We start from the raw sequence: 57,671 nt of genomic DNA, 5'->3' as shown, positions 1-57,671 counted from the left end.
TGGACAGCTTGTAAATTATTTTGTAAGCTAAGTTCAAGCTTAGCATGTTTTTACTGAGTTAGTAGCTATCAAAATGCTGGCAACAATACAATCAAATTTATTATCGAGAAATGAAGGAAAGTGATTTTTTGACAGAGAATAAACAAGACCTGCGCTTTTATCGCACTAAACGCAATATCTTAAATGGTATGATAGCTTTATTAGAAAGAAAAAGCTTTGAAAAAATAACTGTGAAAGATATTTGTCAGGAAGCCGAAATCAGCCGCAGTGCCTTTTACTTACATTATGTTGATAAATATCAAATGATTGAGGCGTATCAAAAAGAATTGATTTCACAGATTAATCAAGCCACACTTCTTAAAGAAAATCTTAGCGTCAAACAGATAATTACTGAACTATTAACCTTCTTTACCGCTGAAGGCAAATTGCTGGCTTTGCTGATTTCTGATCGGGGTTCAATCGAAATTCAAAATCACATCAAAGAAGCAATTACCGCCAATATGGTAGAAAATTTGCTGCCCCGCATTCAGAATATTCAGCTGCAATCTCCCCTTGAACAAAAATATTTTACTGCCTATCTCAGCAGTGCGCAATTCGGTGTTTTTCAGGCTTGGATTAACGGCGGTCAGCTAGAATCACCTGCTGAAATGGCAGCCATCATCGCACAAATTAATAAATTCGACATTCGCTAAAAAATGTAAAAAAAACTGCTCCAAAAGTTTTAACAGAGAATAACTGAAACCAAAATTAGTTTCCATTACTCAGCTGTTTTTACTATTGGAACAGTTTTTTTACTGGCTATTCTTCTTCAGAAAACTCTTCGTCTTCATCCTCATCATCAAAGTCGTCGTCATCATCATCGTCTACGATGGTTAAGTCTTCTTCAATGCTGCCCGGCAATTCTTCTTCATCATCGCCATTATCGTCAGCGCCGATTTCCTTCAAGTCAGAATTGTATGCTGCGATTTCTTCATCGTCATCATCATCGTCATCATCAAAGTCTTCATCGTCTTCATCAGCTAAATCAGTATCTTCAGGGTCATCGTCGTTGTAATCGATGGCGTCTTCATCATCTGTGATAAAGGCGTTAACCTTTTTGCGTTTTTTACGACGAGGCGTTTCTTCATCTTCATCAATGGCTGGCGAAACTTCTTCATCAATCGAGTCAATCGCATACCATGAACGCAGCGCCCAACGGTTATCCCCTAAAGAGATAAAGCTACCGTCGATGTTTAAATCTGTATAAAATTGAGCTAAGGAGTCGCGAATTTCTAAATCTGATTTACCAAGATAATTTTGAATCTCGTTTACTAAATCAGAAAAATCCATTACGTCAGCATTAGCCTCTAAGATTGCGTGAGCCACTTCAATCATTGACAACTCATTTTTATTTAATCCTTCAAATACACTTAATTCCAAAGGGTACACGTCCTTTCGCAGTCTATCCTTTATCATACAAAATACTGCCTTAAAATGCAATATTTAGTTCGTCAAAAGGCCAATTAATTTTATTTTGAAATTCACTCCATACATCAAGCCGTAAATTTCAAAATAAACTGATACTCACCGATTTGTTCTCCCATTGAAAATAAATCATAATCAACTGAAACTTCACCAGAAACTGGCCGGTCTCTTAAGCTAAAATGCAGATTTTTGGCGTAGGTCGTCAATAAAAACATGCCGTAAATCGTCCGATAGCTAGTTTCTAATTTTTCCTGATAGCCAAAGCGCAGTCGTGTACGAACATCGCCGTTGCGGGATAATTGAACTTTACCGTCGGGATAAACTTTCACGGTCACCGGCACCTCTCGGCCATCCTCCTGTGCTTCTTTATAACGAATATAAAAGGTTGTGCCGATTTGAACGATTTGACCGGGGATTTCAAAGTTGAATTCTTCAACTTGACCTTGTTGTTTAATTTTTGTCTGTACGATAATTGATACAGGAATACTTTGTGTTAAATCCATAATTCTGATGCTCCTTTATTCAACTTACTTATCTAGTCTATTTTCGATAGAAAGTCAGTATTTGTCAATCATTTGCGATTATTTTGCTGGAATCCTCGCCTTTTTATAAAAAAACCGAAACAGAATGTAAAAAATCATGATTTTCAGCGATTCCATTTTGACAATCTGCCCACTTCATGTGAAAATCGAGTTATTAAAAGGAGTCGAATAACCTTTATGAAAAATATGATTGTCTTGGATCAAGCTATTTTAGCGCCGACTGCGGCCTTTGAACCTTTTGCTTTAACGGATACTTTAACGGAATTTGCCGGCGAAAATCAACAAGCATTTTTACATTTTTGGCAACTGCCAAATTGTTTTATTTTAGGCATGAAAGATACCCGAGTGACAGACTTAGCTGCCGGTATCGATGTGATTCAGGCTGCCGATTATCAGCCAATCGTTCGCAATGCTGGGGGCTTAGGTGTGATTGCTGATGCGGGCATTTTAAATGTCTCGCTCATTATACCAAAGGCTGATTTATCGATTGATGGCGGCTATGAATTGATGACCGCCCTTGTTAAAACGGCCTTCCCCACAAAAAAAGAAATTATCGCCAAAGAAATTGCTGATTCATATTGTCCGGGAAAGTTTGATCTCAGCATAGAAGATTTAAAATTTGCCGGCATTGCCCAGCGGCGGATTAAAAATGGCATTGCTGTGATGATGTACCTCAGTGTCACTGGCAATCAACTAGCCCGTGGCGAAATGGTCAAAGAATTTTATCAGGCGAGTCTCAAAGAGCGCTTTGGTCTTGAAGGCTATCCGGCGGTGCGCCCCGCCAGTATGGAAAATTTACCAGTCTTACTCGGGGAAAACTTGACAGTGCTAGCTTGCAAGGAACGCTTTTTAAGTGCTGCTGAAAAAATGTTCTCTACTGAAGTTGCCTTTCAACAAGCGGATAAATTTTTAGCTGAGACCGATAATCTCGAGCGTTTTCAAGAAAAAATTACCAGTATGCAGCAACGAAATTTACTCTTAAAGGAGCTTTAAGATGACCCAATACAAAGATCAGCTGCTGCCGATGGAAAAAGTCTTCCGCGACCCAGTCCATAATTATATTCATGTGCAGCATCAAGTGATTTTAGATTTAATTAATTCAAAGGAATTTCAACGCTTGCGGCGGATTAAGCAATTAGGCACTTCTTCTTTTACTTTTCACGGGGCGGAACACAGCCGCTTTTCCCATTCGCTGGGGGTTTATGAAATTGCTCGGCGCATCTGTGATATTTTTGTGCGGAATTATTCCCAAGAAAAAATTGGACCAGATGGCTGGGATGACAGCGAGCGATTAGTGGTTTTGGCGGCCGCACTGCTCCACGATGTCGGTCACGGTCCTTATTCCCATACCTTTGAACATATTTTCCACACAAATCACGAGGCCATTACAGTAGAAATTATCACCTCACCTGAGACTGAGGTCTATCAAATTTTAAATCGGGTGGGGGCCGGCTTTCCCGAAAAAGTCGCCAGCGTGATTACCAAAAAATATCCTAACCCACAAGTTGTTCAAATGATTTCCAGTCAGATTGACGCTGATCGGATGGATTATTTGCTGCGGGATGCCTATTATACCGGCACTGAATATGGGACCTTTGACTTGACTAGAATTTTGCGGGTAATTCGGCCCTACAGCGGTGGCATTGCTTTTTCAATGAATGGCATGCATGCCGTCGAAGATTATATTGTCAGCCGCTATCAGATGTATGTCCAAGTCTATTTTCATCCGGTTTCTCGGGGAATGGAAGTCATTTTAGAACATTTATTAAACCGAGCAGCCAAGCTGTATCGTAAAGACCCGAATATTTTTAACGGGCACTCGCAATTGCTGCTGCCGTTTTTAAAAGAAGATTTTTCGTTAGCTGATTATTTAAAATTAGACGACGGTGTCTTAGGCACTTCTTTTATTCAATGGCAGGAGGAGAGTGATGCGGTCCTCAGTGATTTAGCCCAACGCTTTTTAAATCGCAAACCTTTAAAATCTGCCACATTTGTTAAAGGCAAAGACAATCAAACTCTGGTAGAATTAGAACAGTTGGTGGAAAAAGTTGGCTATAATCCAAAATATTATACAGCAATTAATTCCAGCTATGACCTGCCCTATGATTTTTATCGGCCAGAGGAAAATCGCCACCGCACCCAGATTGAAATTATCCGCAAAGATGATTCTCTAATCGAATTATCTCAGCTCAGTCCGCTAGTTGCGGCTTTAGCCGGACAGACTCAAGGGGATCAGCGTTTTTATTTTCCAAAAGAAATGCTCGCTCCTCAAGAGGATACCAGCTTGTTCTCAGAAACTTACCAACAGTTTTCCCGCCATATTAAAAATGGCGCAATTGAATAAATTTTTAGAAACGGAGTAAATTATGAGTATTAAATTAGTAGCAATCGACATCGATGGGACTTTGATTAATGATCAGCACACCATCAATCCAGAGGTAAAAACGGCCATCCACGAAGCACGGCAAAAAGGCGTTCACATTGTTTTATGTACCGGCCGCCCACTGCCAGGCGTCACCACGAAGCTAGCAGAATTAGCCATCAATCGTGATAACGAGTATGTGATTACCTACAACGGCTCTTTGATTCAAAATGTTGCTAGCGGTGATATCGTTGCCAGCTATGGCATGAGTTTAGCAGACTACAATATTTTAGAACTGACCGCCCGTAGATTAGGCATCCATTTCCATGCGATTAATCATGAAACGATTTTTACGCCAAATAGAAATATCAGCAAATATACCGTCAACGAGGCTTACTTGGTTGATATGCCTTTGGAATATCGGACACCCGAAGAAATGCATGAGGACCTAAATATTATCAAGATGATGATGATTGATCATCCTCATATTTTAGACGAAGCCATTAAAAAAATGCCACCAGAAATTACGGAAAAATACAATACGGTCAAAAGCTCGCCTTTTTATTATGAATTACTAAATAAAAATGCCAGCAAAGGTAATGCCTTAAAAACTTTAGCTGAATACCTTGGCCTGAAACCAGAAGAAACAATGGCGATTGGCGATAATGAAAATGACAATTCAATGTTGGAATATGCCGGCATCGGCGTTGCCGTAGCCAATGCCGTACCTAGCACCAAAGCAGCCGCTGACGTCCACGTTGCCAGCAACAATGATGGCGGTGTAGCCGAAGCCTTGAACAAATATGTTTTAATTTAAAATATAAAAAATCAGCCTAGCTAAACCCAAACTTAATTGCTTAAATAAAAAAATCCTGCTTATGCATCAGAGCTCCTTGAAAGAGCCCCCGCCAAGCAGGATTTTTATTTTTTTTAATTGGTTTTAAGCCATTGCTCTACAGCCCACTTGTGACTGCCGCGTTTTAATAATTCAATCGCCTTTTCCGGAGCAACCCAAGCAATGACATTGGTTTTTTCAGTCGGTTCACAGACCTGTTGCCAAGCCGTCACTTGATAAAAGTAACCGGGATTATAATAATAAGTATCCCGATGACGGGAAAAGAAAAATTCATCCGCTTGGCCATAATAATTGCCCAAAGTCGCCTCAACCCCCAGCTCTTCAATTAATTCCCGTTGAATCGCCGCCAGTTGATCTTCACCGGCTTCAATCTCGCCGCCGGGTAAAAAATATGCACCATTAGGGGCCTGCACAATTGCCAGCTCATTTTTTTGATTTGGTAAAACAACATAGACGGCATAGCGGCTGATGTACTCAACATTTTCCGTCTTTAACCCGAAGGTCGGAATGCTCATTTACAAACTCCTTTAAACTTCAATATTCTTCATCTAATAATTATTGCCTGGAAATGTTTATCATTTTCATTTCATAATTTCAGTCTTAGTTAACAGTTTACATGAGAAATTTCTCATTAACAAGCCTTTTAAAACAGAAGCTTTAAAAAAATAATAAGAGTATGCTAAGATTGATGAGAAAGAGAGGATGAAGAATATGAAAATGGCTCACACTTGTGTTCGCGTCAAAGATTTAGAGGCATCATTGAAGTTCTATCAAGAGGCTTTTGATTTTGAAGAAAGCCGTCGTCGTGATTTTCCGGAAAATGAATTCACTTTAGTTTATTTGACTTTACCTGGAGATGATTATGAATTGGAATTGACATACAATTACAATCATCCTGGTTATGATTTAGGAAATGGTTATGGCCATATTGCTATTGCTGCAGATGATTTAGAAGCTACTCACGCTAAACATCAAGCAGCTGGTTTTAATGTCACTGACTTAAAAGGCCTCCCAGGAACTGATCCATCTTATTACTTTATTGTAGATCCTGATGGTTATAAAATTGAAGTCATTCGTGGATAATAAAGTTTTGATTTTGATATAAATTGAAACGGAGTTTGAATTTTATCTTGTAGGTAGCAAGTGCTACAAACTATTGATAACTTATCTACATTTCAACCTTGTTGAAAATTGAAACGTAAAATAAAATTACTTCTAAGTAGCAAAAAGAGAGCCTCAGCAATTGAAGCTCTCTTTTTATTATCCTACCATGACACCTTCTTCAGGATATTTGTAATTAGCCTGCTCTCGTTTGCTTTTAGCAATTAAAGAGAAAACAACTGTCAAAATCCCCACTCGACCGATATACATTAAAGCAATAATGACGACTTTGCCGATTTCGGTTAGATCTGGCGTTAAGCCCATCGTGAGGCCGACAGTGCCAAAAGCCGAAAAAGCTTCAAAGGCAATGTACTCAATCCCAAATTCTGGAGGGATGGTTTCTGTAACAGAAAGCAGCATGATTGCCAGCACACAGACTGTCAAGGTGATAAAAAATAAAGTTAAAGCCCGCAGCACCGTTGATTGACGAATCGTGCGGCCGTGGAACTCCGCGCGTGTGCGTCCTTTAAACATTGAGCGCATTTGAATCAGCAACACTCCAAAAGTTGTCGTCTTCAAACCACCTGCTGTTGAACCGGAAGTTCCGCCGATATACATCAGAAACATCGTCAAAATTAAACCAGCGTCGGTCATATGGGCGTAGTTCACAGAATAATAGCCCGCTGTCCGTGGCGTGACACTCATAAAAAAGGTGTTAACTAAGCGCTCGAAAAAATTTCCATCCGGAGCCAAGGCAGCCGCATTATTTTCCGTGAAGAAAAATAGAATTGTCCCACCTAATAATAAAATTCCAGTGATGCTTAAGCCAATGCGGGTATGCAAAGACAAGCGTTTTTTCTCGCGATATTCAATAATATCCCGCCAAACAATAAAGCCTAACCCACCGGCAATAATCAACAGCGCTACCACCAAAATTAAGAACCAGTTTTGCTGGTCTTGAGCTAAGCTATCGCCTAACAAATCAAAGCCGGCATTACAAAAGCTGGAAATCGAATGGAAAATACCAAACCAAACTCCCTTTAGCCAGCCGTATTGCGGAACAAAAACAAAGGATAATAAGACTGCACCGACACCTTGAATAACTGCTGACAATTTCACAATGTACAGCATCAGCTTCATCACGCCTGATAAATCATCTAAATTTAACGCTTCCTGCAGAACAATCCGAGTACTAAAAGCGACCTTCTTTTTCATGGCCGAGAAAAAAAGAATCGGAATCATCATAAAGCCCAAACCGCCAACTTCAATTAAAATCATAAGCAATACTTGGCCGTAAATATTCCAATGCTCAGCGGTATTTAAAGTTGTCAGACCAGTCACACACACTGCGGATGTTGCCGTAAAAATCCCATCGAGCCACGCTGTCGCTTCTCCTGAGCGGCTGAAAAACGGCAGACTCAACAAACTACCGCCACTTAAAATTAGCAATAAAAATCCCAAGGCTAATAATCTGCCTGGCGAAATTCTTTCAAACATCCGTCTCTTTACCTTAAACATCTCTGCACCTTCTACTCATTCTTCCAAAACAATTTATATACAAGTAAAGGTACCACAACTTAACTCGTTGTGGTACCCATATTTTTAATCTTAATCAGACGGGTCACTTCCGCCCGTTCATTTTCCTCTAGCTTCATTTGAATATAGTGGATTGTCTCCTCCAATTGAGGAATCGTCATATATTCTAGCGCATTGACGCGCCGAAGGGTCTTCTCAATTTCTGAGGCCATCAGCTGACAGGTTTTTTCAATTTCCGTCAGCTCTAACAGCTGAGGTAAAAAGTCTGCAAAACGATCAATCGCCGAATCCAACTCAGCATTTGAATTTAAATAGCCGTATTCCAAGGGAGCTACCCCGAGGCGCTCGTCATACTCAAAAGCCATCTGCGGCACCTTGACACTCATAATATTTTTTTCCAGAACATCTAGCTGCACATCTTCAGCTGGAAGAATAAAGAGTTCTTCAATAAACGCCTCGTTGATTGTCGCATCTGCCAAAACAAAATCCGCCATGGCAGTCTGCATCTTTTCTTCAACAATTTTCCGCAGCTGATTATTTTTGCGCACCAGCAAGATAAACTGGCGCATCAGCTCGTCTTGCTTGTCTTTTAAAAGTTTGTGCCCTCTAGTAGCGGTTGTCATTTGCTTTTTCAAGCGCGTCAATTCCATCCGCGTCGGGTTCACATTTAATCGGGCCATTTTATCACTTCTTCCTCTAGTAAAGTAATAAACATTTTAAGGTCTGTCAGGTTGATTGATAGTTTCGTAGACAAGAAATCCTCTATTTAACAAAAATCAGGAAACCAAAAATTGTATTTATCACTGATTTCTACAAAAATTTACCGAACTTCCTTTTACTTGGACTATCAAAAACCTGAGCAGCGAAAAATTAGCTTACTTTTTCGGTAAATATTTATCCAGCATATCGTCTTTAATCCGTTTTAGTTCTGTTCTCGGCAGCATCGCTAATAATTCCCAGCCTAAATCTAAGGTTTCTTCAATGGAACGATTTGTATGGAAGCCTTGATTGACATACTCATTTTCAAAACGGTCCGCAAACTTCGCATAAATTTTATCGACATCTGATAAAGCGGCTTCCCCTAATACGACAGCCAATTCTTTCGCCTGTTTACCTTGAGCGTAGGCTGCAAATAACTGGTTCATTGAAGCTGCATGGTCTTCACGGGTTTTGCCGGGACCTGTTCCTTTATCTTTTAAACGGGATAAAGAAGACAATACATCAATCGGTGGCTGAATGCCTCGTTTATCTAAATCACGGGACAAAATAATTTGTCCTTCGGTAATATAGCCGGTTAAATCGGGAATCGGATGAGTCTTATCATCCTCTGGCATACTGAGAATCGGAATTTGCGTCACCGAACCCTTTAAGCCACGAATCCGCCCTGCTCGTTCATACAAGGTGGCCAAATTTGTGTAGAGATAACCAGGGTAGCCCCGTCGTCCAGGAACCTCCCGACGAGCCGCAGAAATTTCCCGTAGCGCTTCACAATAGTTGGTCATGTCCGTCATAATGACCAAGACGTGCATCCCTTTTTTATAGGCCAAATATTCAGCCGCCGTCAAAGCCATCCGTGGCGTGGCAATCCGCTCAATCGCAGGATCATTAGCTAGGTTCATAAACATTACCGAGCGATCGATAGCGCCGGTTTTACGGAAGTCCTCCATAAAATATTCGGCTTCTTCAAAGGTGATTCCGATTGCGGCAAAAACCACCGCAAAATCTTCATCCGAATTTAAAACGCTAGCTTGACGAGCAATTTGCGCCGCCAATTCTTTATGGGGTAGACCTGAACCTGAAAAGACCGGCAGCTTTTGTCCTCTTACCAAGGTGTTCAAGTGGTCAATCGCTGAAATTCCCGTTTGGATAAATTCATCCGGATAATCTCGGGCCACGGGGTTGATAACTTCTCCGTTAATATCCATTTTCTTTTCCGGTAAAATTTCCGGACCTTGATCTTTAGGCCGGCCAAGACCGTCAAAGACCCGGCCCACCATATCTTCTGATACACCCAATTCTAATGGATGGCCTAAAAAACGTACAGATGAATCCCGGAGATTAATGCCGCTAGTTCCCTCAAAAATTTGAACTAACGCCTTGTCTTCGTGAATTTCCAGCACTTGCCCGCGGCGAATTTCACCGTTTTGCATGCGCACTTCAATCAGCTCTTCGTATTTTACCCCTTGAACCTTATCGACTGCCATCAAAGGGCCGACGACTTCACCGATTGTTTTATATTCTTTAATCATTCGTCATGCCTCCTTGTGCGATAATTTCTTGGATTTCTGATTTGATTTCTTGATGAATCTCATCCAGTTTAGCAAGCTGGTTTTCTGGTAAATATTTACTGCGGGCAATCCGGTCTCGCAGCATAACCGTTCCATCAATAATTTCTGAAAGATAGGAACCCAAGCTTAAAGCCCGCTGACCTTCATGGCCAAAGGTTAAAATATTGTCCAACATTTTGTATTGCTTTCCCCGAGAAGTATAAGTATCGACATCATCAAAGGCATTTTGTTGAAGGTAATCCTCCCGCAAGGACTTCGCAACTTGCAAAGTCAGACGGTCACGGTCAGAAAGGGAATCGATACCGACTAAACGGACGATTTCATTTAATTGTGACTCCTCCTGCAAAATTCGCATGCCTTCTTTGACCATGCCAGACCAATCGCCATTTAGCTGCTGGTCTAAATACTGGCCGACTTCTGCGCTGTATAAGGAATAACTGGACAACCAATTAATCGATGGGAAGTGACGCTGTTGGGCTAATTGTGAATCCAGTCCCCAGAAAACCTTCACTACTCGTAAAGTGTTCTGCGTTACCGGTTCAGAAATATCACTACCAGATGGTGAAACAGCACTGATGGCAGTGATACTACCCTCACGATTATCTTCGCCTAATGCAATCACTCGCCCTGAACGCTCATAATATTCCGCCAAACGGCTACCTAAATAAGCAGGATAGCCTTCATCACCCGGCATTTCTTCTAAACGGCCACTCATCTCCCGCAGTGCTTCTGCCCAGCGAGAAGTTGAATCTGCCATGATTGCCACGTTATAACCCATGTCACGGAAATATTCCGCAATCGTAATTCCGGTATAAATCGAAGCTTCCCGAGCCGCAACGGGCATATTAGAGGTATTGGCAATTAAAACCGTCCGCTCCATCAATGATTCACCGGTATTTGGATCAATTAATTCCGGAAATTCATTCAACACGTCGGTCATCTCATTGCCTCGCTCGCCGCAACCCACATAAACAACTAAATCAACGTCAGCCCATTTAGCAATTTGGTGCTGCACGACTGTTTTACCCGCTCCAAATGGCCCGGGAACAGCGGCCGCTCCTCCTTTGGTGACCGGGAAAAACGTATCAATAACCCGCTGACCAGTAATCATCGGTGCCACAGGATTTAATTTTTCTTTGATTGGACGACCCCGACGCACCGGCCATTTTTGCAACATGGTCAAGGCTTTTTCTTCATTTTCAGTGGCAATTTTATAAATGACTTCATCAATCGTAAACTCACCAGCTGAAATTTCTGTGATGGTGCCTTGAATACCATTTGGCACCATAATTTTATGGTTAATTACATTAGTTTCTTGCACAGTGCCGACGATGTCGCCAGCGCTAACACTATCACCAACTGCTTTAGCTGGTTCAAAGAGCCATTTTTTTTCATGATTTAAGGCCGGCAGCTGCACTCCACGACTCAAGAAATTACTCTCTGTAATCTTTAAAAAAGTGTCCAACGGCCGTTGAATCCCGTCGAACATTTGTGACATGATACCTGGCGCCAGTTCAACTGAGAGAGCTTCACCAGTTGTTCTGACTGGTTCGCCAGGGCCGATGCCGGCAGTTTCCTCGTAGACCTGAATGGAAGCTACGTCTCCCCGCATCTCAATGATTTCTCCGATAACTCCTAAATCGCCCACATAACAGATGTCTTGAATACTGGCATTCGCCATATTGTTCGCCATCACTAGCGGTCCAGAGACTTTGATAACTTTTCCTTCTTGCAAATTATTTCCCTCCGTCTGTTAAACTGCTGCCTACAAAATATTTTGGCCCACGGCTTTTTCTACATTTTTGGCAATTTTATCCTGGCTGATGCCCAGCGTTCCTTCATGATTGGGAATTAAAACAATCGCCGGTGTCATCACCGTCTCATAGCGACTAATCGTCTCAGGAACTAAAGCAGCACAAGCTTCGGTCACATAAATTACTGCATAATCTGCTTGCGCCATCTCTTCAATCGCTTTGCGGGTCACCTTTTCGTCCGTTCCGTACCGCACGTCAAAGCCAAAAATTTTAAAGGGAAGCACGGAACCTTTGTCGCCAACGACGCCAATTTTACTAGTCATAGGTTGCCCGCATCCTTTCTCTAATTACTTCCTTGGCAATACCATTGCGTTTGCCAGTTACAATCAGTTGCAAATTTTTTCGCTCGACTTCTTTAGCATTGAGAAATGCTAGTAGCGGTAGCGGTCCAAAGGCTTGGACTTGGGCCTTTAGATATTTATCTGATAAATAATTGTCTTTAATTTTTTCCAATTCGACAAAATTAATTTCATTGTCGGTGATAGCTGGTGCAATCACTTCACCATACTCAGTTTCCTTGAGAAAAGTAATAAATTCCGTCAGAGAACCTTCGACATACTGCAACAAATCAGTCTTCTCAATACTACCCGAGCTAGAAAGCACCGTGGTCATAAAAGCGACTGTTCGTCTTTGACGCAGACCTCTGCCCAAAGTAATCAAATTAGTTAGATCAATAAAAGCAATAATTTCTTCTAGTAAATCAGGATAGCCTAATTGATCCCCTAGAATTCGCTGTTGTCTTAAAAATTCTCGATCATAGATGACATCGATTCCTTGTAAAATCGTTGCTTCTTCAAAATACTGACGGACTTCCCGAATACTGTCCATGACAGCCGAAGGTAAAACGTCCGATTCACCACTTTGAATAGCGGCTTTCAAATTTTCTAAAGAATAAAAGCCATCCGGCACAAATAAATGATCTAAATTTTTATTAGTGACCTGCGCTTTAGTCAAGACTTTTAAGTTATGGAAAGTAAACCGCATGGTATAAATCCAGACAACTTCTTTTTCTGGAGCTACTTCCACCAGCCAATGAAACAGCGCTGCTTGGTCTTTGGCCAAGCCCTGATCAATTTTATGTTCAAAGCCCTGGTAGACTAATTCACTGTAATGGGTGTTGTGCAAAATCTGACCCATACGTTGCAAGTCTGGCGCATTTAGCAGATTATCAAAATCTGCTTGGGTTAACAGCTCCAATTCCTTTGTTCGAATCAGAGGATTCAGCTCATGATAGCTGTTCACGAAAATCCCTCCTTTGCAGGCAATCTTGCTGATTAATTAAAAAGCTGCTGGGCAATTTCAAAGGAAACCTCGCTTTGCAAATCTTTAATTAAGTTTTCAAAAATAAAATTATACTGAACCCCTTGATCGTCTACGATAAAGCCGGCTTTTTTAGCAAACTTTTCTGGTGCCATCGTTAGCTGATAAGGCAGTGTTTGATTGATTTGCTCCAACCATTCTGTTGAATAATATGGACTTAATTCCCCTGCCATAAAGATTGCGGTATTTTTTAACGGCAATTGTTTTAAGGCTTTTGCCGCAAAGCTTTGCGCTTCATCTGGAGACCATTCCGCCATTTGCTGAGCCGAACGGGTAAACAAAGAAGATAAAAATTCCTGTTTTTCCTGAAGGCTTTGCTGGCGAATCGTAACCTGCTGGCGATTTTTTAGTTGACGATATTTACTGTCAATCGCCGCCAACTGCCGTGTTTTTTGCTTCTCGAAATCCTCTTGCAACTGAGCTAATTCCGTTGCATGCTGTTGATCTATTTTTGCTTTTTCCGCTGTTTCATAAGCGGTATTTTCAGCAGCTGCCTGCTGATTCATCTCTTCAATAATTTTTTCAATCGCATTCATCTGCTGTTCACCCCACTAGGCAATATTAATTAATAGGAATGAAATAACGAAGCCTAAAATTGCGTAAGTTTCCACCATTACGGCATAGACAATCCCTTTAGTCGCATGCTCTGGTTTTTTCGCCAAAATTTGGATGCCGGCTGCTGCCACTTTCCCTTGGGCGATGGCTGAAAATAAACCGGTAAAGGCAATCGGTAAGGAAGCGCCAAACAAGCTCATTCCTTGGATGAAGCTCACATCGCCGCCACTAGCATTTAAATAGATGAAAAAGGCAATTACGAAACCGTATAACCCTTGTGTCCCTGGTAAAAGTTCCAAAATCAAGGCCCGACCGAATTTTTCCGGCTGGCTTGTGGTTAAGGCCGCTGCCGCTTCCCCGGCAATGCCGACACCTTTAGCTGAACCAACACCTGAAAAAATTGTCGCTGTTGCCATCCCTAAAATAGCGAACAAAATCCCGCCGTCGTTAATCAATAAATCTACCATAATTCTTAATCCTCTTTTCGTTTGATATTCAAATATTTTTCAGCAGTTTTGAAGGGACTAAAGCCTCTCCCACCGCCGCTATAAAATTTCCCAAAAAACTCTACGTACTGCAATCTGGCGCCATGAACAAAAGCACTCAGTAAAGAAAGAAAAATATTCAATCCCTGCAGGATGATGATTAAAACAATCCCTGCTGTAAAGCGGGCACCTGTTGGCAGATAGCTGACAATCAAATTGAAAGCCGCTGCGATACTGCCGCCGGAAATTCCTAATGCCATCAAGCGTGTGTAACTCACTAAATCACCAATATAACCGGTGATACCATAAAGAGAATAGGCTCCTTTGGCAAAGCCTTTTAACTTAGAAGTCGACTGGAGAACCGGAATAAATAAAATTCCCAAAACTGAGATAATCGCAATGGCTGCCCCAAGATACGTCAAGGCCGCATTATTTAACAAAACATTGCCGGCCACTGCAATCACAATCCCAATTAAAATCCCTTGCCAGGCAAAGCCGTCACTGATGGCTGATAGATAATCTTTTTGCCGGATATGTTCTTTGGCGGCAATAAAAAGCCCGACTAAGATTTGGATAAACCCAAAAACAACAGATAAAATCATAATTTGAACGACATCATTTTCTGTCGAAAGGATTGGTGTATACGGTAGTGTCAGGCCGAAAAAGGACCCGTAAATTAAGCCCCAGGCCATCGTTGGTAAAGACAAAATCTGGAAAAATTTGGCAAACCTTGCCATCCCTGTCGGCAACACCATTTTTTTCAAAGCAAAGGTTGTCGCAAGTAACATCAATAATCCATAGCCAGCGTCTGCCACCATCATGCCGAAAAAGACAAAATAGAAGGGCATCAGCCACGGGGTTGGATCAATTTCATTGTATTTTGGTAAACTGTACATTTCAGTTAACAGTTCAAAAGGTGCGACAATTGGATGATTTTCCAAGGCAATTGGGACCTCTTCAGCAATTTCAGCCTCCGACGGCGTTTCAAAATCGAGATAAACTTCATCGGCACCTAATCGTTGGGTAATTTCCTCAGCAAGCACCCCTTGATCCTTACTACTAATCCAGCCTTGAATCACAACGAGATAACGACTGTGAATCAGTTGATTTTTAACAAATTCCCGTTGTTGGCGGGCTAGAAAAACTTCTTCAGCCCATTGCAGCTCGGGAATAATTTTAATCAGCTGCCCCACTTGACGGGTCAGCTCCTCCATAGCCTTTTGATTTGTAGTTAACTGTTTTTTTATCTCTGCCAATTCAGCTTTTGGTTCCCGCTGATAGGCATACTCAATTTTGCTGCCGCCACTTGTCTCAAGCAGAGCCGTTGCTGTTGCTTGCGCTTGTTTAGGAAAAACCAGCACCAAATTTACTTCTCGGTCATCGACATAAATTTCTTCAAAATAGAAATTGGCTTCTTCAGCAATACTTTCTTTAAAAGCATCATACCCAGAGGCTGGCAGCCCAACTAAATTTAGCTCAGTATAATCTGGCAACGGTGTATTGGGATTAATATCTAAATACTGCCAATGACTTAGCCATGTTTCAGCTTCGTTGAGACGTTCTTTTTCCGCTGTTAATTTTTGCCACTGTTTTTCTAAAGCTAAAATTTCTGGTAATTGTTTTCGTAATTTTTCTTCGTCAATGCCAGCTTCTAATTCCTGCAAAGAAAGGAAGCTGCGTTTTAAACTAAAATTTTTACTTTTTGCACCATAATGACGAATAAATTGGACGGCTTGTTGAATATCTTTTTGCAGATCCAATAATTCGGCCTCTTGGGTGGTTTCCATCAACGCCGCTTCTTCGGCAAAATATTCTTTGACCCATTGATTGCTAGTATTTTCTTGTTTCAAATCCCGCATTTCAATCCGCTGCAGCCCTTGGATGGTTTGCAGGAGGCTTTCTTGATGGCGTTGATCACAAATGGCGGTTAATTTACTCATTCTAGTCACTGCCATAGTTTTGCTTCACCCTCTCGATAATCGTTTGAATAGCAGCTTGATCGTGTTTTTGATATTGCTCTTGTAAGTCATCACTGACTTTTTTTGCTTCAATTAATAACAGCTCTTTTTCCGCTGCTAATTGCTCTGCTTCAGCGGCTTCTCTTTCTGCCATCAGCTTGGTTAACAGCTGATGATTTTCTGTTTGCAGTTTTTGGAGTTCCTGATTGCGCTCGGTGGCATATTTTTGAATGTTGTCCAACATTGCTTGTTTTTTTATCGCCAGCTGTTCCTCAGCGGCTTTAATTTCATTTAGCGCTTCTAACAAGTTCTTCACTCCCTTCAAGCATGGCTTTTGTAAAACTAAAAAAAGCGTGAAACTTCCTTGCAACTGTAAGAAAGTTTCACGCGATAATTGTTAGTTCACAGGTGCGCTTTTTCTCTCTTATTCTTCTCACCCCTTGAAGAATCCGATCCTTGAAGCTTGCGCCCAACCATTAATTATTTAACTCTAAACAGTATACCAAAAGTTATTTAAAAAGACAAAGTTTTCTAATTTTTTTTAAAAGCCGTTGAGCCAAAGACTTCTGTGAAGCGGAATAATGTTGGTTTTTGGCAAAAAATGCTATGATTACCAAAAAAATGAAGGAGCAATTTTTATGTCATTACCAATTATCGGCATTGCTGGCAATCAGCTGGTTCATGATAGCCAAACATTCAACGGCAATCAAGTTACTTATACACCTCAAGGCTTCGTAGACGCTGTCCAGATAGCTGGTGGCCTGCCACTAGTTTTGCCAATCGGGGAACCAACATTAGCCCAAAGTTACATCAAACAAATTGATAAACTACTTTTAGCAGGCGGTCAAGATATTATGCCTCAGCTATTTGGAGAGGAACCCAGCGAAAAATTAGGAGAAATTAATCCGGCAAGGGATCATTTTGAAATTGCGCTAGTCAAAGAAGCTGTTGCTCAGCGCAAACCAATTTTTGCGGTGTGCCGCGGTGTTCAACTAGTGAATGTGGCCCTCGGTGGCACCTTGTATCAAGACTTATCTTTTTATGAAAAGACGGCCCTAAAACATGAACAAGCTCCCACTGCACCATGGTTTGCCACCCATGAAGTCAAAACTGCGGCAGATAGCTTAGTGAATAATTTATTAGGAGGTAGCCATCTAGTTAATTCCTATCACCATCAAGGGATTAAAAAAATTGCCCCCCAATTAAAAGCCACGGCTTGGGCAAATGATGGGATTGTTGAGGCTCTTGAAAGCACTCAACCAGAGCACAAAATTTTAGGTGTCCAATGGCATCCAGAATTAAACCATCACGTAGATGCCAAAGAGCAAGGCTTGTTTAATTATTTTGTCAATCAGCTTTAAATTGCCAGCTCCTCCTATGCTATACTAAAAAGAAAAGCTGAGGAGTAGACCGATGGAAAATGAATTACTTTTTGAAAATCGTGAGGCGTTTCGCCGCTGGTTACAGGAAAATCAGCACAGTGAAGTCGGAGTTTGGCTGCTTTTTTCTAAAGCAGCCCCGCTGAAAACCTTAAAAGCGACAGAAGCGTTGGAAGAAGCTTTATGTTTTGGTTGGATTGATGGGCAGATGAAAAAAATTGACGAACAGCAATATCGAAAATATTTCGCCCAACGCCGCAAAAATAGCAAATGGTCGGAAAAGAATAAAAAATTAGTTGCTAGTTTGGAAAATAGAGGGCTGATGACTAAAGCCGGTCGCGATAAAATCGCAGAAGCCAAAGCCAATGGCCAATGGGAGCAACCTACCAAGCCAGCCATCACGGAAACGGATATTACCCAAACTGCTCAATTATTGAAGGAAAATCCACAGGCCTACGATAATTTCCTTAAGATGTCGCCTTCTGTACAAAAGACTTATACCCGCGCCTATTTAGATGCGAAAACAGAAGTAGGACGCCAGAAACGTTTGGCCTGGATGTTGGAACGGATTTCGCAAAATCTGAAACCGATGTAAACAATTTTGTTTTAGCAAGATATGACTTGTTTAAAATTTTGAAAATCAAACTATTCAACTAGTTTGTTACAACTAAAAAATACTGTCAAAGGAGCTTGCCCGCTGTATAATGCAGGACGCTTCTTTAACAGTATTTTTTTAATTTTTAAAAATTAAAATTATCGGGATCAGCACCTAAACGCTCGTTAATATTCAGACCGTTGATTTTTTGAATTTCTTCAGCGGATAATTCAAAATCAAAAACGTCAAAATTTTCTTGAATTCGTTGTTCGTGAACGGATTTAGGAATCACAATGATTTTATTTTGCAAATGCCAGCGGATAATAACTTGGGCCGCTGTCTTCTGATGAGCTTTACCGATTTCCATCAAGACAGGATTATTCAAAATGGTTCCTTGACCTAATGGCGACCAAGCTTCAACTGCAACATCAATAGATTTCAAATAATTTCTCAAAGGCTCTTGTGTCAATGTTGGATGAATTTCAATTTGATCTAAGACTGGTTTAACCTTTGCATCAGCTAAAAGATCCTCAAGATGATGCTGATGGAAATTAGAAACGCCAATCGCTTTAGCCTTGCCGCTGGCATAAATTTCTTCCATCGCCCGCCAAGAATCTTTGTATTTCCCAGCTACTGGCCAGTGAATCAAATACAGATCAACATAATCAAGACCTAATTTTTCTAGACTGTCGTTAAAGGCTTGATGAGTAGATTCATAACCTTGGTCGCTATTCCATAATTTTGTCGTCACGAAAATTTCTTCACGGGGAACCCCAGAATTGCGGATGCCTTGACCGACACCATCTTCGTTTTTATAAGCAGCAGCCGTATCAATCAAGCGATAGCCAGCCTTCAATGCCCACTCAACTGCTTTGGCGGCATCGTCATTGGGCGCCCGCCACACACCTAAACCAATTTGCGGAATCTCTAAACCATTGTTTAATGTTTGATAATCCATTTTCTTTCCTCCTAATTCTGTCTTTTACAGCATTTCTTTTATTGTCCAATTAGATGAAGCTTTCGTCAACTAATTGACCTTCAAATAAAAATCCTGATAAGTCAGTGACCTATCAGGAATTATAATATTTTAGCTTTTAACTTTGCGGCGTTCGTTTCGTAAAATTGAAAATGATTGTTTCAAGGCTGCTAATAAGCCGCCTTCGTTATAAACTAAGACATTTGATTTGTATAAATTAGCCGACAAGAGCATCAATGCCACAGTTGTCACAGCTAAAATCGCCACTGAAATCATGGCTTCTGTATTGGTAGCCACATTACTAGCCAAGCGGACAGGCATGATATAAGAAGACAGAAACGGAATATAGGAAGTAACACGGATGACAATATTATTCGGATCTGACATCCCCATGGCAATCCCCAAAATATAACCGCCTAATGACAGATAAGTTACTGGCATAATTGCCTTGGCGGTGTCTTCGGATTTACTGACCAGCGAGCCGCACAGAGCGGAAAGCACAGAGTAAATCAAAATTCCTAGGAAAATATAAATAATTGTGAAGATTAAAAATGGTCCAAAAATTTGTTCGACTGAAATTCCGTCCAGCACCTGCTGGACAATCTCGAGATTTTTGAAATACTGGAAGCCGATACCAAAGGCAAGCGCATAAACGACCATCTGTGTTAAGGCAACTAATAGCACGCCGACAATTTTACCGTAAAAATGACTTTTCGCCGTCGTACTGGAAAGAATAACTTCCATAATCCGAGTGCCTTTTTCTGAGGCAATCTCTTGGGCAACAATTTGAGCATAGGTCATGATAAAGACCATCAGTAAAATTGTTGAAGCAAAACTAATCATCGATTGGATAAAGGTATTATTTTCATCAACAATCATCTGCCCATCATCATCAAAGCTGACTCTTTCAGAGGTGATATTCACCGCTTCATTTAAGCTGGCAACATCAGTAGTTGTTAATCCAAGTCCAGTCGCTCGTAACGTCGACTGAAGTGAAGTTAAGTATTGCTGAATCACCATTTCAGCAGTCGTGCCGAGAGTGGTATCACTGTACAGGGTCGCTTGAATAGTATTGCCATCGAGACTTAATAACAGATACCCATCAATCTTTTCATCCGCCAATTCTTTTTGCGCATCAGCTTCTGAGTCAATCTCTTTAAAATCATAATCCTCATTATTTAGCGCCTCGAAACCTTGTGTCAGGCTGCTGTCGCTTGCCACCACGCCAAAATTACTGGTTTCGCCAATGCCACCGGCGAAACTTCCGGCAATATAAGCAATCCCCATAATAATAAACGGGAACAAAATCATCACGACAAACGCCCCAGATTTGACGTTTTTCTTATAGATATCTAACGCAATGATCCAAAATTTACGCATTATTGTCACCTGCCTTTAATTTAAAAATTTCTTCAAGGGTCGGCGGTTGTTGATTAAACATCGGAATATAGCCCCCCTGAGTTGCCCGCATAAAAATTTCTTCGCCGGCTTGAGCATCACTTAGGGTAATGTTTAAGCTGCCGTCTGAACTTTCAATGACTTCCTTAACACCGGCAAAGCCTTCAACATCGGCTTTACTTAAAGCCGATTCCAAGAACAGCTTGGTACGTCCGAAGGATTCACGAATTTCATGCACTTTACCATCTAAAACTGTTTCGCCATTGCGGAGCATAATTAAGGAATCACAAATTTTTTCAACGTTGTCCATATTATGACTGGAGAAAATAACGGCTGAGCCTTTACTTTTCAATTCAATAATGCCGTCTTTCAGCAATTCAGCGTTGACCGGGTCAAGCCCACTGAAGGGTTCATCCAAAATAACTAATTTGGGTTCGTGAATCAAAGTTGCAATCAACTGAACCTTTTGCTGATTCCCCTTAGATAAAGTTTTCACCTTATCCGTCTTCTTGCCCTTCACCTGAAATTTTTCCATCCATTCATCAATCTTTGGCAAAATTTCTTTTTTCGTTTTGCCCCGCAATTCTGCAAAATAGACCAGCTGATCTTGAATGGTAACTTTCGGGTACAAACCCCTTTCCTCAGGCAGATAGCCGATGATATTGTACTCTTTGCTGCTGATTTCTTTACCATCCCAAAGAACTTCTCCAGAATCAGCGGTTAAAAAATCGAGGATTAGTCGAAACGTTGTCGTCTTACCAGCACCATTTTGACCGATTAATCCCAAAATTTTGCCGTCAGGGATGTCAAATGACAAATTATCAACCGCTGTGTAGTTCCCGAATGTTTTGGTTAAGTTTTTCACTTCTAACATTTGTTTACTCCTTATTTTTTTATTGTTTTATGGAAATTTTCTAGTACCATTTTTTAAGAATAACATAAGTGCCTAAATATGCGAAAATAAATATAAAAATTAGCAAAGTTCCAATGCCCACCAATAGCTCATTGAAAAACGGCCCAACGAGAATCATCAGATAGGCCATTGCTAGCTGAAAAATACAAGCAATTCTTAACGCTTTGGCGGATAATTCCTGATTTCTTTCATCAGAATCCCGGATTCGCATTTTTTTTATGACCTCAGGTTGCTTCATCAAGCGTCGATTTCGCAGAGGTAGCACAAGACCCAACACAATCAAACTACCGGAAGCTCCTGCGTAAAAGCCCTGAAAATAATCTGATAAATGCACCAATCCCTGACGAGTGGCAAAGCTATAGGTCGCTCCTAAAATCCCTCCTAAGACGATAAAACAAGCCGCCAGCGAACTTTTAACTTGTAAATGTTCGATATAATCTTGATCCGTGTGGACATTTTTCATGTTGAACATTTTAAGCTTCATCTGATGTTCTCCTCCTCCAAATTAAATTCAAATACCTCTTCAATCGTTAAATCAAAAAACTGAGCAATTTTGTGGGCCAAAATCAAAGAGGCATTGTAGCGGCCATTTTCTAATGAGATAATCGTCTGGCGAGTGACATCCACCGCCTCCGCCAACTCACTTTGGGTGACTTTATTTTGTTTGCGCAACTCATGAATTTTATTTTCCATTGGAGTTCCTCCATTCATGTATAGTTCGCTTTACAAATAAAGTATAGCTCACTTTACATTTTTTGTAAAGCGAGCTATACATTTTCTCTGATTTTTTTTTTGAAAAATTTTTTAGTCGAAAATTTTTGATTCTTTAATAATTTCAGCTGAGGGTGTTAAGGTCGCTTCTTCAATCGAAGCCCCTGTATTTTTTAAATATTTTTTTACTAGATGATAGCCGACGGTGTAACCGGCATTTCTCAAAAGTCCTACTGGCGCGTAGCCCTGTTCTTTAGCGACAGCATCGCCATACATATAAGCTGCCACCTATTCAAATCCTCGAGCTTGACGGCCAGCCTTCATGACTTCAATTGAATCGGCTAATTCTTTTTTTGAAAAATCCTGTACCCAAGGCCCCCGCTGATCAATTCCGTATAATTTTTCAGCAAAAACCTCGGCTAATCCTTCAATCACCAAATATTCTTCAACGCTGACATCCCCATGATTAAACGGAGCATAGGTAAACCGAACATTGTGACTAAATTCATGGGCTAAAGCCGATTTCAAGCGGCTTTGATTAAACTGATTTGGGACCACCAGCAAAAAAATAAAACCGGGAATGCCGCCAAAGCCGCTGTATCCTTCACTAGCCATCAAAATCGAATTTTCTGAATCTCCTAATAAAATTGTCACCACAAATTCGGACACAGGTATTTGATAACCGATTTCAGCAAAAGCAGTAATTCCCTGTCTCAAAACAGCTGGCGCCTCTGTAAAAATATTCGTTGCCACTAATTTTTCTAGTTTTCCAGCAATTAACTGGCTGCTCTTGCGGGGTGTCCAAATACCCATCATTTCCGAAGCCATCACTACATCATAACCTCCGGGACTTTTTGGTTTCAAAGGGGTATTTAAATATTGCCACATTTTTGCCAGTGGTGCCATCAGCTGATAGCGAAAATCATCTTCTGTCGGCTGCCCTCTCAGTGCCTGTTGATAAAAAACCGTTGAATCTACTAAACGAATTGCGATATTTTCCATTTTCTCGCCTCCTTAAGCCCAGTTTAAGGGCTGACGCAGCGGCAAGGTCAATAAAAATATTTAACAAGAACAAAGCAGCCATTTTTTTTGGCGCCATCGTGTATAATTAATTTGAATCATTACTTTACTAAATGGAGGTTTTCTGATGAAAGATGGTTTATATTGGGTCAATCAATTTAAAACAGGAGCGGTGGCGCCAGCGGAATTTTATCAGCAGGTAGACAAAAAAATCCAAACCTTAAATCCCCAGCTAAACGCTTTAATTTCTTGGGATTTGGCTCAAGCAAAAAAAGATTTCGCCCAAGGAAATTATAATGAGACACAAACATTTTACGGACTGCCGATTCCTTTAAAAATACTAGGGCAAGAAAAAAAAGGTTGGCCGGCAACGCTAGCTTCCCAACTTTTTAAAAATAATCTCGCCCAAAAAACATCTAACTTCACCCAAAAAATAATCGACAGCGGTTTGGTACCCGCCGGACAAAGTAATTCCCCGGAATTCGGTTTCAAAAACATCACCGACCCTGAATTATACGGCGTCACCCGCAATCCGTGGAATTTGGAGCATTCCCCCGGCGGTTCAAGCGGCGGCGCAGCGGCGGCGGTTGCCAGCGGCATTTTTCCGATTGCTGGTGCCAGCGACGGTGGCGGTTCGATTCGAATCCCCGCTTCCTTCAGCGGATTAATTGGCTTAAAACCAACCCGTGGCGCTATGCCCACCGGACCTGGACAATATCGTGGCTGGCAAGGGGCCTCTATTGATTTTGCTTTGACCGTTTCAATGCGGGATACCGAACATTTATTTTTACAATTACGGGGCAATCCCAAAGCCGCACCCTATCATCCGCCAAAAGATGAATGGCAAGATACTAGATTAGACCGTTCATTTAAAATTGCTTTTCTAACGGAATCACCTGTGGGCACACCGGTTTCTGACGAAGCGATTACCGCCACTAAAAAAATGGCGGCTGAATTGCAACAACAAGGCCACAGCGTTACAGAAATCGCTTATCCAGTCGACGGCGTTGCATTAATGGAAAGTTATTATTTGATGAATGGTGCCGAAACAGCCGCCATGTTTAGCGGCATCAGCAAACAATTAGGAAAAGCTCTGACTCAAAAGGATATGGAATTAATTACTTGGGGCTTGTATCAATATGGAACCAATGTCCCGGTTGAAAAATACATTCAGGCCCTGCAACTTTGGGACAGTGCTGCTGAAGCGATGGAAAAATTATTTTCTGACTATGATTTGCTATTAACACCCACCACCGCTTTTCCAGCGCCGAGAATTGATCAAGAGTTGCAAAGCGATTCGATTCGCCAGCAATTAAGTGTTATTGAAGGCCTGTCTGTCGGACAACAGGGGGAATTAATTTATCAGATGTTTGAACCAAGTCTAACGCTATCACCCTTTACACAGTTAGCTAATTTGACCGGGCAACCGGCCATCAGTTTGCCAACCCATGTGACCAAAGACAGCTTGCCTTTAGGAGTGCAATTTATGGCTTCGAAAGGACAGGAGGATTTGTTATTACAAATTGGTTATCAGCTGGAGGCACAAGATTTATTCAAGCTGCCCGCAGCTTATCAGTAAGATTGCAAATTCTGATTGTATTTTTTTTAGCAAGTTGAAAATCTTGCTTGCATTTTAGTTTTAATAAATTCAAAAATCTTAACTAATTTTCCCCTAACGGAGGCGCTATGCTCACCTTTGAAAAAATTGAACAACCAAAACAACAAGCTGCTGCTCTAACCAAGATAAAACAGCTCTATCAAGCTGCCTTTCCCCGACTTGAACGGATGCCTTTTTGGTTTTTACAAAGAAAATTAAAAAATCCGGCTGTTGAATTACTAAGTGTCTGGCAGAAAGATAGTTGGCTCGGCTTTCTATATTCGGTTGTTTTAGAGGACAAAGTCTTTATCTTTTATTTTGCCATTGACCCAAACCTGCAGGGTCAACGTCATGGTAGTAAGGTTTTACAAGAGTTACCAAAGGTCTACAGCGGTAAAAAAATTGGCTTGACGATTGAGGCGTTGGATAGTTCTGCCAAAAACCAACAACAGCGTATTAAGCGAAAAAATTTCTATTTGAAAAATGGCTTTGTTTCTCAAGATCTTTTCCTCAAAGAATTTGGTGTGCTCTATGAATTTTTAGCCTACGGAGGTCGCTTCACTTTTCAAGAAGTTGAAGCGTGTCGCAGGAAACTGTTGGGCCAAAGTTTAGCAACAATCATTCCATCAAAAGAAGTCACTAGGAAATAAACCAAAAAAAACTGCCGAAAAAATTCCGTTTTACTGGAAAATTTTTGGCAGTTTTTTTCTGATAGCTTTTCAATAACTTGATTAAATTTAGTCCTGCTCTTTTTCTGACTCTTCTGTCTTATGCAACTCAGCAAAGACATTTTCAGCAACACCTTTTGGTAAACCAATCGCCTGCAATTCTTCAATGCTGGCGGCGGTAATATTTTTAACGGATTTAAATTCCTTCAGCAAAAGCTTTTTGCGCTTGGGACCTAGGCCGTCAATTTGATCCAGCTTAGAAGAAAAACTATTTTTGCTGCGGAGCTGGCGATGGAAGGTAATCGCAAAACGATGGACCTCATCTTGAATCCGCTGCAATAGGAAAAATTCTTGAGAGTTGCGCTCTAAAGGTACCACCTCTAAATTTGGACCAAAGAGTAATTCACTGGTTTTGTGTTTATCATTTTTTGCTAGACCGGCAATCGGAATATCCAAGCCCAGCTGATTATCCAGCACATCTCGGGCAGCATCGACCTGACCTTTACCTCCATCAATTAAAATCAAATCGGGAAAAGGCAAATCTTCTTTGAGAACCCGCGAGTAACGGCGGTAAATAACTTCCCGCATCGTAGCGTAATCATCCGGTCCTTTGACTGTTTTAATTTTGTATTTGCGGTATTCATTTTTAGCAGGCTTGCCGTCAATAAAGACCACCATCGCCGAAACTGGGTCGGTCCCCATAATATTTGAGTTATCAAAGGCTTCAATTCGGGTTGGACTCGGAATATTCAGTGCGCTTCCCAACCGATCTACGGCGCCTAATGTCCGCTCCTGCTTGCGGACAATCAAATCAAATTTTTCATTCAATGCAACGCCGGCATTTTTAGCCGCCAGCTTGACTAACTTTTTCTTTTCTCCCCGTTGCGGCTGCAAAACTTTAGTCTTGAGCAGCGCTTCAACACTAGGCATATCAATATCATCTGGAATTAGCACTTCCTTTGGAACAAAATGCTGATTCTCTTGATAGAATTGGCCGATGTAAGTCAAAAAATCATCCTCAGCATCATTATAAAAGGGAAAAATCGAAACATCCCGCTCAATTAATTTGCCTTGGCGGACAAAAAAGACTTGGACACACATCCAGCCTTTATCAACCGCATAGCCAAAGACATCCCGATCCATTAAATCGGCATTGGTCATCTTTTGGCGAGTCATAATTGTTTCAATGGCGTTGATTTGATCTCGGTACTCAGCAGCTTTTTCAAATTCCATCTGTTCAGCTGCAGTATCCATCTTAATTTTCAATTGGTCTTGAATTGCTGTATGGCCACCATTCAAAAATTTCTTGATTTCCTTGACCATATCTTTATAGGTTTCTTTGGGGACATTGAAAACACAGGGGGCCAAACATTGGCCCATATGATAATACAGGCAGACTTCTTTAGGCAAAACCTTGCATTTTCGCAAAGGAAACAAGCGATCTAGCAATCTTTTTGTTTCATTGGCGGCGCCAACATCGGGATAAGGACCAAAATATAAAGCCTTGTCCTTTAAGACTTTGCGAGTGATTAAAAGTCGCGGATAATCTTCATTAGTAATTTTGATAAAAGGGTAAGTTTTATCATCCTTCAGCATAATATTATACTTAGGGTCATTTTTCTTAATCAAATTAATTTCTAACAGCAAGGCTTCAATATTCGATTCTGTCACAATATATTCTAAATCATCAATCTCACTTACAAGCCGCTCGGTTTTCGTGTCATGACTGCCAGTAAAATAAGAGCGCACACGATTTTTTAAAATCTTAGCTTTGCCGACATAGATGATAGTACCGTATTTATCTTTATATAAATAACAACCCGGCTGATCCGGTAGCAGGGCCAATTTATTTTTAATTCGTTCATTCATGGAAAATTCATCCTCACTAGTCTTGGGTAATGATAACTAAAGGAACTGATGTTCTCAATTTACTGATTTATTATAACATGCCAAGTCAAGAGAAGTCATTTTAAGCTGACTGGCGTTGGATTGATTTTCTTTTGAAAACAAAAAAAGTCTGCAGCACAAGTTTTCCTTGCACTGCAGACCAATATTTTTTCAGCTTACATATGTTGGCTGATTAATTCTTTTAATTGGTCTTTGCTATGAACACCAATTACTTTATCTACAACTTCGCCATCTTTTTTCAAAAGTAAAGTTGGGATGCTCATGATTCCGAATGATGCTGGCGTTTCTGGATTTTCATCCACATCCATTTTCACCACTCTGAATTCTGATTCGTCATATTCTTCTTCCAATTGATCTAAAATTGGGGCTTGCATGCGACAAGGTCCACACCAAGTAGCCCAAAAGTCAACTAAAACCAAACCTTGTTCTGTGTCAGTATTAAATGTTTTATCAGTTACAACTTGTGCCATTTGACATACCTCCTAGTTTTTCACTGCCATCATTATAGCACCGTCATTTTTCGATGCCTAATAATCTGCTTACTCTTAATAAGTATTCTTACTTAAACTTAACAATTGTAGCACCGTTGCCCCCTTGATTATTCGGTGCAAATTCGAAGCTCGCAACACTGCGATGATTTTTCAAATAATCGGTGATTCCTTGTCGCAAAGCGCCGGTACCTTTTCCGTGAACAATCGTCACCTGCGGATAGCCAGCTAAAATTGCGGCATCTAAATACTGATCGACTTCTGCCAGCGCTTCTTCATAGCGCTTGCCCCGCAAATCCAATTGATTGGCAACATGGCTAGCTTGGCTAGAACGTACTGTATTGACCACCCGTTGCACCGGTTCTTTCGTTGGTGCAACGACAGTCATATCACTTTCTGGCACCGTCATTTTTAAAATGCCGATTTGGACCTGCCAGCTGTCTCCTTCTTTTTTGATTAGTGTACCCCGTTGACCATAAGTATTGACCATAACCTCGTCGCCGGCTTTTAGGCGTTTTTGTTCCTTAGCTTTTTTCAAAACTTTATTCTTTTGAAGGTGGTCTTCCTCTTGCCGCAGACCAGCAAGCTGCGTGCGGGCATCAATTAATTGATGCTCTTTAACGCCACTGTTGCCGCCCGCCAATTGCATTTTACGAATGTCAGAGATGACCTTCTCGGCTTTTTCTTGTGCATCTTCGACAATTTTATTGGCATCTTTACGGGCCTTCGCCAATTCTTTTTCCCGTTCTTCATAGAAAAAGCTGTAAGCTTCTTCTAGTTCTTTATGCAATTTTTCGGCTTCGTCCATATGATAGCGGACTTCTAAATATTCGGTTTCCGCCATTTTCCGACGATTTTCTAAATCGGCAATCATTTCATTTAAATCTTGACTCTCGTCATCCATAATTTGTTTGGCTGAATCAATCACCGTTGGATCAAGGCCTAGCCGTCGAGAAATTTCAAAGGCATTACTGCGCCCAGGTACCCCGATTAATAAGCGATAGGTCGGACTTAAAGTATCGACATCAAATTCCATGCTGGCATTGATTGTGCCGGGGCGATTGTAGCCGTAAATTTTCAACTCAGGATAATGAGTTGTCGCCATCACGTAAGCTGATTTGGCTCCGAGAAAATCGAGGATAGCAATTGCGAGAGCGGCCCCCTCCTGCGGATCGGTTCCCGCACCTAGTTCATCAAAGAGCACCAAACTTTTTTCGTCGACTTTATCTAAAATGCTAACGATATTTGTCATATGAGAAGAAAATGTCGACAAGCTTTGTTCAATCGACTGTTCGTCACCGATGTCGGCATAGACCTCATCAAAAATCCCCATCGTGCTTTCTTCAGCCGCTGGAATAGCTAAGCCGGCTTGCCCCATTAATTGCAACAGACCTAAAGTTTTCAGCGTGATGGTTTTCCCACCGGTATTAGGACCCGTGATAACCACCGCTTGATAATCTCGGCCAATGGCAATATCATTGGGTACGACTTTTTCCGGATCAATCAAAGGATGGCGAGCTTGGCGAAAATCTACCTGATTGTCTTCAGTGATTTCAGGAACAATCGCTTTAATTTCTTTTCCATAACGGGCCTTGGCGTTGATAAAATCAAATTGGCCAATCACGTAAGCATTTTGTAAAATATCTCGCCGATAAGGAACTAGCTCTGCGGATAATGCTGATAAAATTCGTTCGATTTCTGTGCGCTCAGCAATTTGATGCTGCCGCAGGCGATTATTTAATTCGACAATTTGCTTAGGCTCGATAAATAAAGTTTGGCCTGAAGAACTTTGGTCGTGGACAACGCCACCGAAAATATTGCGGTATTCGGCTTTCACTGGAATCACATAGCGGTCATTACGCATCGTCACCAAAGCGTCGCTAAGGTATTTGGCATTTTTTCCACGTACAATCCCGTCCAGATTTTCTCGAACACTTTGTTCGCTACGACGGATGCTTTGACGAATGCTCCGCAGCTCTGGCGAAGCCTCGTCTGTCACGCGGCCATCTTCGTCAATCGCCTCTTTTAAACGGCGAGTTAAAGCAGGAATCGTCACCAATTGCTCATTCCAATGATACAGGCGGGCAAATTCAATTTCACTATCCGCTAAATCACCGAAAAATTTGCTTACTTCATTGGTGGTGCTTAAGACGCGGGTCACTTCAGCTAACTCGATGCCGTTTAAATTGGCACCAATTTCGATTCGTTTCATATGAGGCCGAATACTTTTTAATTTCGGTACGGGAATGCCTCCCCGCAGACGTTGAACCTTTAAGCCGTCCTCGGTTTCATCTAAGGCGGTTTGAATCCGTTGGTGGTCATTGATTGGCACTAATTTTTCCAGCTCTTCTATTCCTTGGTCAGTTGCCAAGTAATTTTCAAGGTTTTTTTTTACTTTATTAAATTCTAAGGTCGTTAAAATTCGTTGATTCATATTTTCACCTTCTCAACTCAATTTTTGAGTTTATTTACTCCGCTAAAAAAGTTGCAACATAAGCCGCTTCCAGAAGAGATGCTCGCTTTTGATGGCGATTTTTTCTGTCTGTCCTTATGTCACAACCTTGATGAACTGTGAACAAAAGCTGACTACTTCTGTCACAAGTATGTTAATTTACTCGACTCGTTTAATCAGCCGATTATTTGAGTCACCCACAAATTTTCCATCATACTAGAAAGAATCGGTGTGTTGGTGACAATGCTGCGGGCAACTTCAGATCTTTCAAATTGATTTTGCACAGCCTCCATTGGCACGTAGCTAGCAATCGTTAAAAATAGAAAAATTCCGACATAGACCACAATAAAACTGAGAATGCCCCCTGCCACCCAATCAAATTGTTTTAAAATTGGGATGTAGGTCAATTTTTTAAAGAAAATTGCGATAAAACGGGTTGCCAGCCAACCGATAAAGGTAATAATTAAAAAAGCTGTGGCGGCATAAAACGCTTGGTCTAAGTTTAAGGAAATCTGCTGGTCGAAAAAGACCATGGTTGCATTTTCCGTGACTGCTGGATAAGGAATTAATAATTCCAAAGAGGGTGCCAAGTCTTGATAGTAAGTCCGGGCGATAATAAAGGTGGCAAAATAGCCGACTGTATATACTAGTTGCATTGCCAGTCCCCGCCGTGCGCCGGAATAAAAGGCAATCCCTAATAACAAAAGAATCCCAAGGGTTAGCATAATGTGTCCTTTCGTTAACTCTGTGTCTTTTCTTTGATTTGTTGTTTGCGATTTTCATTTAAAATCTGCTGGGCCTCCACATGATTGTGAACCTCCACATCACTGCGCCCTTGCTTCTTTAAAACATCACGGGCTTCTTGTTCCAAAGCCTCCATCCGCTTAATTCGGTTTTCTAATTCCACCATGCGAATTTGCCGCTGCTTTAATTCGGCGATTTCTTTTTCCAAATGTAAAATCCGCGTTTGCTTCGTCAATTGATCAGAAACTGCATTAATTGCTAAGAGGACAGCTCCTTCCTCCTTGGTGATGCTGGGAGAAATTTGCCGAATTTCTTTTAATTGGTCATTCACGAGCTGATTGACCAAATCCATGTGCTGTTTATTCTTTGAACCAATTATGGTATAAGTCTTGCCGTCGATGACCGCTTTGTAGCGATTTTTTTCTAAGGCCACTTCAATCATTTCCTTCCTAAATCAACCTTTAGCTTCCATTTTAGCAGAAGTCCGTTGGGAATGCTAAATTAATCAGAATTCCTTTCAAAAAAGTTGTTCCTATTATATGATAAATATCAGAAAAAAGAAACGAGGATTCTTCATGGCAACCATCGTCTTAAAACCTGATACTCCTACTTATCAAAAAATCTTATCCTATTATCAAGGATTTGCTGAAAAAAAACAAGTTCCCCACGCCCAGCTCTTTGCTAAAAAAGGCACAACTGCCGTGACCATTTATAATTCTGGCAAAGTTATGTTCCAAGGGCCGGCTGCGGAAAAAGAAGCCCAGCAATGGGATAGTTCACCACAAGCAAGTAACGTCAGTGGAACAGCTACCGCTACGAAAAAAAAATCGGCGGCTACTAAGCCCGGCTTACCGGCTGGATTTGGTCAACTGTCAGTTATCGGCAGTGATGAAGTCGGCAACGGCAGCTATTTCGGTCCATTAGTTGTCTGTGCGGCCTATGCGCCTAAAGAAAAATTGGCCGAATTAAAAGCCCTCGGCGTCCGTGATTCAAAGGAGCTAACCGATTTGCAAATTAAGCAAATTGCCAGCCAATTAGCAGGCTTGATCGACTATCAGCTGCTCGTTGTGCCACCGGAAAAATACAATGCCGTGCAGCCAAAATACAACGCTGTCCATATGAAAGTGGTCTTGCATAATCAAGCAATCAGTCTGCTCTTAGCAAAAATTGCGCCGACTAAACCTGACGCTATTCTAATTGACCAGTTTACTCCGGAAGGCAATTATCGCAAGTATCTTGCCGCTGAAAAAAATCAGGTCAGCGAAAAAATCTACTTCATCACTAAAGGCGAACAGTATCACTTAGCTGTTGCCGCCGCTTCGATTCTCTGTCGTGCCAGTTTTTTAAATGAACTAGCAGAAGAATCCGCAGAAGTCGGTTTGCAATTGCCCTCTGGTGCTGGAGCAAAATCAGATCAAGTTGCCAGCCGCATTTTAAAAAAAGGCGGCCTAGACTTATTAGGGAAATATGCTAAATTGCATTTTGCCAATACGCAAAAAGCCCAAAACTTATTAAAATAAAAACAAATGGGACTGTAACAGCACTTATTATCGTTACTAACAAAATAATTTTAACTTCATTGTTCGCTATTTAGTACAGCGAACAGCGGATGAAATTTCAATTATTTTGTCAACGGCGGATAAGTTTTTATCACAGGCCCATTAATTATGCTGGTTTAGTTTCGCTATCTTCCTTAACTCGAGGCTCACCAAAAATAACCATGGCGGAAACACTCAACTCGCGAAAAGCACTTTCTTGATATTGAATATCATACACCTCAGCATCGTGGTCGATGACATAAGCTATATATTCATTTACTTGCCGCTCTACTTCTTGATGGGGATTTTCATAGGTTAATGTATTGGCACTAAAAACTTTCACTTTGCGAATCATTTCGCACCTCCTCAACATACTTCCTTACTACTATACAACAGCCGTAAAAGGAAAAAAGAAAATTTTTCTTAACTTTGACTTTTCTTAACGATTCCCTAAAATGTAATCGCTATACTGGCCTTACCAAGCTTGAAGGGGGATTTTTTACATGAAAAAGTTAGCCGCTGCAAATCTAAGCTTTACCATTTTAGCTGGTCTCAGCTTCTTTTATCTAATTCAAATCGACAATGCTTCCCGTCTACCGGAAAATCTCTATACCGATTATCACATGCGTCAACTACCATTTATTTACTTGCTGATTTTCGCTTTAGGCGCTTTATTTATCAGCAACCTCATCATAATTTTTAAAAAAAATAGCTCATCTTCTAACCAATCAAGCGATGCTCGCCCCCTGCCACCAGAATTGCCTGCTGATCAGTAAACGGCAGCAGTGGGATTTTAGTTTGATACTCTTCAATGATATCTTGAATCAAGGTGCCAAAATAGCGATTGCCAACATGGGGCAGCGGATAGATTTCAATTTCTCCTAGCCCCTGATAACCTTTGATTAGTGGCGCTTGGCTGGGGTCATCAATTTTGTCAATGTAATCGATGGTTGGTGCAGCTAAAATCGAGCCCGCTGATTCACCGATGTAAAGTTTTCCTTTAGCAATTTCTGCTGTCAAAACCGGCAGTAAGTTTTTTTGCTGAATGGCCTGCAATAAAAAGTAAGTATTGCCGCCAGAAATAAAAATCAGCTGATTTCTGGCTAAGACCTCCTGAGCTTTCTCTGTCGAAGCAGTGGTAATTTCTAACTCCTCAACAACTAAGCCTAAGTCTTTAAATAGTTGCCGTGTTTCATCCAAAAACGGCAGACTATCCTCCACCAGACTGGCTGTTGGAATAAAGGTAAGCCGTTGTCCTTTTAAGTCTTTTCCAGCAAAATCAGCCAAATACTGATAACTATCCAAAAATGAAGATGCTAAAAATAATTTTTTCATAGAAACTATCTCCTATCACGCCTCGCTCGTCAATTTGCCGTATTTTTTTTCTAAGGCGGCTAAGACTTGCTTGGTCTTTTTTTGGTTTCCGCTGTAAATAAAGCTCACTTGATTTTTTGTGGATAATTGAAAATCATATTTGTCAAAACCGGTAATGTCGCCTAGCTGCTCCAAAGGAATTTGATAAGTCGCTACATAAGCTATTAAAGTTTTTTCAAAGTGTTCCCGCCGTGTAATGTCTTGGTAAATTGAATAAAAAACACCTAGAATCAAGATGATGCCAAAGCCTCGCACCCACCAGCTACCATGAATAAATCGCTCTCCCAAAATAAATACCCCAAAGAAGAGGGCAATTATCCCTCCAAAAATTAAGGCTTTGTATTTACGCATTATTTCTTTCATCAGTTAAACCTCACTTGTTTTTGCTCGTTGGTATCACAAATTTTTCTGCTCAAGTCCTTGGCAGTCTCGTTTTTTATTATACAGTTTAGCTGAAACATTTGAAAACTTTTAGAATAAAAAAAGGATTTACTATCAGAGCTGTCCTAAAGCAAAGTCCTGATAGTAAATCCGTTTTAGTATTCAAATTGATAATTTAACTGCTCGCGTTGCAGCAAAGCATTTTATATATTTGTCTAGTGGGCGACTGCCGCCAAAATCATCCTCATAAAAATCCGTCAGTACAAAGCCGGCTGCCAGCTGCCCTTGAATCTGAGCCTCCAAAGTATGGGCGAACTCAATAGTCTGTCCACTAGCTAAATAGTCTCCCCGCTGATTTTCAGGCAACCAATCTAATGAGTTGCCGGGAATCATATTTTTTACCACTAACTCGCCCTTTTCTTCGGCCGCTTCATCGAAAATATACAACAGCGGATTCGTGAACCCGGCAATTAAAATGCCCTGTGGTTTTAACACACGAGCAATTTCCTGCCAGACAATTTTTATATCTGCCACAAATAAGTTAGCAACCGGATGAACGACAATATCAAAGCTTTCATCAGCAAACTGCGACAAGTCCGTCATACTGCCCTGTACTATTTCAAAAGAAAGCTGGTCTCGCTTTGCAACAAATCGGTCTTGCTCCAATTGTTTTTCGGAAATATCAGCAACTGTTACCTCGGCACCGGCTGCTGCTAAAATCGGTGCTTGCTGACCACCGCCAGAAGCTAGACAAAGAATTTTTTTACCAAATAATTCAGGCGGAAACCATTCCCGAGGAACTGGTTTTCCAGCCGTGACACCAATTTGCCATTCTCCTTTGCGGGCTTTTGCTACCTCTTCAGCACTAACTGCTAAAGTATAAACAGATTGGTCACTCACCTTTTGATCCCAAGCTTGGCTATTATGTTGATTAATATCCATGTCTTCTCCTTTATTAGGTACTAAATTTTTTAAAACTACTTCAACTTAATTTATCTGTAAAACAGTCTGTACCTGTTGGCGAACTTCTGCTAAACGCCATAGGTAAAAGTCTGGATGGTCCTTAAACCATTTAATATTCAAAGGGGATGGATGCGGCAAAATAATTGCCGGCCGCCCATTAATTTCTTGATTTTCAAACACTAGGCTTGAAAAATCGGCCTTTGGGAAAAAATGATTGGCCGCTTTGCCACCGACTAAAATCATGAGTTGATAATCAACTGCTTCTAAAATAGGAGCCAACCATGTTTTTCCACAAATGGCTGGCGGCTGTTTATCACCGCCGCTTTTATTTTTCCCCGGAAAGCAAAGACCGACTGCCGCAAAACAAAAATTAGTCTCTAAATAGAACTCTTCCTCAGAAATTTGATACCATTCCTGACGCAGCTTGCGGCCACTGGCATCTGTGAAGGGCATTTTGGTTTCAGCCACCGTTTTAGAGGGGGCCTGACTAATATGAACAATTTTCGACTGTTGGTCTCCCCGAAAGACGGGCGCAGGGTCTAAGCGGCCCTCACAGATGCGGCAATGGGCAATTTGCTGAGCCAGAATTTCGAAATTTTCTTTTTTATTTGTCATACTGCGGTCCTTCTTCAATTCGCTGAGTGTAGCCCTGCGAATTTTTTTGATAGTGGTGTTTTTGATTGATAGCAAGCTTTTGTTCTAGTTCATAGCCTAAATCGACCTTCAAAATTTCAGCCAAACCTAAAAGATAAATCGCCACATCCGCCAACTCATCCCCCACCTTTTGGCCTTTTTTATAGGCATCAAAGGCTTCTGCGACTTCGCCATATAAAAACAAAAATTCTTTTTCAATATTGGTGACATTAAATTGATGATCGATTTTATTTTGATAAACGACTTTTTGGTAGTCTCGTAATTCTGTCATAGACTTCTCCTATCAAGCAGATTTGTCCTCTTTATTTTACCAAAGAAAGCTCTTTTTAGTTAATTTTGAAAATAAAATCATCTTCAAACTTTTGAATAACAAAAATAAGCCTGTGGCATTAGTCTTTTTAACAGATGAAATCCGAACTATATTTGCTCCTGCGGTCCAGTAGGTCCGAATTGCAAATTAACAATATTTAGTGGTTTTCACTAGATACTGTTCGTAACGTTCGCCTCTGTTCTAACTAATGTCACAGCCTTTTTAGAAACTCTTGCAGATTTACTTTTGTGGTTTATTGAACCTAAAAGCAAAATTTGTATTATTTGGATATTGATTTATCAATTAGTATTGAAAGTTTTAGCTTTGTTTCACTATACTGACTTTGCCCTTGGCATTATCGCCAATGACCGAGACTTGGTATTTGCCGCTTTTTGAGATTTCAACGGGAAAGGATTCGCTAGTGGTGAGAAATTTTTCCCGCAGCATTTTATGACCGCCGGGTTCCTCCAGATGAATTTCCAATTGCCCGCAATTATTCTCGACAGAAACATCGACAATGTCTCCAGCTTTCAACTCCAACTCATTGGATAGTGTTGTGTTTAAAACCGAATAAGAGGTAATAAATTGATCTTCATTTCCTGTTGAACTACCGTTAAAAGTTTTAGGTGCCAGACAGCCGCTTAAGCTCAACAAGCCAACCATTATTACTGCCAATAACCCTTTTTTCATTTCCCTTCCCCTCCTTTTGATTCCCTAATAACACTAGTGTATCAAAAAGAAAGACTTTCTTTATCGGGCTTTGGTCGCAAATTTAAGCCGTTTCACTACAAAATGTAGTCAAAAGCAAAAATTAGTTGCAAAATAGTATTTAATTTTCGACAGCAATCCAGACCTCTTGATGACCTTCTTGCAAATAACATTCAAGCGCTGGTAAATCCGCCAGCCGATAACCGGAATTTGGCAGCCATTCTCGATAAAATTGTTGGTAAACATCTTGAACAGCTGCAGGCAATTCTCCATTGGCTTCGATGACCACCCACTTGGCTTTCGCTAAGGAAATTTCAGTCATGCCCTCAGGAGCAGGAACATCACGACACTCTGGGACATCCACATGATTGGTTACCCCGATAAAATATTTCATGTTTTCTGAATCTCCCCATTGCCCACCGATGGCAACGCCTAAAAAACCAGCAGGCCGGTAATCTGTCTGTTGAAAAAGTTTGGTCAACTCAGTGATGCGACCATTTTGCCAGACAGATGCCCAAATTTTGGGAACCTCTGCAAAAACGGTCTCTGTTGTGACAGGATAGCTATAGCCGGCAACTTTAAAGGCCGGCCACTCTTCAATTTGATAGCGCATTTGTTTTTCTCCTTTAATTGTTAGTTGAAAGGAAAGTTTGGGACAAGACTTCAGCTGAACCGGCTGCTTGCGCACTTGTGAAGGCAAGACGCCATGAAAAGTTTTAAAAGCCCGACTAAAAGCATCTTGAGAAGCATAGCCATACTTTATTGCTACATCTAGCAGACGCTCTTCATTTCTTAAAATCTCAAAGGCCGCCAAAGTCAGCCTACGCCCGCGAATATATTCAGACAGGGACTGATTGGCCATATAAGAAAACAACCGCTGAAAATTATAGCTGGAGCAGTGGACAATCTCAGCAATTTTTTCTTGAGATATTTCCCCAGTCAAATTTTCTTCAATATAATCCAAAGCCTGATTCAATTGTCTCATCCAATCCATAACATTTCCTCCTACTTACAATATAAAACAGTCAACATTTTCTAAACCGACTTTTTGTGTCGGAAATTGTCGGATAATCAGTTACCATTTTCATTATACAAGAAAACAGTTTAATCCGTGGAGAGTTGGAAAAATAAACTTGTCGCTATCAAAAAGCTTCCTTGATAATCCCTTTGACATCCCTCACTTACTTTTTTGTAACTACCTGATAAAAAAGTGCCTGCTGTTGTTTTTCTTTTTTTCACGGTATGATGAAGGTACAAAAAAAGACAGCCCCACCGGCAGTCACAAAAGGAGTCGACCCATGTCAAAATTATTATCTCCGGTTACCATTACAAATTTAGAACTGGCTAACCGTGTCGTGATGTCCCCCATGTGCATGTATGAGGTCAAAAAAGAAGACGGTATCTTAACCCCTTTTCATTTTGCCCATTACGGTGCACGAGCTCTATCTAAGGTCGGTTTAATTATCATTGAATCCACTGGTGTCTTGCCAGACGGCCGCATCAGTAAAAATGATTTAGGCCTTTGGAATGAAGCGCAACAAGCAGAACTAACCCGTTTAGTTGAGATTTTACATTCCTTTGGTACCAAAGTCGGCATTCAACTAAATCACGCCGGCCGTAAAGCAGAGGATGCCATTAAAACGGTGGCGCCAAGTCCATTACGTTTTAATCAAGAGTACCCCGAACCTGCCGCATTAAGTCATGAGGAAATAAAAGCCATTCAGCAAGCATTTGTTGCCGCAGTGAAACGCAGTGTTGCTGCCAATCTTGATATGATTGAACTTCATGGTGCCCATGGTTATCTGATTAGCCAATTTTTATCAAACTTAACCAACAAACGGACTGATAAATATGGTGGCAATCTAGAAAATCGCTATCGCTTTTTAGGTGAAACTGTTACAGAAATTCGCCAATTCTACAAAGGGCCATTGTGGGTCAGACTGTCTCTTTCTGATTATGATGAAACGGGTGTTCAAAACTCAATTGATGAATGGCTACAAATTGGTCAGTGGTTAGAAGCTGCTGGTGTTGATTGTTTAGATATTTCCACTGGCGGGTTGATTGATAAAAAACCTAATATTCCTATTTCTGATGGGTATCAAGTTCCTTACACAACCGTTATGAAGCAAAACGTGACAATTCCCGTCACCGCTGTTGGCCACTTGGATAATGCTGGTCTATGTGAATATATTTTACAAAATAATCAAGCAGATTTAGTGCTGCAGGGCCGCGCACTAATTCGTAATGTGAATTGGCTGGCGGATGCCGCAGTTCAGCTACGGGACACCAACTTTCAAGTCTATAACAATTCATATTTACGAGGGCAAAGAAAAAGTAGTAACTAAATGAATTTTTGGGAGATTGGATAAATAGTTGAGTTGGCGAGGTCAAATTTATAAACTTGTAAACCTGAAAATTTAGTTTTCAAATGAACCTCAGTATTTCAATATTAAAATTAAAAAAGCCAAAACCCTAAATTTTATATCAGCGGTTTTGGCTTTTGGATTATTAGTTTTTATCTTTCGATCATAAATATTTTTACTATCTGTCTGTATTCTTTATTGCAAAAATAAATGATTCTTATTTTAATACTTTTGGATGGCAGCATTTGGATTTTAATTAATTCTTATTTGGTTTCCTTGCTCAACGACTTCCCAATTAGCGCCACCATCAGTTGATTGATAAATCCAACTATCCATCTGGTTCCCTTCAAAATCCCCAGTCTTAGTAAAATTAAAAACCGCTCTATAAGTCGTGGAATTTATCTGGACAACTTCATTTGGTGAATCAAAAATATTTAAACCACCTTTTGCATAGCCATCTGGTGGCGAAATAACGGCTTGGTCGTAATTTAAACCTCCATCCATTGTGTAATACACATCATCTCTGGTACTGACAAAACCAATTTGACTAGATAAAAAACTGACATTTTGAATTGGTCGGTCAAAATTTGCGCTAACACCAGCTTGCCAGGTTTGCCCATAATCATTGGTAAAAAAGAAAAATAAATCTTCCGCCGAAACAGAAGGATCTTCTAATGAGTAGGCAACGTAGCCACGACCTGCACCGGCTTGTCCCGGATTAAAAAAGTTTGCTTTACGATAACGTAGACGTTCTGCAAGCAAATTAGAAACCACACTAGTTTGCCACGTCTGACCGTTATCCATTGAGTGTAAGAAATACAAATTAAGATTGTCTGGAGAATACACATACCAGCTAAAATCAGCCCCAACTTGAAATGTTTTATCCAACCAATAACCTAACGGCGGCTCTCCATCCGTTGTCGTGTAATGCCCTGCCCGCAGCCAATCTACTCGAATCGGCACAAATTGCCAAGATGTGCCACCATCAGTTGTTTGATATAGTTCATCGCTTTGGCTGATGTCTAGTTGAAATAATTCGCCACCAGTAGTTGTAGGGGGATTACCAACTTGAGAAATCAATCCACCAGTTTCTACAGCTTCTGACATGCTAGAAGAAGTTGTAAATTCTGTTGGATAATCAGTATTTGCTGTGGTTTCTGGTATGGAGACAGTGTCATGACGCAAACCATAATAAATCATACCAATTAAGATTACTCCCGCAACGATCGATAGCCCACCAAAAAATTTCCAATCACGGTTGTCTTTCAAGTTATGCTCATCATAAACAGGTAGCGTTTCTGTCGGTAAGATAAACAATTGACTATAACTAGTTCCAGCTATCCCTTCTCTTTTTCCTAAATAAACTTCATAGTCACCAATTGTGACTGGAATCTTTTGTTTTGGTTTCTTTTTGATTTTGATTCGCTGATTAGGTCCTTCATCTTTAGCCAAATAAAAATAATCTAACCCATAATAAAGTAATGGGTAGGCAACAATTGTGTCAGCCTGCTCCTCTAACCAATGACTAAAATGTTTTTTTAATTGCCAAGTATCCCGCAGATTGATTATCATGAAAAATAATAAAATAATTCCAATCACAGCACCAAGACCTAATGAAAAATAATAGAGATGTTCTAGGCGAATACTATATACCCAATTTTGGGTGCGTTGACTTAAATCAAAATAAACGAGCGTACTGATGCCCCAAAATAAACTAATTGTGGCCAGCAAACCTGCCAACAGCACAAAAAAAGTTTTGCGTTTATTTTCTCGATCACTTGCCACGACAAGGGATTGTGCCGAAAGCATTTCAATAATAAAGAGTTCCTTATCCATCTTGATCCATCCATTTCCGAGCACATTTATTATAAGGCTACCAAATAATTATTAGGAAAGGTTTAAGTATTTTTTTAGAAAAAAGCCCTTCGTTAATTTTAAACATCCAATCCAGTTCAATTTGACTTTTCGATGCAGCGAAACTTACTAAGTGAAATAGCCTTAACTCATTCGTCAATACATTTTTGATTTCATAGAATGGCTCTTCGCTACACTTGAACCACCTCTGTCAATAACAAGATTCAATCAACATGTAAGTGTTAAAACAAATGATATAATAGCATTCAAAAAATAAAGAAAAAGGCTAAACCCTTATCCATCAAGGGTTTAGCCTAATAAAGCGATTGTTTATTCTTCTTCCGTCATAAATATTTTTTTACTATCTGTCTGTACTCTTTATTGTAAAACAAGAACTGACAGCGATTTTTAGACTACTACTTTATCAATCACTGTCAACCATAATCAACCAAATGGCATTCAATTTGGCATTCAAAAAAATCGAGGAGCTATTTCAGAAATTAAGTGAATATTTTTTTAAACACATCTAGTAAACTCTCAACTATTCGAATATCAAAAAAACTTTTTTATATTTTAATAGAATGTGACTCTATCCTAAAAAAGGCTCAGCTTGTGAATATTTCAAGCTGAGCCTTTTGTAATTAATTGCTAAAAACCTGAATTTTTTTACTTATTTCTTCCGTCACATATTGCTTCTCTAAATCAACTAAGTCTTGAAGAAATTGTTTCTTACCATTGTCCAATCTAGTCGTTACTTCTGCTAATAATCTATTAGTAACTGCATAAGACATTTCTGAATAGAAGTTTATTTTACTAATACCTAAATCAATCATCTTTTTATATTCTTCATCAGCTAGACCAGAACCACCATGTACAACTAAAGGCTGTTCAACTACCTTAGCAATATCGGATAAAAGAGAGAAATTAAGTTTTGGTTTTTCTGCGTAAACACCATGTATTGTACCAAAAGAAACTGCGATGGCATCTGCATTAGTTTCTTTAGCAAAACTTGCTGCTAAATCTGGTTTGGTAAATGTTTCTTCTAAAGAAAGTCCTTCTTCTTCAATATGTTCCTCATACTCGGAATTAATCATTCTTCCAATTTCAGCCTCTACGCTCACTCCAAGTGAATGAGCTACTCTCACAACCTCCTGAGTAAATTTAACATTTTCTTCATATGGTAGATGAGAAGCGTCTATCATTACTGACGAAAAACCAGCCTTTATCGCCCTCATAATAGCAGAAAATGATTTACCATGATCTAAATGAAGACATATTGGTACTTTCGATTTATTGATTAAATATGTTGCGTATAACCCTATGTCTTCAATAGGAATTCGGGAATCATCACCTTCTGCATATTGAATAATAATGGGTTTATTAGTTTCCTCAGCTGCTTGAATTAGACTTAGAATCATTTCAAAATCAACTACATTAAAAGCACCGACACCATATTTGTTTCTTTTTGCATCATCTAAAAGAGTCTTTAAAGTAACTAATGCCACAAAAGACACCTCATTTCTTCAAATTTAGTAAAACTTTGCCCTGCCTATTGAACGAAACAGTTCCATTTTTTCAACCACAAGAGCCTTAGCTGCTTCTATACAAGGAGGGAAAATTTGGTTTGGCTCCCAAATTTCTTGCTCACTTAAAACCTCTTTGCACTTATTTATATAAGCTACCTTCAAATCACTAGAAATATTAATTTTTTGAACTCCAGCAGCCACTGCTTTACTAATTTCCTCATCCTTGTTAGAGGAACCTCCATGTAAAACAAGGGGAATATCAACCTTCTCTACAATCTCTTTCAGCAAATCAATCTGTAGCTCTGGTACAAAATCTTTTGGGTAAATACCATGGGCTGTTCCAATAGCAACAGCTAAAGAATCGATACCAGTTCTCTCAACAAAATCTTCTGCGTCTATAGGTCTAGTATAGACAATCTCACTAACGCCACCTTCAATAGAATTCCCAGTATTTCCAATTGTTCCTAACTCTCCTTCTACCGAAATAGACAAAGGCTTCACTAATTCAACTACTCGTTTCGTAATTTCGACATTCTGCTCATATTCCAATAAAGAACCATCAATCATAACAGAAGTAAAGCCACAGGACACTGCCTGCATGACATCTTCGACACTACCACCATGATCCAAGTGAAGTACAAATGGGTTTTTACTGTTTCCAATTCGCTTGATTATATAGGCACAAAAATCATTAGTAATAAAACTCAATTCATCAGGATGAACGGCAATAATTGCAGGAGCATTATTTTCTTCAGCTGCTTCAACGACTGCCTTAAACTGATTTGCATCAGAGATATTAAATGCTCCTACAGCAAAACTATTTTCTTTAGCGATTGTTAGCATTTCTTTCATATTAATAAGCATCAAATTACTCCCTTTATTGGATTTTAAAATCTGATAAGTCCATGGCTTCTTCCATTCTTTCAGCTACTTCTTCTTGCTCAATGGTGACGGTTTTCTTCAGTAAAACAAGTAGAATGCCCGTAACTGCTGTTCCGGTTAGAAGTGCGACTAAAGCCATTACTGGATTGGTCATAACAGGAATAACAAAAACTCCACCTGATGGAACAGGAGAACCAACACCAAAGGAGAAGCTGATTGCACCAGTTACGCCACAGCCAATTGCTGTACAAAACACCGTGCGTACTAAATCGTTCATTGCGATAGGGATGACTCCCTCACTAATCATACATAGCCCCATTGGGAATGCGACTTTAATGTTGTCCTGCTCTTCTTGAGTATAGATTTTTTTGTTTACAAATTTTGAAAGTACATAGGAGAATGTCACTCCTAACGGTGGAACCATACAAGCTAATACTTTAATTCCTTCAGGTTCCAAAATTCCTTCTAATAACAAACCATCCGCCATTAAATTTGGCACCTTGCAAATTGGGCCTCCAAAGTCTATACAACTTAATGCTCCAAAAATAAATCCATAAACTACTCGAGATGTGCCATTCAGACTTTCTAAAAAAGTTGTCAAAGCAGCTGTTAGCCAAACAATCGGTGTACCTAATACAAAAAACATCAATAGACCAACAATTAAAGAAGAAATAGTCGGGATAATCATCATCGGCATAAGTCCTTCTGCCCATTTAGGAACTTTAATCGTTTCTCGCATCCATTTAATTAAATAACCAACAATATAACCTCCAAGCATACCACCAAGAAAACCTGCACCAATTGTTTGCGCAATCATACCCATTAAGAAACCTGGAGCAATACCGGGACGATCAGCGATTGAGTATGCAATATATCCTGAGATAAATGATGGTAGCAACCCCATCCCCATAACCCCTAGGCTGGTTAGCGCGCTTGCTACAGAAAAACTAGTTGTGTAATCTTCAATGACAGAACCACCCATCAGATTACCAATAGCGATTAGCAGTCCAGATGCAACTACCAAAGGTAACATATAGCTGATTGCTGTTAGAGCATGACGTTTTAACTCAGAGCCTATTTTTTTCATAATTACCCCTCCATTTATAATTCTTTTTCTATTTTTTCAATTAATTGATTGGATGCCTTTACACAGACATTCGTCGGGATATTGAGTACTCGCTTACCATCGAACCGTTCCGTTCCAGCAATCTGAATATCCGTTGCCAAAATAACTATATCTGCTTCTGCAATTTCTGCTGGCGTCAACTCATTTTCTGTACCAATTGTCCCTTGTGTCTCCACATGGATTATATGCCCATGACTTTCAGCCGCTTTCATTAATTTTTCTCTAGCAATATAGGTGTGTGCAATTCCTGATGTACAGGCTGCCACTGCAACGATTTTCATAATCATTTCCTCCTCTTCTATTCTTTAGAAGTTAATATTTTGTATACTTCTTCTGTTGATTCCACATTTTTCAAGTCTTCCAATAAATCATCATCTGCCAATAAAATTGCAACTTTTTGTAATAGCTTGATATGTGTAGTCGTTTCATCTGTGCGTTTCACAGCAAATAAAATAATGACTGAAACAAGTTCTTCATCCAGTGATTCCCACTCAATTGCCTTCTTCAACTTCCCTACTGCTACCGTTGTAATTTTTACTCCCTCAGATTTACCATGAGGGATGGCAATTCCATTTCCCAAGCCAGTTACACCCTCATCTTCCCTCAACATCACATCATTAATAAATTCCTCCTTATTGTCCAAATAGCCTTGCTCAGCTAAAATAGCTGATAAGTCTTCAATGACCTCTTTTTTTGTTTTGCTTTCTAAATCGGTAACAATCAATTTCTCATTTATTACCTCTCTAATATCAAGTGTCTCCATTTCATATCTCCTCCAATAATTTCATCACATTTTCTTGATCTTGTTGAGTAAACATAAAATTCACCAACAAGCTAGGTAACTCACTTTGATTATCTAATTTGACGGTAGTCAGAATAAGGTCAAAAAACTTCTCAGCTTCTTTCTCATACTTCTTTTTATAGACATTCATAGAAACGACGTCCACTATTTCTAGATCAGGAAAGGACCTTTGAACTTTGATTTTTAATAACTCGCTTGTTCCAACTCCACTACTGCACATAATCAGGACTTTCTTCTTGAACTTTTGCTCCTCATGAATTTTGGCAAAGTATAATGTAACAAATCCTACTTCATCTAAAGAAATTTTTTTCATTTGAGCTTTATGCATTACCTCATCAAAGCTCTCTGACAGTGCTTTAAATAACATTCCATATTCTCTTTTTATATCTTGATTGATTGCATTTTTTATACTTATGCCATGCTTACTTCGATAAAGCATCAATCGAAAATGCTCAAGAAACTGTCCATCAGTCAAAATTTTATCAAAAGATATTTTCAGCTTTTGATTTAAAGAACTTACAAGACTTTCAACTATTAATTTCATCTCATCAGAAATTCCTGCAGGTTCATCGATGTCATCAAGCGATTCCACTCGGGAAGACAAGATATGTTGAAATAGATAAAATACTTCGCTGTCAGGCACACTGGTATGAAGATAAGCATTAATCCGTTCGATAATATTCTGAGCAATTAAAAATTTCTCTGGATTGATCTCAATCAAATTTTTTTCTTCTATATCAAGCGCTTCCAAAGGATGGTTATTAGGTAATGCAACCTTACCCTTGCGGAAACGTGATAATAAAATATAGATATGAGAAAAAATATTAATATTATACGGGTAAGGGATTGTGTTACCTAATTGTTTTTCAATACTATCTAATAATGAAGTGATAAAATCTGCATCATAAGAATTAATATTATCCCCATTAACACTGTATGAATTTCCTGTTAAGAAAGAGTTCATGGAAATCAATTTGTAGCTTAATCTACGAATGTTTTTTTCTTTACCTTGAATAGCTGCCTTACCTTCTTTTTTAATTAGACTTAAATGATAAGTCTCAATAATCCTGCGAATTTTTTCAAAATCTTTAACGATTGATTCTGCTGTCAAAAAATAGTCTACATATAATTCTTTAATGTTTATAGCATGTGGTGACTTAAAAAGAAGTTCTAGCAAGACATTGCTTCTTCGATCTTCAGGATCCTGATTTTTTCCCTCCTCTGGCTCATTAACAAATTCAAGATAATTTCGATAATTTAAAGACAGGCCTTTTCCACTTTGACTATCAATAATCGGACCATCCTTATTCACATCATTAATCTTCTTAACTAATCGATAGACTGTTTTTGTTGACACATTTAATTTTTCTGCTATTTCCTTCGCTGTTAACCTATTTTTCTCTGAGAGAAATATTTCGATTAAGCTGCTTTCTTTTTTACTAAGCTGCATATCCAACAACTCCTTAAACTTATTATATTATTGATTTCTTTCAATCAATTTAATGCTATGTCCTAAACAATGGACATTTAAGATACCGCTTTCTTTGCGGCTATTACTTTCCAAACATTCTTGACGTCTCTCTAAAATTGCATTTTCTTAGTAGATAGTCAACATACATTATGAATAATATATTGGGCTATCATTTTCAATTTCCTTGGTAGTTCCGATTGGTACGCTGTCTCCGACAGCTAACTCGTCCTTTATCATGAAAAAATTGCATGAAAATAGTCAACCAATTTGCTGAAAAAGTGATTGACTAGTCATTAATTACTTTATTCCATTTTATTTAAGACAGTTAGTTAAATTAAGGTATTCTTTCTACTTCATAGTGCATAGAAGAAGCAATGACTTTCACAATTCTGCTGGTAGCAAAACGAAATAAAAGACTGTAGATTTGCTATATTACATATAAATGGTAGTTCGTTACCTATAATTTTATTAAAAAAAAAGAAACCCTGTCAAACCAAGGTTTCTCCCACATATTTAAACTCTATTCTTCTTCTGTCATGAAGTTAAGTTCATTGACAATAATTGAAGATAGTTGGTATTTCAATGATTTTTCAATAGAGCTAATCGCTTTATTGATTCTAATTCATCTTGATTGGTATTCTAATCGTATTCAAAAACGTATTCAAGTGGCGTGCTTTTGATTGAAAAAAATGAACAAGAACGAATTTAATGAATAAAACTATTTATATTGATGTGAATAGAAGTCCAGAATTGGCACCCCTTTATCAATAAGATAATTTCCAATACCACATTCAATATCGCTACGCTCTTTATCTCCTATATTCGGTAAAGGAAAAACTAGCACAAAATCTTGTCTCCATTGTTTGTTTAGATGGCTGATGATTTTGCCAGATGTATTAGTCATATCGAAATTTATATCGTCGCTTGCAGCCACAACTCCTAAATACCCATCTATAGTAAATTTCATCCATATTAAGTGCTTTCGATTATTCAACTCATACTTTTCTTTCAATTGGTTGTAACTTTTAGAATATATTCTCGGTTTTGAAAAGTCAGTTACATTTTTGATTTCTAGACTGATTGGATTTTCAAATCCTACCATCTTAAGAAATTCTATTACTATAGCAGTGATTTTTTCGAGTGGATATGTATCCTTCAAGGCTTCATCTTCAGCCTTATCAAATCTTCTTTTCATTGCTACTTCTTTAATGATATATCTCCCTGCTCTTGGTGCTCCGCAGCTAACAGTATATTTGTACACTTCTTTTTCAAACATAGAACTTTCCTCGATTCTTGTTGGTTACTAGATAGGTTATCAATAACTCCAATAATTGTTTGAGGCATCACAAATATATGGCTCCTACTTTTGAGATATGAAATTATAACTTCCAATCATCTTTATACTCAGGCAAAGGTCTTCCTGGAATAATGAGCCCTTCAGAATTGGTGGATTTCCTTTTCTCTTCCACATTAATCAACATAACTAATAAAATTATCGCTTCTCTACATGTCCTTAAAAGATTGACTGCTAAATCATGAAATTCTTCCACTGAAATAATTGTTGCGAGCTCATCTATCTTATACTCCTCTGAAACAATATTTGCATATGATAGAATTTTTAAATATCTATGTTCCATTACATTCCTAATCTCATACGTTCGATTCAGTACAGGGTCAATATAGTCTCTATAATCAGAAATTGAATTTCCATAAAGATCCTTCTTCATCCAATAAAGAGCCTTTAAAATGTAATTAGATTCTGCAATTTGTAATAAAGGACTATTCCCATTCCAAATAGCTCCAAAAGAAACTCTCCTCTGAGATAATCCTAGAGAGTAATATTCATTCAAAAAAAATCCGATTCTATCAAATAAAGAATATATAGTACGATAAGCGTTTTTTACCATTTCTATATTTAGGCCATAAATTGGATAATCTAACGTATTAATCAAAAATACTTGTCTGTCTGAAAAATGAAGTTTAGGATTTTGTATACCCTCATAAATCATAAATCTTGCTGAACAATATTCTTGCTTTATCTGATTAAACAGTCCATGAAAGCGAGGGTATGTTTCACTTATAGGAGCTATCATATCAGGCAAATGAATTGGATCATAGGATTGGATCACGGAGTAATCTAAATCATTCAAAGTATTGAGAGCCAAACATTCTTGAGCAATCCAAATTCTATATTCAAATTCTTTATTTTCGAAATCTTCTTCATTATTTGTCTTTTCAGAACTTGTAGAATAGGTGAAACTTAACTTAGGTATTTTTTTTAAATTCTCTTCAAAATTATTACTTCCTAGAATTCCTTCTAGTCTTTTAATAAAACTCATTTTCGCTTCTGGTTGTACCTGTTTTTCTGGGTAATTTGAAGCCGCTTTGAACAATGAACATACTTTTTCTAGAATTAATTGCTGATGCCCCTTATCATAATCAAAATACCCATAATCATATAGCTCCATTCCCAAATTTCCTACAGCCATTCCAAAGTCTTGTATCGCAATTTTCCGATTTTCGTAAATTGCCTTTGGTAACCGTCCAATATGGCTTAGAACATTGCAATAGTTAACATTAGTTTTGAAGAATAAACCATTAAAATTGGCTTGTTCAATTTTCTCCATATCGTTCTCTGAGGAATAAGTCTCCTGTAAAAGTAAACTCCTTCGACAAAGATATAAAATCTTTTCAATATACTTTTCTCTATCTGTCTTACATATATCAGCTATCTCGATATAATTACTTAAAGATGTAAAGCTGTCATAATATAATTTGGCACGGATCATCACATGCAAATTCTCATCTTCAGCTATCAGTCTACATTCTTCACTTAATTCTAAAAGCAGATCACTCTCTCTGTTGTCGTAAGCCACATCACAGTCATAGGCCTTCGAATTTAACAATTCATCATCATACCACATATATTTTTGATTCATCTCCTAGTCATTCTAAATTCCTCTAGACTTTTAACTAAAACTCTTCCGATATTCAATGACCGCTGAAAAATTTTTTTAACCCTCAAATTGTCGTCTTCAATATCGAGATATTCTTCTTCATCGATATCGATATTCATTTTTTCTAAAACTTCCTTCATATTTTCTTTAATGTAATTCTCAAAACTGTCTTTCTCATCTTCTGATTCAAATATCGGAACAATACTGAGAAGTTTGCGGCGAGAATAAAAAGCTTCATCCGATGTATCATCAAACATAAAAAGATGTAAGTAGAACTGAGTAGAAAATTTGACAAAATATCGGTAATCCAATGAACTCCGCCTATATCTGTCAACGGGTATAAAGCCAAACTCTGGTATTGGTGTATGGTAGCGTCCAGAATCAAGACTGATAGTCTGAGTTTCATACAAAACAGTATTATGATACTTGCACTCATAATGATGATAGGAACTTGATGAATTAGTCTGATTGTATGCATAAAAAGGTGCTAAACCTCTATCATAAGATTCAGATATTTCATCATTTTCAACAATGGTGAATTCTGGCGCTTCCTCAAAGTAATATCCATTTTTATTTTTTTCCCAACTTTTTTTCATACAAAGCATTCTCTTCAATCGTTCTAAAGGTAACGGTAGTATTCCAAATCTATATTTCCATAATTGCTCCGTATACAACGGATCAGCAGTGGAATTAATCGGTGTATTTTGATCCTCTATCCGCAAATATATACTTCCAGCTGAAACATTGGTTTTTCCATCTCTAAAGGGCTCTGCTAAATAATATGGAATCTTGTCTGACTTTTTTATTATCAGCACATCAATCTCATGCTTTTGTATCAGTATTGTTTTTAAAATCACATAAGGTATTGTCCCACCTGAAAATTTTTTTACTTTTAGGAAAGATGTGAAATGTTCCTGATTTTTTCTATTTTTATCTTCCTCCACACCAATAATCTTACCCTCGTCTGATACACCAAAAATTAAGTAAGCATCGCGATTGTTAATATTGTTAGCCAAACAAATTATATCATGTAGCAGTCTTCCCTTATCTTCATGGTATTTTTGTTTAAAATCCCAATATGTTCCTTCTCGCTTTTCATCAATTAAGGTTAGTATCTCTTCTCTAAGCAAAACAATTTCTCCTCGTACTGAATTCTAATTATCGTTGTAACACTAGCGTATACCCTAGTGTTACACTTCTCGAATCCTATTATAACAGTCTTTATTGGTGTAACATATAAGTGTAACACTAGAATTTTGAGATTAAATAAATATTATTGATCTGGCAGAGGTATACTAAGCATATTTCGAATCTTCACCACTGCTGAATAGAGATACTCAAAAAATTCTAGAAGCTCTTTAGGTAATTTGCTGTAATAAACCACGTATTGGGAGTTGTACTAACAACTCCCTTTAGATTGCCAATAACCGTTTAAAATATGGTGGTTATCTTATAAACTGTATTTTAATAAAAGTAACTGTCAATTGACCGGCCAGTCTAGGGCCCCCCTCAAATGTTGGACTTTTATTCTATCCTTTGAGGGGTGTTTCATTTAGAAGTGTCTCATAATCGACCTGGAGGACGTCTTTGATTGCCTTTAATTGCTCAAGTTTAATATGCTGCCTGCTGTTAAACGCAACTGAAAAAGGGACCACTGGATGATTGAAAAAGGGACCAAAAAAATTAGTTGAGCCATTTTTTCGTGTCTTCCACTCGAAACGAGGGACCACTAAGATCCAATACGTGAGCCCGATGGGCCAAACGGTCCACTATAGCTGCGGTAAGCATCGGATCTTTAAAGGTTTCCTCCCATCTATCAAATGATAAATTCGTTGTAATAATCATTGAACCGGCTGATGTTCGATTCGATAAGAGATTAAATAAGATTTCGCTGCCGACTTGATCAAAAGAGACATACCCTAATTCATCAAGAATAACTAAATCATATTTTCCAAAGCGACGTTTATAAAAATTTAGCTGATTCGCACTCATGGATTCCTTTAATTCGATCACTAGATTCGGGATATTGGTAAATAAAACACTTCTTCCCGAAAGACAAGCTTCCATTCCAAGAACAGTGGCTAAATGTGTTTTGCCAACACCTGGGTTTCCCATTAAAATCAGGTTTTCTTTTTGATCGATGAAACGCAACGTCTTTAGCTCTTTTACTTGTTTTCTCAATTTTGCGTCTAAGTGACTGTCCATGTAATCGTCAAATGTAAGTTTATTGGGGAGCTTTGACTGTCGAATTAACGTTTGAATCCGATTGTTTTGCCGCTGCTCCAGTTCTAATGTGAGTAACTGGGTTAAAAAGTCTTCATAGCTTTGATTCAATTCAACTGCCTGCTGAATCAAGAAGGCATAGTTTTTCTTTAGATAAGAAAGCTTTAATTGCTTTGCGTATGTTTCAATCATTTATTGGCCACCTTCTTCACTTGGTGGATTAAATTGTATTCCTGCAACTGATTTCTTGCTTCGTTAATCGCTTTAGTAGGTGGAGAGTTTAAGACCCCATGGTCTTTTAAGACAGTTTCTTCTAAACAAAGAACAACTTGTTCGATTGATTCATCCAGATGGTCTTCAAGTATCTAAAGAAATCTTCGTGGTGTTTTTTGATAATAGTGCAGGAAACAGTGATGTAACTCCGGAATCTTTTTGAGAACAAGAGAATGCTCAATAGCTTTTGGTTTACGCATTAAGGTAGGTAAATAGTGTCGCAGATCAATACTATATTCCTTTTCACCCTTTTGCAGTAGATGAGTTGCGATTACCTGACTTGTTCCAACTATTTTAAGCACATTCAGATATTTTTTAACGGTGACCTTATGGCCGACGAGATAATCCGGAACAGAATAATAGTTTCCATCCACGTGTACAAAACTATATTTATCAACCGTTTGCTTCGTGGTAACGGCATAATCATATGTCCCACGTAATGGGTGAAGGTGCCGTTTTTCAGCTGCGATTGTAGTAGATTGGTTTAACTCAACTAATGCATGTTCTAAATGGTGTTGTGCAGCGTCAATTGAGTCAAATTTATACTGTTTCGTGAACGCCTTTCGGCGAATGACTTGAACGCTTTTTTCTACATGGCCCTTTTCATTTCCACTAAATACATTGGTTACGACCGGTTCGAATTGATAATAGAGAGCTAGTTTCACTAATTCATCGTTTAATTCTTTTTCATGTCTACCAATGAATCGCTTCACAACATTCCGCATATTATCATAGACAACGGTGTCATAAGCACCTTGAAGGTGGTCAAAAAAACGAATATGCGCATCTAAAAAGACTTGCTGGTTCGCTGACTCGTAGAGTCTGGCCCATCGATAACCAGATGCAGGAGAAGAAAATACTGCGAGTGTGAGGGTCCTTTTTTTTCGACCAATAAAACATTTTACTTCTCCAAAATCAAATTCTGTTCGATAACCTAATGGGTACTGTTGCTTGATAAAGGCTTCTTTTTTGACAGTAAGTTTTTGCCGGACATACGGACGTAGTGTACTTTCTGCTATATCAAAACCTTCTAATTTTAGTATTTCATGAATAGCGACGATTGTTAATTGTTGTTTATGAGGCCCTAACTGCTTTGCCTTTTGTTCGTCAAAAGCCAATAGCTCATCAATTCTTCGATCAATCGCTTTTGAATATTTTCTTGGTTTGCGATTGGTAGATGTATATGTTGGACGTGCTGTTAAGGCATCTATTTTAGAAGAATCTGTTGGATCTTGATCTAATGATTTTTGGTCCGCTAAGTATTGTTCCCAATAACGGCGAATAGTTTTTCGATTAATACCGAGTTCTTTTGAAACAGACCGCTGTGACCGCCCACTTTCTAGTAGACGGATGATTGTAAGTTTATCCATAAAAGTTATCACTCCAAAACCTCCAATAAGCAAACTAGACTCTTTTACTTATTGTGAGTTAGTAGTGGTCCCTTTTTCAACCATCGGCCCTATGAAAAGTGGTCCCTTTTTAAATTAGCATAAACACCTGCCACCCTCAATTTTCACTAACGTCTCCCTGGTTATATCGATCTGTCGAAAATGCAATTCTCGAACAAGTTCAATCTCGTATTCAGTAAAAACAAAAAAATGCTGAACCCTTATCTACCAAGGGTTCAGCTTGCATTTAAAGTCGTTTATTCTTCTTGGTCATAAATATTTTTTTACTATCTGTCTGTATTCTTTATTGTAAAACAAGAACTGGCAGCGATTTTTATCCTGCTACTTTATCAATCACTGTCAACCATAATCAACCAAATGGCATTCAATTTGGCATTCAAAAAATTCGAGGAGCTATTTCAAAAATCAAATGACACTAAATAGAAAAATCCATTTCCCTTTTAATCAGTTTTTAAAAGCCTGTCTGTAAGAATATTAAAGACTTCTTGCTCTATGGACGTTTTAAGAGATCTCATATTATCAAAGAGGTTAATGTTTTCACAGTACCAATTAAGCAAATTCGTCTTCTGGACTATCTCAATTTCTTGTTCGTCTAATATATTAAGAACACTCGTATACTTATTCTCGACAATTTTTTTCTTAGATTCAAAATCTAAATCAAAGAATTGGATTGATTTACCAATACGAGAAGCCATTGGCAGCCCCAGTCTACTATCTATTTCATCTACACTTGAGAAGTTTGAAGTTAAAACAAATATCGTTTCTGACACATCAACTGTATAGTTCAAGTCACGAAAAATCCCATCATCAAAAATTTCATAAAAAGCATTATAAAAAATAGGATGCACTTTATCAAACTCATCAATCAATACGATATTACTTTCTCTAGATAGCAAATCTTTTGCAAAAGAATCTTTGCTATGCGCATCACCAAAAATATACCTTTTAGCTTCCTCCGTTTGCATCATCGAAAATTGAATTTTCAGTAGTTCCCCACCAAAGTAATTGCTTACTGATTTCGCAAGCTCAGTTTTACCGACACCTGAAGGCCCAAAAAAATGCAATACAATAGGTGTTGAAACTTTCTTTTTGGACAACTGATACAAACTAGAAAGAACAGAGAATTTCGCATTTTCCTGACCTATTATATCTTTATTCATCAACTTATTGATTTCGTCAATTTGATTTATAGAGAAGCTTCTATACTCAGAAAATTCATATTCAATAATTATATCTCCATATGACGAAAGCAAAGATTCAACAACTCTTTTTGGCGGATTTTGTATGATAAGGTTTTCTACTTCATGAGCTAAGGAAATAATGTGCGAAAAATTAGAAACCACATGCTCTAAAACAGATGAAAAATCATTCTGCATTATCACTGCATAATCAACATATTTTTTTTCATCTGTATAATATTTATTATTTTTATCAGCATAGCCTTTATTTGACGCTCTGATTGTTTCATTGTACTGGCTGATTAACTCTGGAAACAAAACAACATCATCCAATAAAACATCTCTGGAGTCCAAGTACTTTTTAAAATCTTTATTTGAACCGTAAAATACCGTTACTTTTTCCATCTAACTTACCCCCGCTAAAAACACATCATACATTTCTAGCTTTGTCTCAATTCCCATATCAACATCAACATTTCCATTTTTCGCTTTAATGGCCTCTTCCCGCACAAAAAACTTGGTTTGAACCTCTTTATTTTTTTCTATTTTCATCTCTTCATTAATATTTAGTTGTTGCAAAGATACCTCCCCCACTTTTATGCCGTAAATTAGTAAGTCCATTCTGGTGAGATCAGTGCTCCTATAATTATTTCTTAAAGCTTCCAAGTTAAACCTAAAAATTACTTTTTTATTTCCCTTTTCTCCTAAAAACTCAAAATATCCTTTAGCCATTTTGATGGTTTCATTGAATTTTTCAATGTTCAATTCAATTTCTTCTGTCGAATCTAAAGATGTGCTTCCGTTCATCATGTTAGTGTAAGCAGATACCTTTAAAAGCTCGGTCAAAGATCCTGCTGGCTCAGATAGCACAAAATCTGAAAAACTTACTATAGAACTGTTTTCAATTTCTGATACATCTAAAAAATCCGTTAACAACGTGTTTTGAATAATTGTTTTTGCCATTTTCTCAGTATTATAAGAACCTGTTAAATTAGTTTTTGCAGAAATATTTGCAGAGAGCCCAACAATTGCGGTAAGCAAGGAAGCAAATGGGTTCAATTTTAATTCGGCTTTTGCAGATCCCTCAACTCCTCATTGGGTTTGATCTAACAACTCTGTTGTTTTGACCAAATCTCCTTTTTGAACGATTTGCATATAATCAGTTACTGACCCTTCGTCGAAATACACTATTTTTTTCATCAAATAAAGCCCCTTTTTTGAATCTAAATGTTGGAGAATTCCTTCATGATAATTATAGACAAAATTGGCAAAAATATCTCTATCCAGCTTTCTCTATTTAAAAGAATTATTTTTCGCAAGCATTGAAAGTGTATATACACTTTCTGAAATGAGCTAAAACCAAAAGTATCCGTTTTGATTTTAGACTACTTTGGGAGAGTTCCCAATCCCCTTCCCTTCTAGTCGTATTTCTCGCCCTTTAGTGACTATCTCTCTATGCAAACGAAGTTCAAAAATATATTTCGCTTTATAGTCACATTGTCAATATAATGATTTGAATGAAACTTTGAAAGTGCCACTACTAGAAGTCATACTTATTCTTTTCTTTCTGTAGTCAGAGAGATGTGTTATAAAAAAAGGGCCCTCTTCAAAAAGATATTCTGATACTTTGAACCATTTCAACTCTCTTTCCCTAAGCACAATCGATTATTTTGTTTAAATAGGGGGTTGGGGAGAATCCCCAAAAGTACGAAAACTAAAAAATCTAATTTTTTTACTTCTCGTATTTTCAGTAAGTGTGACCACACTTGCAATGCTTGCGCCAACAAGTCCTCCAAAAATCACAATTGACCAAAATTCATTTTCATTCTTTTTAACAATTGCATTACTGTCTAGTTCATCAAATGGTTTATATTACTTTAAGATAAAATTACTTTCTCTTGTAATATGATTTCCCAGAAATTAAAAAAAGTTTCAGACACCAAAGTTTTATTTCCTTGTTATTAAACCATTGGGTTCTCTGACAGAAAAGTATTAGTAACACACTTCCAATACAAATTTAATGTACTACCTTCTCTCAATTTTCAATAATGTTTCACTTCTCATCTATGACTAATAAGCCTGCTGATTATAACTCCTCTGTTCTTCATTCACTTCTTGAACAGTTGTCACTCCCTGCTCTTTCCAGTTCATCAACAGAGTAGAAATGAATCCTAAATAATTTTCGATATTTTCTTTTGAGTAAGTTTTCTCCATGGCTACTTTAGTGAGTTCAAAACCAAAACGTTTATAAAAAGTTTGAATTGATTTCTTTGCTGCCTCACTCTCATCATGGAACCAGAGAAAAAGATACTCATGTAATTTTCCTAATTCTCCGGAAAGCTCTTGACTTGTTTTTGCTTGCTTTTGCTTTTCCTTCCTTGCCTTGTCTTGAATTAACTTACTTTGACTTAACTTGTCTTTGCTTAACCTAACTTGACTTAACTTATCTTGACTTTGCTTAGGTTCGCTTTCTTCTAGAATAGAACTAGCTTCATTCGAGATAAGTTCTAGATTTTTTCTAGACACATCATTTACTGACTTTTTTAACT

The 57,671-nt window shown here is 38.8% G+C and carries 57 protein-coding genes, 2 pseudogenes and 1 other annotated feature (1 of these 60 running past the window's edge); of the genes and pseudogenes, 12 read left to right on the top strand and 47 right to left on the bottom strand.

All coding sequences use genetic code 11. The features are described from left to right. Positions 1–128: 128 nt before the first annotated feature. The gene (locus AC1Z3S_RS11230) at positions 129–692 is read left to right on the top strand and encodes a TetR/AcrR family transcriptional regulator (protein WP_461740447.1); all 564 of its coding nucleotides are present in this window, start codon (positions 129–131) and stop codon (positions 690–692) included. Between the two features lie 106 nt (positions 693–798). Here AC1Z3S_RS11230 and rpoE read toward each other — a convergent pair whose 3' ends face one another. Continuing rightward, positions 799–1,419, bottom strand: coding sequence for a DNA-directed RNA polymerase subunit delta (rpoE, locus tag AC1Z3S_RS11225; protein WP_461740446.1), 621 nt, complete (start codon positions 1,417–1,419; stop codon positions 799–801). Between the two features lie 113 nt (positions 1,420–1,532). Continuing rightward, positions 1,533–1,967, bottom strand: coding sequence for a YwiB family protein (locus AC1Z3S_RS11220; RefSeq protein WP_461737807.1), 435 nt, complete (start codon positions 1,965–1,967; stop codon positions 1,533–1,535). 216 nt (positions 1,968–2,183) lie between these two features. Here AC1Z3S_RS11220 and AC1Z3S_RS11215 point away from each other — a divergent pair, with 216 nt between their 5' ends. The 3 genes from AC1Z3S_RS11215 to yidA are packed head-to-tail and all read left to right on the top strand — an operon-like array spanning position 2,184 to position 5,185. Next, on the top strand, positions 2,184–2,999 hold the full coding sequence (locus tag AC1Z3S_RS11215; RefSeq protein ID WP_461740445.1) for a lipoate--protein ligase family protein: 816 nt from the start codon (positions 2,184–2,186) through the stop codon (positions 2,997–2,999). A 1-nt stretch (position 3,000) separates the two neighbouring features. Next, on the top strand, positions 3,001–4,350 hold the full coding sequence (locus AC1Z3S_RS11210; protein WP_461740444.1) for an HD domain-containing protein: 1,350 nt from the start codon (positions 3,001–3,003) through the stop codon (positions 4,348–4,350). A gap of 22 nt (positions 4,351–4,372) precedes the next feature. Next, positions 4,373–5,185: a sugar-phosphatase gene (gene yidA, locus AC1Z3S_RS11205; protein WP_461740443.1), complete on the top strand. Its 813-nt coding sequence runs from the start codon at positions 4,373–4,375 to the stop codon at positions 5,183–5,185. Between the two features lie 113 nt (positions 5,186–5,298). Here the strand turns inward: yidA and AC1Z3S_RS11200 are convergent, their stop codons facing one another. Further along, on the bottom strand, positions 5,299–5,739 hold the full coding sequence (locus AC1Z3S_RS11200) for an NUDIX hydrolase (RefSeq protein WP_461740442.1): 441 nt from the start codon (positions 5,737–5,739) through the stop codon (positions 5,299–5,301). Positions 5,740–5,935: 196 nt separating this feature from the next. Between AC1Z3S_RS11200 and gloA the strand changes: the two genes are divergently transcribed. After that, positions 5,936–6,307 (top strand): lactoylglutathione lyase, encoded by a 372-nt coding sequence (gloA, locus tag AC1Z3S_RS11195; protein ID WP_461737937.1) that lies wholly within the window; start codon positions 5,936–5,938, stop codon positions 6,305–6,307. Between the two features lie 177 nt (positions 6,308–6,484). Here the strand turns inward: gloA and AC1Z3S_RS11190 are convergent, their stop codons facing one another. The 10 genes from AC1Z3S_RS11190 to AC1Z3S_RS11145 form a co-directional block, all read right to left on the bottom strand. After that, positions 6,485–7,843: a TrkH family potassium uptake protein gene (locus AC1Z3S_RS11190; RefSeq protein WP_461740441.1), complete on the bottom strand. Its 1,359-nt coding sequence runs from the start codon at positions 7,841–7,843 to the stop codon at positions 6,485–6,487. Positions 7,844–7,902: 59 nt separating this feature from the next. Next, a complete protein-coding gene (locus tag AC1Z3S_RS11185; RefSeq protein WP_461740440.1) occupies positions 7,903–8,541 on the bottom strand; it encodes a V-type ATP synthase subunit D in 639 nt (212 codons plus the stop codon). 195 nt (positions 8,542–8,736) lie between these two features. Next, positions 8,737–10,110: a V-type ATP synthase subunit B gene (locus AC1Z3S_RS11180; RefSeq protein ID WP_461740439.1), complete on the bottom strand. Its 1,374-nt coding sequence runs from the start codon at positions 10,108–10,110 to the stop codon at positions 8,737–8,739. After that, complete coding sequence (locus AC1Z3S_RS11175) at positions 10,103–11,884, bottom strand: V-type ATP synthase subunit A (protein ID WP_461740438.1); 1,782 nt, start codon at positions 11,882–11,884, stop codon at positions 10,103–10,105. Before AC1Z3S_RS11175 ends, AC1Z3S_RS11180 begins: the two co-directional genes overlap by 8 nt. Before the next feature lie 30 nt (positions 11,885–11,914). After that, positions 11,915–12,226, bottom strand: a complete 312-nt coding sequence (locus AC1Z3S_RS11170) for a V-type ATP synthase subunit F (RefSeq protein WP_461737816.1) — start codon at positions 12,224–12,226, stop codon at positions 11,915–11,917. Further along, positions 12,219–13,205 carry a V-type ATPase subunit gene (locus AC1Z3S_RS11165; protein WP_461740437.1) on the bottom strand — a complete coding sequence of 329 codons (987 nt, stop codon included), beginning with the start codon at positions 13,203–13,205 and terminating at the stop codon, positions 12,219–12,221. The genes AC1Z3S_RS11170 and AC1Z3S_RS11165 overlap by 8 nt, the downstream gene beginning before the upstream one ends. A gap of 32 nt (positions 13,206–13,237) precedes the next feature. Beyond that, entirely contained in the window at positions 13,238–13,819 is a 582-nt protein-coding gene (locus AC1Z3S_RS11160) for an ATPase V (RefSeq protein WP_461740436.1), read from the bottom strand. Positions 13,820–13,834: 15 nt separating this feature from the next. Next, positions 13,835–14,305, bottom strand: coding sequence for a V-type ATP synthase subunit K (locus AC1Z3S_RS11155; protein WP_461737819.1), 471 nt, complete (start codon positions 14,303–14,305; stop codon positions 13,835–13,837). A 5-nt stretch (positions 14,306–14,310) separates the two neighbouring features. Continuing rightward, a complete protein-coding gene (locus AC1Z3S_RS11150) occupies positions 14,311–16,278 on the bottom strand; it encodes a V-type ATP synthase subunit I (protein WP_461740435.1) in 1,968 nt (655 codons plus the stop codon). Beyond that, positions 16,265–16,588, bottom strand: a complete 324-nt coding sequence (locus AC1Z3S_RS11145) for a hypothetical protein (RefSeq protein WP_461737821.1) — start codon at positions 16,586–16,588, stop codon at positions 16,265–16,267. Before AC1Z3S_RS11145 ends, AC1Z3S_RS11150 begins: the two co-directional genes overlap by 14 nt. A gap of 120 nt (positions 16,589–16,708) precedes the next feature. Next, positions 16,709–16,756: a sequence feature (sodium ion sensor (DUF1646 type); this cis-regulatory element may regulate processes involved in with the transportation of sodium ions), on the bottom strand. A gap of 163 nt (positions 16,757–16,919) precedes the next feature. Here AC1Z3S_RS11145 and AC1Z3S_RS11140 point away from each other — a divergent pair. Together AC1Z3S_RS11140 and AC1Z3S_RS11135 are read left to right on the top strand one after the other, a co-directional pair. Beyond that, a complete protein-coding gene (locus AC1Z3S_RS11140; protein WP_461740434.1) occupies positions 16,920–17,642 on the top strand; it encodes a gamma-glutamyl-gamma-aminobutyrate hydrolase family protein in 723 nt (240 codons plus the stop codon). A 52-nt stretch (positions 17,643–17,694) separates the two neighbouring features. Further along, positions 17,695–18,255 (top strand): YdeI/OmpD-associated family protein, encoded by a 561-nt coding sequence (locus tag AC1Z3S_RS11135; RefSeq protein ID WP_461740433.1) that lies wholly within the window; start codon positions 17,695–17,697, stop codon positions 18,253–18,255. Positions 18,256–18,400: 145 nt separating this feature from the next. Here AC1Z3S_RS11135 and AC1Z3S_RS11130 read toward each other — a convergent pair whose 3' ends face one another. The 6 genes and pseudogenes from AC1Z3S_RS11130 to AC1Z3S_RS11105 all read right to left on the bottom strand — a co-directional run bounded on the left by AC1Z3S_RS11130 (position 18,401) and on the right by AC1Z3S_RS11105 (position 23,066). Then, positions 18,401–19,213 carry an aldo/keto reductase gene (locus AC1Z3S_RS11130; protein ID WP_461740432.1) on the bottom strand — a complete coding sequence of 271 codons (813 nt, stop codon included), beginning with the start codon at positions 19,211–19,213 and terminating at the stop codon, positions 18,401–18,403. Positions 19,214–19,342: 129 nt separating this feature from the next. Next, positions 19,343–20,611 carry an ABC transporter permease gene (locus AC1Z3S_RS11125; protein ID WP_461740431.1) on the bottom strand — a complete coding sequence of 423 codons (1,269 nt, stop codon included), beginning with the start codon at positions 20,609–20,611 and terminating at the stop codon, positions 19,343–19,345. Further along, positions 20,604–21,503, bottom strand: coding sequence for an ABC transporter ATP-binding protein (locus AC1Z3S_RS11120; protein WP_461737826.1), 900 nt, complete (start codon positions 21,501–21,503; stop codon positions 20,604–20,606). Before AC1Z3S_RS11120 ends, AC1Z3S_RS11125 begins: the two co-directional genes overlap by 8 nt. Before the next feature lie 40 nt (positions 21,504–21,543). After that, complete coding sequence (locus AC1Z3S_RS11115; RefSeq protein WP_461737827.1) at positions 21,544–22,026, bottom strand: DUF6442 family protein; 483 nt, start codon at positions 22,024–22,026, stop codon at positions 21,544–21,546. Next, complete coding sequence (locus AC1Z3S_RS11110; protein WP_265458997.1) at positions 22,023–22,235, bottom strand: helix-turn-helix transcriptional regulator; 213 nt, start codon at positions 22,233–22,235, stop codon at positions 22,023–22,025. Before AC1Z3S_RS11110 ends, AC1Z3S_RS11115 begins: the two co-directional genes overlap by 4 nt. Before the next feature lie 111 nt (positions 22,236–22,346). Then, positions 22,347–23,066: pseudogene (locus AC1Z3S_RS11105) on the bottom strand (DUF2268 domain-containing putative Zn-dependent protease). A 334-nt stretch (positions 23,067–23,400) separates the two neighbouring features. On the opposite strand from AC1Z3S_RS11105, the gene AC1Z3S_RS11100 reads away from it, so the two are divergent. Further along, positions 23,401–24,852: an amidase gene (locus AC1Z3S_RS11100; RefSeq protein ID WP_461740430.1), complete on the top strand. Its 1,452-nt coding sequence runs from the start codon at positions 23,401–23,403 to the stop codon at positions 24,850–24,852. Between the two features lie 107 nt (positions 24,853–24,959). After that, positions 24,960–25,520: a GNAT family N-acetyltransferase gene (locus AC1Z3S_RS11095; RefSeq protein WP_461740429.1), complete on the top strand. Its 561-nt coding sequence runs from the start codon at positions 24,960–24,962 to the stop codon at positions 25,518–25,520. Positions 25,521–25,607: 87 nt separating this feature from the next. On the opposite strand, the gene uvrC is transcribed toward AC1Z3S_RS11095, so the two are convergent. The 5 genes from uvrC to AC1Z3S_RS11070 all read right to left on the bottom strand — a co-directional run bounded on the left by uvrC (position 25,608) and on the right by AC1Z3S_RS11070 (position 31,563). Then, the gene (gene uvrC / locus AC1Z3S_RS11090; RefSeq protein ID WP_461740428.1) at positions 25,608–27,407 is read right to left on the bottom strand and encodes an excinuclease ABC subunit UvrC; all 1,800 of its coding nucleotides are present in this window, start codon (positions 27,405–27,407) and stop codon (positions 25,608–25,610) included. 194 nt (positions 27,408–27,601) lie between these two features. Further along, positions 27,602–27,916 (bottom strand): thioredoxin, encoded by a 315-nt coding sequence (gene trxA / locus AC1Z3S_RS11085; protein ID WP_461737834.1) that lies wholly within the window; start codon positions 27,914–27,916, stop codon positions 27,602–27,604. Positions 27,917–28,004: 88 nt separating this feature from the next. Continuing rightward, positions 28,005–30,368 carry an endonuclease MutS2 gene (locus AC1Z3S_RS11080; protein WP_461740427.1) on the bottom strand — a complete coding sequence of 788 codons (2,364 nt, stop codon included), beginning with the start codon at positions 30,366–30,368 and terminating at the stop codon, positions 28,005–28,007. A 194-nt stretch (positions 30,369–30,562) separates the two neighbouring features. Further along, the gene (locus AC1Z3S_RS11075; RefSeq protein ID WP_461740426.1) at positions 30,563–31,111 is read right to left on the bottom strand and encodes a CvpA family protein; all 549 of its coding nucleotides are present in this window, start codon (positions 31,109–31,111) and stop codon (positions 30,563–30,565) included. A gap of 14 nt (positions 31,112–31,125) precedes the next feature. Continuing rightward, positions 31,126–31,563 (bottom strand): cell division protein ZapA, encoded by a 438-nt coding sequence (locus AC1Z3S_RS11070; RefSeq protein WP_461737938.1) that lies wholly within the window; start codon positions 31,561–31,563, stop codon positions 31,126–31,128. Between the two features lie 142 nt (positions 31,564–31,705). Between AC1Z3S_RS11070 and rnhC the strand changes: the two genes are divergently transcribed. After that, a complete protein-coding gene (rnhC, locus tag AC1Z3S_RS11065; protein WP_461740425.1) occupies positions 31,706–32,650 on the top strand; it encodes a ribonuclease HIII in 945 nt (314 codons plus the stop codon). A gap of 145 nt (positions 32,651–32,795) precedes the next feature. Here the strand turns inward: rnhC and AC1Z3S_RS11060 are convergent, their stop codons facing one another. Next, a complete protein-coding gene (locus AC1Z3S_RS11060; protein ID WP_265458986.1) occupies positions 32,796–33,023 on the bottom strand; it encodes a hypothetical protein in 228 nt (75 codons plus the stop codon). A 148-nt stretch (positions 33,024–33,171) separates the two neighbouring features. Between AC1Z3S_RS11060 and AC1Z3S_RS11055 the strand changes: the two genes are divergently transcribed. Further along, complete coding sequence (locus AC1Z3S_RS11055) at positions 33,172–33,444, top strand: hypothetical protein (RefSeq protein WP_461740424.1); 273 nt, start codon at positions 33,172–33,174, stop codon at positions 33,442–33,444. On the opposite strand, the gene AC1Z3S_RS11050 is transcribed toward AC1Z3S_RS11055, so the two are convergent. The 7 genes from AC1Z3S_RS11050 to AC1Z3S_RS11020 all read right to left on the bottom strand — a co-directional run bounded on the left by AC1Z3S_RS11050 (position 33,389) and on the right by AC1Z3S_RS11020 (position 38,052). Beyond that, complete coding sequence (locus AC1Z3S_RS11050; RefSeq protein ID WP_461740423.1) at positions 33,389–34,003, bottom strand: Type 1 glutamine amidotransferase-like domain-containing protein; 615 nt, start codon at positions 34,001–34,003, stop codon at positions 33,389–33,391. The two genes, AC1Z3S_RS11055 and AC1Z3S_RS11050, sit on opposite strands and share 56 nt — an antisense overlap. A 15-nt stretch (positions 34,004–34,018) precedes the next feature. Next, positions 34,019–34,405, bottom strand: a complete 387-nt coding sequence (locus AC1Z3S_RS11045) for a hypothetical protein (RefSeq protein WP_461740422.1) — start codon at positions 34,403–34,405, stop codon at positions 34,019–34,021. 180 nt (positions 34,406–34,585) lie between these two features. Then, on the bottom strand, positions 34,586–35,365 hold the full coding sequence (locus AC1Z3S_RS11040; protein ID WP_461740421.1) for a class I SAM-dependent methyltransferase: 780 nt from the start codon (positions 35,363–35,365) through the stop codon (positions 34,586–34,588). 45 nt (positions 35,366–35,410) lie between these two features. Next, the gene (locus tag AC1Z3S_RS11035) at positions 35,411–36,001 is read right to left on the bottom strand and encodes a uracil-DNA glycosylase family protein (RefSeq protein WP_461740420.1); all 591 of its coding nucleotides are present in this window, start codon (positions 35,999–36,001) and stop codon (positions 35,411–35,413) included. Next, complete coding sequence (locus AC1Z3S_RS11030) at positions 35,991–36,311, bottom strand: nucleoside triphosphate pyrophosphohydrolase family protein (RefSeq protein ID WP_461740419.1); 321 nt, start codon at positions 36,309–36,311, stop codon at positions 35,991–35,993. Before AC1Z3S_RS11030 ends, AC1Z3S_RS11035 begins: the two co-directional genes overlap by 11 nt. Positions 36,312–36,668: 357 nt before the next feature. After that, positions 36,669–37,040 (bottom strand): hypothetical protein, encoded by a 372-nt coding sequence (locus AC1Z3S_RS11025; protein ID WP_461740418.1) that lies wholly within the window; start codon positions 37,038–37,040, stop codon positions 36,669–36,671. 139 nt (positions 37,041–37,179) lie between these two features. Further along, a complete protein-coding gene (locus AC1Z3S_RS11020; RefSeq protein WP_461740417.1) occupies positions 37,180–38,052 on the bottom strand; it encodes an AraC family transcriptional regulator in 873 nt (290 codons plus the stop codon). A gap of 304 nt (positions 38,053–38,356) precedes the next feature. On the opposite strand from AC1Z3S_RS11020, the gene AC1Z3S_RS11015 reads away from it, so the two are divergent. After that, positions 38,357–39,403, top strand: coding sequence for an oxidoreductase (locus AC1Z3S_RS11015; protein WP_461740416.1), 1,047 nt, complete (start codon positions 38,357–38,359; stop codon positions 39,401–39,403). A gap of 270 nt (positions 39,404–39,673) precedes the next feature. Here AC1Z3S_RS11015 and AC1Z3S_RS11010 read toward each other — a convergent pair whose 3' ends face one another. The 15 genes and pseudogenes from AC1Z3S_RS11010 to AC1Z3S_RS10940 form a co-directional block, all read right to left on the bottom strand. Next, on the bottom strand, positions 39,674–41,257 hold the full coding sequence (locus tag AC1Z3S_RS11010; protein WP_461740415.1) for a hypothetical protein: 1,584 nt from the start codon (positions 41,255–41,257) through the stop codon (positions 39,674–39,676). A 659-nt stretch (positions 41,258–41,916) separates the two neighbouring features. Beyond that, the gene (locus tag AC1Z3S_RS11005; protein WP_461740414.1) at positions 41,917–42,780 is read right to left on the bottom strand and encodes a class II fructose-bisphosphate aldolase; all 864 of its coding nucleotides are present in this window, start codon (positions 42,778–42,780) and stop codon (positions 41,917–41,919) included. Positions 42,781–42,804: 24 nt separating this feature from the next. Beyond that, the gene (locus AC1Z3S_RS11000) at positions 42,805–43,665 is read right to left on the bottom strand and encodes a ketose-bisphosphate aldolase (protein ID WP_461740413.1); all 861 of its coding nucleotides are present in this window, start codon (positions 43,663–43,665) and stop codon (positions 42,805–42,807) included. A gap of 13 nt (positions 43,666–43,678) precedes the next feature. Further along, entirely contained in the window at positions 43,679–44,770 is a 1,092-nt protein-coding gene (locus AC1Z3S_RS10995; protein ID WP_461740412.1) for a PTS fructose transporter subunit IIC, read from the bottom strand. A 14-nt stretch (positions 44,771–44,784) separates the two neighbouring features. After that, positions 44,785–45,090 (bottom strand): PTS fructose transporter subunit IIB, encoded by a 306-nt coding sequence (locus AC1Z3S_RS10990; protein ID WP_461740411.1) that lies wholly within the window; start codon positions 45,088–45,090, stop codon positions 44,785–44,787. Positions 45,091–45,107: 17 nt separating this feature from the next. Continuing rightward, the gene (locus AC1Z3S_RS10985; RefSeq protein ID WP_461740410.1) at positions 45,108–45,572 is read right to left on the bottom strand and encodes a PTS sugar transporter subunit IIA; all 465 of its coding nucleotides are present in this window, start codon (positions 45,570–45,572) and stop codon (positions 45,108–45,110) included. 1 nt (position 45,573) lies between these two features. Next, positions 45,574–47,061, bottom strand: a complete 1,488-nt coding sequence (locus AC1Z3S_RS10980) for a BglG family transcription antiterminator (RefSeq protein ID WP_461740409.1) — start codon at positions 47,059–47,061, stop codon at positions 45,574–45,576. A gap of 739 nt (positions 47,062–47,800) precedes the next feature. Beyond that, complete coding sequence (locus tag AC1Z3S_RS10975) at positions 47,801–48,358, bottom strand: hypothetical protein (protein WP_461740408.1); 558 nt, start codon at positions 48,356–48,358, stop codon at positions 47,801–47,803. Between the two features lie 103 nt (positions 48,359–48,461). Further along, a complete protein-coding gene (locus AC1Z3S_RS10970; RefSeq protein ID WP_461740407.1) occupies positions 48,462–50,021 on the bottom strand; it encodes an LA2681 family HEPN domain-containing protein in 1,560 nt (519 codons plus the stop codon). Further along, on the bottom strand, positions 50,018–51,169 hold the full coding sequence (locus AC1Z3S_RS10965) for an ATP-binding protein (protein WP_461740406.1): 1,152 nt from the start codon (positions 51,167–51,169) through the stop codon (positions 50,018–50,020). The genes AC1Z3S_RS10970 and AC1Z3S_RS10965 overlap by 4 nt, the downstream gene beginning before the upstream one ends. Before the next feature lie 553 nt (positions 51,170–51,722). After that, positions 51,723–52,454, bottom strand: a complete 732-nt coding sequence (gene istB / locus AC1Z3S_RS10960) for an IS21-like element helper ATPase IstB (RefSeq protein WP_461740405.1) — start codon at positions 52,452–52,454, stop codon at positions 51,723–51,725. A gap of 173 nt (positions 52,455–52,627) precedes the next feature. Then, positions 52,628–53,905, bottom strand: coding sequence for an IS21 family transposase (istA, locus tag AC1Z3S_RS10955; RefSeq protein ID WP_461740404.1), 1,278 nt, complete (start codon positions 53,903–53,905; stop codon positions 52,628–52,630). Between the two features lie 479 nt (positions 53,906–54,384). Continuing rightward, positions 54,385–55,527, bottom strand: coding sequence for an AAA family ATPase (locus AC1Z3S_RS10950; protein WP_461740403.1), 1,143 nt, complete (start codon positions 55,525–55,527; stop codon positions 54,385–54,387). Continuing rightward, positions 55,528–56,190 (bottom strand): annotated as a pseudogene (locus tag AC1Z3S_RS10945) (DUF6414 family protein); the annotation flags it as partial. A 1,002-nt stretch (positions 56,191–57,192) separates the two neighbouring features. Further along, a protein-coding gene (locus AC1Z3S_RS10940) for a DnaD domain protein (protein WP_461740402.1) crosses the window boundary here: on the bottom strand, positions 57,193–57,671 show its 3' portion. 415 nt of this gene lie beyond the right edge of the window; 479 of the gene's 894 nt are visible here — the last part of the coding sequence; its start codon lies beyond the right edge, outside the window; the stop codon is at positions 57,193–57,195.

This window comes from Enterococcus sp. LJL90 (assembly GCF_056924355.1).
This window is presented reverse-complemented; position numbering and strand designations above follow the sequence as displayed.

What these genes read in the sequence shown, in the direction of transcription:
- AC1Z3S_RS11220 (WP_461737807.1), bottom strand. Translation starts at nt 1,967, where the DNA reads ATGGATTTAACACAAAGTATTCCTGTATCAATTATCGTACAGACAAAA.
- AC1Z3S_RS11215 (WP_461740445.1), top strand. Translation starts at nt 2,184, where the DNA reads ATGAAAAATATGATTGTCTTGGATCAAGCTATTTTAGCGCCGACTGCG.
- AC1Z3S_RS11210 (WP_461740444.1), top strand. Translation starts at nt 3,001, where the DNA reads ATGACCCAATACAAAGATCAGCTGCTGCCGATGGAAAAAGTCTTCCGC.
- yidA (WP_461740443.1), top strand. Translation starts at nt 4,373, where the DNA reads ATGAGTATTAAATTAGTAGCAATCGACATCGATGGGACTTTGATTAAT.
- AC1Z3S_RS11200 (WP_461740442.1), bottom strand. Translation starts at nt 5,739, where the DNA reads ATGAGCATTCCGACCTTCGGGTTAAAGACGGAAAATGTTGAGTACATC.
- gloA (WP_461737937.1), top strand. Translation starts at nt 5,936, where the DNA reads ATGAAAATGGCTCACACTTGTGTTCGCGTCAAAGATTTAGAGGCATCA.
- AC1Z3S_RS11190 (WP_461740441.1), bottom strand. Translation starts at nt 7,843, where the DNA reads ATGTTTAAGGTAAAGAGACGGATGTTTGAAAGAATTTCGCCAGGCAGA.
- AC1Z3S_RS11185 (WP_461740440.1), bottom strand. Translation starts at nt 8,541, where the DNA reads ATGGCCCGATTAAATGTGAACCCGACGCGGATGGAATTGACGCGCTTG.
- AC1Z3S_RS11180 (WP_461740439.1), bottom strand. Translation starts at nt 10,110, where the DNA reads ATGATTAAAGAATATAAAACAATCGGTGAAGTCGTCGGCCCTTTGATG.
- AC1Z3S_RS11170 (WP_461737816.1), bottom strand. Translation starts at nt 12,226, where the DNA reads ATGACTAGTAAAATTGGCGTCGTTGGCGACAAAGGTTCCGTGCTTCCC.
- AC1Z3S_RS11160 (WP_461740436.1), bottom strand. Translation starts at nt 13,819, where the DNA reads ATGAATGCGATTGAAAAAATTATTGAAGAGATGAATCAGCAGGCAGCT.
- AC1Z3S_RS11155 (WP_461737819.1), bottom strand. Translation starts at nt 14,305, where the DNA reads ATGGTAGATTTATTGATTAACGACGGCGGGATTTTGTTCGCTATTTTA.
- AC1Z3S_RS11150 (WP_461740435.1), bottom strand. Translation starts at nt 16,278, where the DNA reads ATGGCAGTGACTAGAATGAGTAAATTAACCGCCATTTGTGATCAACGC.
- AC1Z3S_RS11140 (WP_461740434.1), top strand. Translation starts at nt 16,920, where the DNA reads ATGTCATTACCAATTATCGGCATTGCTGGCAATCAGCTGGTTCATGAT.
- AC1Z3S_RS11135 (WP_461740433.1), top strand. Translation starts at nt 17,695, where the DNA reads ATGGAAAATGAATTACTTTTTGAAAATCGTGAGGCGTTTCGCCGCTGG.
- AC1Z3S_RS11130 (WP_461740432.1), bottom strand. Translation starts at nt 19,213, where the DNA reads ATGGATTATCAAACATTAAACAATGGTTTAGAGATTCCGCAAATTGGT.
- AC1Z3S_RS11125 (WP_461740431.1), bottom strand. Translation starts at nt 20,611, where the DNA reads ATGCGTAAATTTTGGATCATTGCGTTAGATATCTATAAGAAAAACGTC.
- AC1Z3S_RS11120 (WP_461737826.1), bottom strand. Translation starts at nt 21,503, where the DNA reads ATGTTAGAAGTGAAAAACTTAACCAAAACATTCGGGAACTACACAGCG.
- AC1Z3S_RS11115 (WP_461737827.1), bottom strand. Translation starts at nt 22,026, where the DNA reads ATGAAGCTTAAAATGTTCAACATGAAAAATGTCCACACGGATCAAGAT.
- AC1Z3S_RS11110 (WP_265458997.1), bottom strand. Translation starts at nt 22,235, where the DNA reads ATGGAAAATAAAATTCATGAGTTGCGCAAACAAAATAAAGTCACCCAA.
- AC1Z3S_RS11100 (WP_461740430.1), top strand. Translation starts at nt 23,401, where the DNA reads ATGAAAGATGGTTTATATTGGGTCAATCAATTTAAAACAGGAGCGGTG.
- AC1Z3S_RS11095 (WP_461740429.1), top strand. Translation starts at nt 24,960, where the DNA reads ATGCTCACCTTTGAAAAAATTGAACAACCAAAACAACAAGCTGCTGCT.
- uvrC (WP_461740428.1), bottom strand. Translation starts at nt 27,407, where the DNA reads ATGAATGAACGAATTAAAAATAAATTGGCCCTGCTACCGGATCAGCCG.
- trxA (WP_461737834.1), bottom strand. Translation starts at nt 27,916, where the DNA reads ATGGCACAAGTTGTAACTGATAAAACATTTAATACTGACACAGAACAA.
- AC1Z3S_RS11080 (WP_461740427.1), bottom strand. Translation starts at nt 30,368, where the DNA reads ATGAATCAACGAATTTTAACGACCTTAGAATTTAATAAAGTAAAAAAA.
- AC1Z3S_RS11075 (WP_461740426.1), bottom strand. Translation starts at nt 31,111, where the DNA reads ATGCTAACCCTTGGGATTCTTTTGTTATTAGGGATTGCCTTTTATTCC.
- rnhC (WP_461740425.1), top strand. Translation starts at nt 31,706, where the DNA reads ATGGCAACCATCGTCTTAAAACCTGATACTCCTACTTATCAAAAAATC.
- AC1Z3S_RS11060 (WP_265458986.1), bottom strand. Translation starts at nt 33,023, where the DNA reads ATGATTCGCAAAGTGAAAGTTTTTAGTGCCAATACATTAACCTATGAA.
- AC1Z3S_RS11055 (WP_461740424.1), top strand. Translation starts at nt 33,172, where the DNA reads ATGAAAAAGTTAGCCGCTGCAAATCTAAGCTTTACCATTTTAGCTGGT.
- AC1Z3S_RS11050 (WP_461740423.1), bottom strand. Translation starts at nt 34,003, where the DNA reads ATGAAAAAATTATTTTTAGCATCTTCATTTTTGGATAGTTATCAGTAT.
- AC1Z3S_RS11045 (WP_461740422.1), bottom strand. Translation starts at nt 34,405, where the DNA reads ATGAAAGAAATAATGCGTAAATACAAAGCCTTAATTTTTGGAGGGATA.
- AC1Z3S_RS11040 (WP_461740421.1), bottom strand. Translation starts at nt 35,365, where the DNA reads ATGGATATTAATCAACATAATAGCCAAGCTTGGGATCAAAAGGTGAGT.
- AC1Z3S_RS11035 (WP_461740420.1), bottom strand. Translation starts at nt 36,001, where the DNA reads ATGACAAATAAAAAAGAAAATTTCGAAATTCTGGCTCAGCAAATTGCC.
- AC1Z3S_RS11030 (WP_461740419.1), bottom strand. Translation starts at nt 36,311, where the DNA reads ATGACAGAATTACGAGACTACCAAAAAGTCGTTTATCAAAATAAAATC.
- AC1Z3S_RS11025 (WP_461740418.1), bottom strand. Translation starts at nt 37,040, where the DNA reads ATGAAAAAAGGGTTATTGGCAGTAATAATGGTTGGCTTGTTGAGCTTA.
- AC1Z3S_RS11020 (WP_461740417.1), bottom strand. Translation starts at nt 38,052, where the DNA reads ATGGATTGGATGAGACAATTGAATCAGGCTTTGGATTATATTGAAGAA.
- AC1Z3S_RS11015 (WP_461740416.1), top strand. Translation starts at nt 38,357, where the DNA reads ATGTCAAAATTATTATCTCCGGTTACCATTACAAATTTAGAACTGGCT.
- AC1Z3S_RS11010 (WP_461740415.1), bottom strand. Translation starts at nt 41,257, where the DNA reads ATGGATAAGGAACTCTTTATTATTGAAATGCTTTCGGCACAATCCCTT.
- AC1Z3S_RS11000 (WP_461740413.1), bottom strand. Translation starts at nt 43,665, where the DNA reads ATGCTTATTAATATGAAAGAAATGCTAACAATCGCTAAAGAAAATAGT.
- AC1Z3S_RS10995 (WP_461740412.1), bottom strand. Translation starts at nt 44,770, where the DNA reads ATGAAAAAAATAGGCTCTGAGTTAAAACGTCATGCTCTAACAGCAATC.
- AC1Z3S_RS10990 (WP_461740411.1), bottom strand. Translation starts at nt 45,090, where the DNA reads ATGAAAATCGTTGCAGTGGCAGCCTGTACATCAGGAATTGCACACACC.
- AC1Z3S_RS10985 (WP_461740410.1), bottom strand. Translation starts at nt 45,572, where the DNA reads ATGGAGACACTTGATATTAGAGAGGTAATAAATGAGAAATTGATTGTT.
- AC1Z3S_RS10980 (WP_461740409.1), bottom strand. Translation starts at nt 47,061, where the DNA reads ATGCAGCTTAGTAAAAAAGAAAGCAGCTTAATCGAAATATTTCTCTCA.
- AC1Z3S_RS10975 (WP_461740408.1), bottom strand. Translation starts at nt 48,358, where the DNA reads ATGTTTGAAAAAGAAGTGTACAAATATACTGTTAGCTGCGGAGCACCA.
- AC1Z3S_RS10970 (WP_461740407.1), bottom strand. Translation starts at nt 50,021, where the DNA reads ATGAATCAAAAATATATGTGGTATGATGATGAATTGTTAAATTCGAAG.
- istB (WP_461740405.1), bottom strand. Translation starts at nt 52,454, where the DNA reads ATGATTGAAACATACGCAAAGCAATTAAAGCTTTCTTATCTAAAGAAA.
- istA (WP_461740404.1), bottom strand. Translation starts at nt 53,905, where the DNA reads ATGGATAAACTTACAATCATCCGTCTACTAGAAAGTGGGCGGTCACAG.
- AC1Z3S_RS10950 (WP_461740403.1), bottom strand. Translation starts at nt 55,527, where the DNA reads ATGGAAAAAGTAACGGTATTTTACGGTTCAAATAAAGATTTTAAAAAG.